The sequence below is a fragment of the Paeniglutamicibacter sp. NPDC091659 genome (assembly GCF_044756805.1).
Lineage (GTDB): Bacteria > Actinomycetota > Actinomycetes > Actinomycetales > Micrococcaceae > Paeniglutamicibacter.
On record NZ_JBIVTO010000002.1, the window covers coordinates 341,786 to 397,857 of the forward strand.

The following is a 56,072-nucleotide window of genomic DNA, read 5'->3' on the forward strand; positions in this document are numbered from 1 at the left end:
CCAGGCCAGTACGTGAACATCGAGGTCCCGGGCTCCAACGGCCAGACCCGTTCCTACTCCTTCAGCTCCGGCCCGGAAGTCTCAACCCTCTCCTTCCTGATCCGCATCACCGATGGCGGACTGATGTCCACCTACATGCGCGACGTTGCGCAGGTCGGCGACCGGATCACCTTCACCGGCCCGATGGGCAGCTTCTTCCTGCGCGAACCCAAGCGCCAGGCACTGTTGCTGGCCGGCGGCACCGGCCTGGCCCCGCTGCTCGCCATCCTGGAAAAGCTCGCCGGCATGCAAAACCCGCACCCCGTCCACCTCATCTACGGCGTCAACGCCGACACCGACCTGGTCGAGATAGATGTCCTGGAAGACTACAAGTCGCGCATCGACGGCTTCACCTTCGACTACTGCGTGGGTGACCCGAACAGCACCGCGGAAAAGAAGGGCTACGTCACCAACCACTTCGAGCCGCACCACCTGGCCGAGGGCGACGTGGACATCTACCTCTGCGGCCCGCCTCCCATGGTCGAGGGCGTCCGGCGCTTCCTGGAGGGCGAGGGCGTCAAGCCGCAGAACTTCTACTTCGAGAAGTTTGCCCTGGCGGTCACCCCCGATGCGGCCGAGGCACCCGCCGCCGCAGCCGAGGCCACGGTTCAGGAAACCGGGGATCCCGGAGCCTTGCCCGCATACGAGATCGGCGAGGAGCACGCTACCTTTCAGGCGCAGTTCGACGCGCGCATGGCCTTGGAACTGGCCATCGTGGAACTGACCATGGGCAAATTGACCCCCGAGCAGCTGACCGAGTTCAAGGTCCTGGCCGAACTGGCCGGCAAGACCCTGGACGGCGAGAAGTTCGTCAGCTCCGAGGATTTCACCGTCACCAACGAGGCCTTTCACGAATTCCTGTTCAACTGCGTTGGCAACGAACACTTGCTGCAGGCCTATACACGGCTGGAGGTCCCCGCGACCATGGCCAAGGTGCTGCGCAAGGAGCATTGGATCGACGGGGCCGTCGACGCCGACCACTTGGCAATCGTCGCCGCCTTTGAGCAACAGGACCCGGACGCGGCCCGCAAGGCCATCATCGCCCACAACGAGCACGCCAAGGCCACCATGGCCGCTGCGTCGCGCACCCCGGTCAAGTGAACGCCGGCAACGGAGCGGTCAACGAGACCGCCACGGCAGGATTGCCCGATTCCTTCCACCCAGGCCGTTTCGCCTCCAAGGTCGTGCTCATCACCGGTGCCGCCCAGGGCATCGGCTGGGCCGTGGCCAGGCGCATCGCTGCCGAGGGCGGGGACCTGGTCTTGGTTGACCGTTCCCCGTTGGTCCACGACGTCGCAGAGGGCCTGCGCGCCCACGACGTCCACGCCCTGAGCGTGACCGCCGATTTGGAGGCCTTCGAGGGCGCGATGTCGGCGGTGACCGCGGCGGTGGCCGAATACGGCCGCATCGACGTACTCATCAACAACGTCGGCGGGACCATCTGGGCCAAGCCGTTCGAGCATTACTCCCCCGAGGAAATCCAGAAGGAAATCCAGCGCTCGCTCTTCCCGACCCTGTGGATGTGCCGCGCGGCGTTCCCCGAAATGATCAAGGGCGGCAAGGGAACCATCGTCAATGTTTCCTCGGTGGCCACCCGCGGGCTCAACCGCGTCCCGTACGCAGGAGCCAAGGGCGGCGTCAAGGCCATCACCTCGGCCCTCGCCATGGAAGGCGCCCCCCACGGTATCCGAGTGGTGGCCACCGCGCCCGGCGGCACCGAGGCACCCGAACGTCTCGTCAAGCGGGGCCCGGCCCCCGACAGCGAGCAGGAAAAGACCTGGTACCGGCAAATCGTGGAGCAGACCATCGATTCATCCCTGATGAAACGCTACGGAACGCTTGACGAACAGGCAGGTCCCATTGCGTTCCTGGCCTCCGATGAGGCTTCCTACATCACCGGCAGCACGTTGCCGGTGGCCGGCGGGGACCTCGGCTAGAAAAAAATCCCGCCTATCGCCCGGGGCCGCGGACCTGCTGCAGCCCCGGGCGATAGGCGCCTGGCTGTTCCAGGGCCCGCCGCCCGAGATTCCCTCGGGTCACGGCTTCCACCCCACGGCCATTCGCCGCGGCAATTATCCGTGCCCTGAACACCCGCACATCGACGTGCGCCCGGGGCCCATAAGCATATGGAGCAAATCGTGAAATCACCGGAAGCAAGCGCCACCGCAAAGCAACAAAGCACCGTCCGCTGGGTGGTGGCCATCGCTGCCATCGCCCTGATCTTCGATGGATACGACCTGGTCGTCTACGGAACCATTGTTTCGACCCTCTTGGGCGACCCCACGCAGCTCGGCGAAATCGGCCCGGCCACCGCTGGCATGTTGGGCAGCTGGGCCCTGTTCGGCGTCATGGTCGGCGCCTTGGTCACCGGCGCGGTCGGGGACTACCTCGGGCGCCGTAAGATCATGATCACCGGCATCGTCTGGTTCTCAATTGGCATGGGCCTGACCTCCCTGGCGAACTCCGTCATGGTCTTCGGCACGCTGCGTTTCGCCACCGGGCTCGGCGTCGGTGCACTGGTGGCAACCGCCGGCGCGGTCGTGGCCGAGTTCGCCCCCAAGGGCAAGCGCAACTACTACAACGCAGTCGTCTATTCCGGTGTCCCGGTGGGCGGCGTCCTGGCATCGCTGCTGGCCATCGTCCTGATGGACCATGTCGGCTGGCGCGGGCTGTTCCTCATCGGTGCCACGCCCCTACTCTTCCTGCTGCCCATGGCACTTTCGAAGCTGCCCGAGTCCCCCGAATGGCTGATGGCCCGCGGCCGCACCGAGGAAGCCCTGCACGCCTCGATCCGCACCGGCATCCCGATCTCCGCACCGGCACCCGCCCAGGGCGCCCACGTGCTTGCTCCCATTCCCGCGGACACCAAGATCGGTTTCCTTGCACTGGCCTCCAGGAAGTACGCGCTTCCCACCCTGTTGCTGGGTCTCATGAGCTTTGCCGGCCTGCTGCTGACCTACGGGCTGAACACCTGGCTGCCACAAATCATGTCCCAGTTCGGCTATGGCAAGTCCTATTCGCTTTCCTTCCTGCTGGTGCTCAATGCCGGCGCCGTTTTCGGCGGGTTGATCGCTTCCGTGGGTGCCGATCGGATCGGGGCCAAGCGCGTGGTTTCCACGACGTTCTTCCTCGCCGCGGTGGCCATGTTGATGCTGACGCTGCAGCTTCCCTTCACGATCCTGCTCGCACTGGTTGCGGTTGCAGGCGTGGGAACCATCGGCACGCAGGTGCTGATTTACGGGTTCGTTTCCAACTACTACAACAGTTCCGCCCGCGGCGCCGGGGTTGCCTGGTGTGCCGGATTCGGCCGGCTGGGCGGCATTTTCGGTCCCCTGATCGGCGGGCTTCTGATGGCGGCGGGCGTCGAGAACGAAATCGCGTTCTACGTCTTCTCCGCGGTTGCTATCGTTGGTGCATTGGTGACCGCCTGTGTTCCATTGCGCAACTCAGAAACCAACACCCCGACACGGTCCGCGGCACAGGTCGAGATCGCGAAATAGCACTCATCGGCCGGATGGGCTTTCGGCCATCCGGGGGCTGCGTGGACAACGATGTCCACGCAGCCCCGTCTGCATACATTGAAAGGTTGGTAGACGCGGATCCATGGATCAACAACGGTCATTGGGAATCCTGACTCGATTGCTGCAAGCTGCCGAGGGATGCACTGCCCAGCTGGTAATCGTGCGCGGCCCGGCAGGGTGCGGCAAGAGCACCGTGGTCCGGCGCTTCATGGAAAACAACAAGCATCTTGCCTCCTGGACCTCCGGCGGGGCCCGATGGGAACGGGACGTGGCAGGGTCGGCCCTGCAGGAAATCGTGGATTCTTCCAACACCGTGAACGCCCTGCCGTTGCCCGAACGCCTGCTCGCCTTCCTCAAGACCGTCGGCAAGCGAACCGGCATCGTCCTGGTGGAAAACCTTCAGTGGGCGGACGCCGAGTCCCTCGCCGCCCTGCTGTTCGCCTGGCGACGGCTGCGCAACGAACGCGTGCTTGTGATTCTCACCCTCCGCCAGGAGGAAGCCGTGTTCCTTCCCTCCGGTGCCAGCGAACTCATCGAGGCACCGGGTAGCACCACGATTGAGCTGGATCCGCCGAGCGCGGCAGCGCTGAAGGAAATATCCGCGGCCAGGCTCGGCATCGAGCTTTCGACGGCCGCGGCCGACCAACTGGCCGCCTACACCGCCGGAAACATCCACACAGCACTGGATCTCATCAGGGAAAATCCCGACGAAACCTGGAGCAGTCTCAACCACCGTTTCCCGGTGCCACGCGCGGCATCGGCCGAAGCGACCGCGCGGCTGGAACGCCTCTCGAAGGCGGCCAGGTCCCTCATCGAGGCAGCATCCGTACTGGAACACGGTGCCCGCCTGGATGAGGTCGTTCGTCTGGCCGGGATTGTGGACCCGCTGCAACTCGTGGAGGAGTGTGTGGCCTCCGGACTGGTGGCCGTGGCCGGAAACGGCGGAAACCTCACCTTGGTATTCCCGGGACCCATCGCGCAGATGGCCGTTTACCACCTGATCCCACTCTCGCAACGCCTGGCATTGCATGGGGCTGCCGCGACCCAGAGCGATTGCGAAGGAACCGCCCTTGCCCACCGGGCCGATGCCACGTTGCTCTCGGACCCGGCGCTGTCGCACCAGCTGGAGCTCTATGCAGCCAAGCAGGCGAAAAAGGGCGCGTGGGCCTCGGCCGCCGTTGCCTTGCACCGGGCGGCCGGCCTTGCAACCGACAGGGCCCAACGAGACCCGCTCTTCCTGCGCGCCGTGGACGCCACCGTGGCCGCCGGCGAGTTGCCCAGCGCACTTGCATGTTCCGACGAGCTGGCCAGCCTCGCCGCCAGCCCGGCACGCGACCTGCTCTCCGGCTACATCGCGATCCTTCAGGGCCTGGCAAACACCGCCGACCGGTGGCTGGCCAGCGCGTGGAAAGGTGCCGCACATTCGGGGCTGACCGAAGTCATGGCCACGGTTGCCCAACGACGTGTCCTTGACGCACTCTGTAGGGTGGACGGCCCGGGCTTGGTGGCCTGGGCGGAAAAAACCCTGGAGCTGGCAAATCCGGAAAGCACGCTGGCAGTGGAGGCGTCGGTCATCCAAGGGCTGGGCTTGGGCTTGGTCGGGCGAACCCGGGATGGCGAGGAGATGTTGACTGCACTGCTGTCCACATTGCCTTCCGGGGCGCAGCGCCAGCGCGCCGAGATGGCGTTGGGGTGGTTGCATGTTGCCGGGGACCAGGTTGAACTGGCCCGCCACGAACTGGCCAGCGCCAGCTCAACCGATTACAGCGAAGGATCCCACCGCATTGCCCTGTGGGCGAGGGCTTGGCTGGCCCGGGCCGAGTTCGCCTCCGGGGATTGGGATCAGTCGCTGGAGACGGTCCGCGCTGCCGTGGCCCTGCAGGAGCGATCCGGCATCGAACTGGTGCGTCCGTTGCTGCACCACACAGCGGTGCTCATCCACGCCATGCGAGGGGAGCAAGAAGAGGTCGAGGCCCATCTGGCCAAGGCCTGGGCACGCACGGGAAGCTACGAGGTGATGCAGGTGCCGTACCGCATGGCGCGGGCATCCGCCGCCCGCGCCCGGTCCGACTACGACGAGGTCATTCTGGCCCTTGAACCACTGTTGTCGTTTGAGCGTTCAGGCGGGATCGACGAACCGGGGTTCTGGCCCTGGCAGGACACCTACCTCGATGCCTTGGTGCGCAAGGACCGCGTGGACGAGGCGGCAAGGCTTCTGGAGCCGTTCGAGGCACTTGCCCGCAAACGCAATCATCGATCGTACACGGCGCGCGCCTTGGTGGTGCGCGGACAGATCCTCAGTGCGCGCGGCGACATCGATGGATCGAGGGTTGCCTTCGACGAAGCACTTGCCAAGTTGCAGGGAATCACCCTGCCGGTGTTGCGCGCCCAGGTCGAGTACGCCTACGGCCAGTCCCTGCGTCGGGCCGGCAAACGCGGGGACGCCGTCGGACCGCTGACCCGGGCACTGGCCGGTTTCACCCAGTTGGGTGCCACGATCTACATCGAGCGCTGCAACCGGGAACTGCAGGCCACCGGCATCAGCGTGCCGCGACGCGACAGCTCCGACTGGTCATCGCTGACCTCCCAGGAAAAGGCGGTGGCGTCGCTGGTCTGCGCGGGGGCAAGCAACAAGAAGGCCGCCGAGGAACTATTCATTGGGGCCAAGACCGTCCAGTACCACCTGACCAGGATCTACGCGAAGCTCGGGGTGACCTCGCGCACCGAGCTTGCCGCCCGCTACCGGAACGCCGACGACTGAGCACTGGCGGGCCGATTTCCCGGGCGATGTCATGGATCCATGGAATCCGCAGGTCGGACGATGGGTCTCGCCACTGGCATCGAGGTCGCGCGTTTCGTCCACGGCGACCCGGATTCCCAACCATTGCTGTTGCTGCATGCGTAGGGACAAACCAGGGCAAGCTTTGACCACCTGTTGCCCCGGCTTCAGGGTTAATGTTCTTGACCTGCGCGGGCAGGCCGACGTTCTCCGGCCAAGCAGGCGGTCCGAGTGAACCCCGAAGCGAAGATCTATTGGGGAATCGCTGTTGTGTGCTTCCCCTGCTGCACGAGGTTTCCACATCGTTCCTCGAGGACTGGGTGCGCGACGGTGCGGCTAGGCCCGCGAACGCGTTGAATTTGATTCTTCGTGGTTTGGGCTCCGCGGAACCACCGACCGCGTCCAGGATCGTTGATGCACCCACGTTGATCCCGTGGTGCCAGGGACTGTGCCCGGTCGTTCGGCATTGCCGGGCACTTCGGGTTGGCTCACCCGCGCGCCCAGAAGGTTGGAGGAACCCGGGACCAACACGCCGGAAGGCCCAAGACGGCGACTCTGCTGTCTGGGACCTTCCGGCCGTGCCCTTTTGTTCCCTATGTGGTCGACGGTCTCAGGCAGCAATCAACTCTGGTACGTGGCCAGAAACCTGCATCTCAGGCTGGGAGCTTCCCGGGTCCTCTTCGGGTATCCATCCGGTCCAAGCCCAGTGGTTCAGCTTCTGGACGGTGTCCTTGGCGGGACGCAGGATGGTTGCGGACCCGTGTTCTCCTGCGGTCCTTCGCCGTGTTGAGACAAACATGATGTACTCCTTCGGGGCCATGCAATGCATGGAATTATCGGGCGATCCGCACTGGAGGATGCGGACGATCAGTGGTGTTGCGGGTCCAAAGGCTGGAAAAACTTGGCGCCAGCGAACCAACTTTCATGCTGGCCGGCCTCGAGTCGTTCACCGAGTCGGTGGAATGTCCCCTCGTGGAAGACCAGCGGGTCCGAATCGCCCATCGTCAGCGCCCGGACTTCCCCGACCACAATGATGTGGTCACCGCCGTCGTAGTTGTTCCACGCCCGGCATTCCAGCGTGGCTGCATTGCCCCGCAGCACCGGGACATTTCCGGCGAGAATCCACTCTGGTTCGCTGGCCATCGGTTGGCCGGCGAAGTGCCCGGCAACCTCCAGCTGGTCGACCGAGAGGATGTTGATGGCAAAGGACGACCCGTCCAGGTGCTTGGCGGCCCTCGAGCTGCGCGTCAAGGTGATTTGGGCCAACGGCGGATCCACCGATACTGCGGCGAACGCCGTCACCATGGCGCCGTAGGCGTTGCCATCCGTTCCCTGGGTGGTGACGATGGTGACGCCGGTGGTGAATTTGCCAAAGACGTTCCGCAATTCTTTGGCCTCCAACGACTTCAGCACAGTTTCCTGGGGCATGGCGGGGTTCTCTTTCATGTGGAAGTTCCGGGATGCGGAGACGGAGCTGGTATTGTCTTGGCACCCTCCGGCGGCACCGGGCACGACTTCACGGAAGGTGCGGCGGTACGACAACGGCGGGGCCCCGGAGGTGATTCCGGGAGCCCCGCCGCGACGAGGTGGGCAATGACCTACTTGGCTTCGGGATCAAGCACGAAGTCGTAGGTGGTCTGGACGCCCTTGCCCTCGGTGACCGGCTGGATTTCGAGCAGCAGTTCCGGCTTCACCGCAGTCGCGATGTCGTCGTCGTTGTGTACGTCGCCCGGGAAGTACAGCTGCGCGGTCAGCAGCTCGTGGCCCGGGGCGGACACCTTCAAGTGCAGGTGTGCCGGGCGCCAGGCGTGCCATCCGGCGGCCTTGATCATCTGTCCGCAAGCTCCGTCGGTCGGGATCTGGTACGGGGCCGGCTGTATGGTCTGGATCTGGAAGTTGCCCTTTTCATCGGCAATGAACGAGCCGCGCAAGTTCCATTCCGGAATGCCCGGGGCGAACTGCGAATAGAAGCCGGCCTCGTCGGCGTGCCACAGCTCGATCTTGGCATTCGACAGCGGCGAACCGTCTGTGCTGCGGACCTGGCCTTGGAAGAGGAGCGGGGTACCCATCTCGTCCTCGCGCATCTGGATGGTGGCCGGGGAGTTCTGCTCCGGCGAATCCGGAATGTAGTAGGGGCCTTCGATGGAGCCCTTGTTGCCCTCGCGGTGGTCGGTGGCGACCTCCTCAACAGAGTGCTCGAGCCAGACATCAAGGAACAATGGCCATTCGCCGTCCTCGCCGACCTTGATCAGCCATGCCTTCAGTGCGTTGAACTCGTCATAGGTTACGCGTTCTTCGAGCACGATGTCGTTGGCGGCCTTGATCAGTTTGCCTGCCAGCAAGTTGACACGCTCGACGTCGGCCGCGATGGATGCGGTCTTGCCGGAGGCGCGGAAACGGTCGGTGGCGGCGTTGCCCGATGCTGCTGCGCTGGCTGCGGTCTCGGTGGTCATGAGTGCTCCTTCTGGCTCCTGCTGGAGGGGTGTTGTTGCACCGGACTTGAATCACGCGCTTCGGTGATTACTGTCACAGTGGCTTTCTATCCATTCAATGTATGTCGGTTATTGAGAAGAGAGAAATACTTCTTTAGGCACCATTGAGAGCTTCTGCATATCAGTTGGATCCGGTGGGTGCAGCACCCCGAGAGACGGTCCGCCCTGGCGTCCTTGCCCGGCCGATAGGCAAGGACGCCCTCGGCTGGAACAAACGTCACCCGACAGGGGTCGCCCATTGAACCGCCGACCCGCTTCGTGGTGCACATGCGACAGGTCCCTCGCCGAACCGGTTAGCGGATCGAGTTCGGGTGCTTTGCCAGAGGCGTGACCTTGATGCTCATGTACGGGTACATCGGAAAACCGCTGAGTATCTGGTGCAGTTCGTCATTGGATTCGACGTCGAACAGCGAGTGATTCGCATACTCGCCGACGATGCGCCAGATGCCGACCATCTTGCCACTGCGCTGCAACTGACCCGAGTACTCCTTTTCCCGGACCTGGAAATCAGCGATCTGCTGCTCGGTCAGATGGGCCGGGAAACTTACGTCCATGCGGGCAAGGAATATCATGTCTTCTCCTGGATTGGGCGTGCTGGGTGAGTACTAGTTCTGGCGGTACCGGGCGAGTTTTTCTTCGTCGATACCCGCCCCTACTCCCGGTACGTTGCGCACCGAAATTCTGCCGTCGTTGATGCGGATGGGCTCGGCGAGCAGGTCATCGGACATGTCAAGGAAGTTGGACAGCTCCCCGGCTCGACGGGTGGTGGCCTCATGGGCGGCACCGAAGGCCACCGTAGCCAGTGAACCGACCTGGGTGTCGATCTGGTTGCCCATGGTGACATCCACGCCCAGCCCGGTGCAAAGCCCCAGGATCTGCCCGGCCTCGGTGAACCCGCTGCGAGCCGTCTTGAGGCAAATCGCATTGGCGCCGCCGGAGAGCAGTTCGCGGGAGACGTCCCCGGCGGTGGGCACCGATTCGTCGCCCACGATGGGGATCGGGGACTTTTCCACGAGCCGGCGGCGGCTCATGGCTTCCTTCGCGTCGCAAGGTTCTTCCAGGGCCGTCAACCCCAGACCCTCGGTGCGGCGCAGGACCTCGAGCGCCTCGTTGGCGGTCCAGCCGCGGTTGGCATCCAAATAGAGTTCCACATCGTCGCCAAGCCCGGCGCGCAGCACATGACAAGCCTCGATGTCCAGTGCCAGAGGGCGGCGCCCCACCTTCAACTTGAAGGTGGTGATCCCGTATTCCTCGCCAAAGCGCAGTGCTTCGTCGAGCAGTTCTTGTGCCGGGCGGAAGCCGAGCATGTGCGAGACGCGCATCGAATCCGTGTAGCCGCCCAGCAACTTGTGCACCGGGGTGCCAAGCGCCTTGCCCAGCAAGTCCCACAGCGCGATGTCAACGGCACCCTTGGCCACTTGGTTGTTGATGGTCCGGTTCATCACCTCGTGTACCTTGCCGCGATCCAGCGGGTCGAGCCCGATCAGCTGCGGGCTGAAGACCTTCTCGATGATGGTGATGATCGAATCCTGCGTTTCTCCATAGGTGTAGGGGCGCGGCGGAGCGTCAGCCTCCCCGACCAGTCCCTCGTCCGAGTGGATACGCACCAACACGTGCTCGGCATCGGTGACCTCCCCGCTGGCGAACTTAAGCGGATGGGCATAGGGAATCGAATAGGGGATCGCTTCGATGCGTTGGATCTTCACGCCTGGTTTCCTTCCGTGGGGGCTGGAGCCTCAAAGAGGTCCAAGAACTTATTCAGCAAGGCTGTTTCGTTGCCGGTCTTCCATGCCACCGCAAGGTCGACCGACGGCGCATTGCGCAGCTGGCGGAAGACGATACCCTGCAGGGCGAACATGCGCCGGGCGGTGGGGACCAGAGCCACGCCCATCCCCGCGGCGACGAAAGAAAGCAGGGTCGAAGTTTCCCGGGTTTCCTGGACGATTTGCGGGCTGAAGCCGGCATTGCGGCAGGCCTCGATGGAGATTGCATTGACCGCAGATGTCAGCGGGTAAGCGATGAAGGGCTCCTCGGCCAGCTCCGAGAGGTCCAGCAAGCCGCGCGAGGCCAACTCGTGGTCCTCGGGCAACGCCACGACCAACTCGTCCTTCTCCAGGAATTTCAGGCTCAATTGGTTTGAACGGATCGGCGGGCGCAGCACTGCGACATCCACACGCTGTTCCTCGAGTGCGATTTCCATTTCGGGGGTGAGCATCTCCCCCTGCACGCTCAGGCGCAGGCCCGGCATGTGTACCCGGGCGGCCTGCACGATCGTTGGCATCAATCGGTAGGTCGCGGTTCCGGAAACCCCGACCCGCAGGACGCCACTGGCGCCTTGGCCCACGAGCTTGACGTCCTGTTCGAGTTTCTCGATCTCAGCCAGCAGCAGTCGTGCCCGACCCAGTAGCAATTCGCCGGCCGCGGTGAGCTCGACCTTGCGGGTGGTGCGCACCAGTAGTCGTGTGTCAAGTTCCTCTTCGAGTGCCTTGATTTGTTGGGAGAGCGGCGGCTGGGCCATATGGAGGCGCTGCGCCGCGCGACCGAAGTGCTTTTCCTCGGCCACCGCAACAAAGTAACGCATCTGACGCGCGTCCACTTGACCCACCCTCCGTATAGCGGGCACGGATGCACCCACTGCAAGATTAGGACGCAGCGATTACTTATGGGAAATACGTATTTAGGCTTGATTCAGACCTAATCGGTATCAGTGTCCGGCGCGATGACGCCTCGGTGCCGGTATCCGGTGCCCCGAGGCAAAGTTGAGTACTGAAGCGTGCGTTGGCCAAAGGCCCCCAATAGGACTGGCCAGGATCAATTCAAACATTGGCGGATGGTTCCCGGGGCGTTTCTTCATACTCTGATGTTCGCGGCGCGGGCGGGGTATGACGAATTTTCAAGCGCGGGAAAACATGCTTAAAAAGCAACGGGACCCTCCCGAAGGAAGATCCCGTGTGCAGGCGTGAAGGCGAAGAATTACTTCTTTGCGCCGAAGCCCTTGAAGCGAGCGTTGAAGCGCTCGACACGGCCGGCCGAGTCCATGATGCGCTGCTTGCCCGTGTAGAACGGGTGCGAAGCTGCGGAGATTTCGACGTCGATGACCGGGTAGGTGTTGCCGTCTTCCCACTCGATGGTCTTGTTGCTCTTGGCCGTCGAACGGGTCAAGAACTTCTCGCCCGAGGCGAGGTCGTTGAACACCATGGTGTTGTACTGCGGGTGAATATCAGCCTTCATGCTAAAAACCTTTGTTCGCGTCACTGGATTTTGCCAGCGACCAAAATTTGCGTCAAACCGGCCTGTGAGGTCACGAAGCCGACGTTCCAGTATAGCGGAGCGCACAAGCAATTATCCACCCGATCACATCCGCTGGAAAAACACCGGTGGCCACGGATTCTTCGCGCCCTGATGCGGCTCTATTTGCGTTCCCCGCCGCATGCCCATCGTGGAGCCATGGCAGCCATGGGTATGCTGGCTGCATCCACAGGAGTTGGCCGAATGCCGCGCAACATGGCGGCACCACCGAGAGGGTTTCTGCCTGTCATGACCGCAAACGCGCACGAATCCGAGGCAACGATCCCGCGTCGCGGGTACGCCCCCGATTTCCTTGGCACCCCGATCGGACTTCCGGCCTTGGACCCCGCCATCCAGGGGGACGCGGTCCGGTGGGAAGGATCCGAAGCCATCCCCTACACCCACTTCTCGCTGGCGCTGAGCACGTCGCGGCGGTTTGCCCGCTGGGTCGCCTGGAACATCGACGGGGCCGGCATCAAGATGCTCAGCCGGAGCAACCTCGACTTCACGAAGGATCCTCGGTTGCCGGCCGATGCCCAGGCCGGCAACGAGCTCTACGCCGGCAACCGGCTGGACCGTGGCCACATCGCCCGCCGCGCCGATCTGCTCTGGGGAGAAGATGCGGAGGCGCTCCAGGCGAACAGGGACTCGTTCTACTACAGCAACATCACCCCGCAGATGGACGACTTCAACCAGAGCAGCCAGCAGGGCATCTGGGGCCGACTGGAGAACGCCCTCTATGAGGACGTCGAGGTTGAGAAGCTGCGGGTCAGCGTTTTTGGCGGGCCGGTCTTCCGCGACGACGACCGCATCTACCGAGGCATTGCCTTGCCGTCGGAGTACTGGAAACTGCTGGTCTATCGGGAAAACGGGGTGTTGAAGGCCAGGACGTTCTTGTTGACACAGGACCTGAATCAACTCAGGGCGGTTCTGGCGCTGGATGAGTTCAGGGTCTACGAGATCACCCTGGCAGAGCTCGAGGACCGCACGCGGCTCCGCTTCCCCGAGGTCCTGCACGATGCCGACCCGCTGCCGGCCCTGGCAATCCCCGACTCCAGGGAAAGGAAACCCTTGGCCGGCACCGCCGACATCCACTGGTGACGCCCGTTTGGGCGCCAACGGCTAACGGGCGCGCAGCTCCCAGAAAGCGACGGCCGACGCTGCCGCGACGTTCAGCGAGTCCACGCCCGGACGCATCGGAATCATCACCGTGCGGTCGGCCATTTCCAGCGCCGGGGCACTCACCCCGGCACCCTCGGTGCCGAGGATCAGCGCGAGTTTCTCGCTGTGCATTTCGGCGACCTCGTCGATGCCCTGCGAATGCGCGGTGAGCTCCATGGCCGCAATGTCGAAGCCCGCGGCGCGCAGGGCCGCGACGTCGTCAGGCCAGGATTCCAGGCGCACCCAGGGGACCTGGAACACGGCTCCCATGCTCACCCGGATGGAGCGGCGGTAGAGCGGATCTGCACAGCGCGGGGTGATCAGCACCGCGTCGATGCCCAGCGCCGCGGCGGAGCGGAAGATCGCGCCGAGGTTGGTGTGGTCGACGATGTCCTCGAGGATCGCCACGCGCTTGGCGCTCGGCAGCACGTCGTCGAGGGTCAGCGGCTCGGGCCTGTTCATGGCGGCCAGTGCGCCTCGGTGCAGGTGGAACCCGGTGATGGACTCGAGCACCGCGTCCTCGCCGGCGAAGATCGGCACCCCCGGGTGTTCGGCGAACACGTCGCTGAGCGATTCCAGCCACTTGTTCGCCATGAAGAACGAGCGAGGCTTGTGCCCGGCCGCCAGCGCACGGCGCAGCACCTTGGAGCTTTCGGCGATGTAGCGCCCGTGTTCCGGGTCGGTGCGTTGGCGCAGGGCCGCGTCGGACAGCGCCACGTAGTCGGACACGCGCGGATCGGTCGCGTCATCCACGATGACAAGCCTGTCCCCCAGCTGCGCGCGCAGGGCGGAGATGTCGGCGGGAGGTTGCTGGCTCATTTACGCTCCGGAGAAAAGTTTGGCGACCATGTTGGCCAGCGCCATCAGGCCGAGGAGGACGATCACGGCCCGCAACCAGCCCGGGGACATCCGGCGCCCTACCTTGGCGCCGATGAATCCGCCGATCAGCGAGCCGACGGCGATGAGTATGACCACCGGCCAGTGGATGCGTTCCGGCGCGAAGATCAGGTAGGAGACCGCGGCGACCATGTTGACCACCAGGGTCAGGATGACCTTGATCGCGTTGGACTGCTGAAGCGAGGCGTGCAGGAAGACCCCCAACACGGCCATCAGCAAGATTCCCTGCGCCGCAGTGAAGTAGCCGCCGTAAATGCCGATCAGGAACACCAGCACGTAGAGCAGCGGCGCGATTTTCGCGCGATCGGCCTCGTCCGGGTTCACCCCGACGGAAGCCGCCTGCCGCTTCTTGGCCCAGGCCGAAAGCCGCGGCTGGAAGATGACAAGCAGCAACGCCACCACGATCAGCACCGGGGCGACGTAGCCGAAGACCGACTCGGGCAGGTGCAGCAGCAGGTACGCGCCGATCAAGCCGCCGGCCAGCGAGACAGGCATGAGCTTGAGCAGCGTGCCGCCCACGCTGGCGGCCTCGCGCCGGTAGCCCCAGGCCCCGGAGAAGCCGCCGGCCACCAGGCCCATGGCATTGGATACCACCGCGTTCACCGGGGCGAACCCGAGGGCCACCAGCACCGGGAAGGTGACCAGGGTGCCGGAGCCGACGATGGTGTTGATGGTGCCGGCCCACAGGCCGGCGAAGAAGATGACTGCCTCGCGCCAGAACTCCATCGCGGCCCCCGTGCCCTAGTGCTTGGCGACGGCGCTGTAGCGGCCGTTTTCGGCGCGCAGGCTCAGCGGCAGGGCGAAAGTCTCGGAGAGGTTTTCCTCGGTGAGGGTCTCGGCGATCGGGCCGGCGGCAACGAGCTTCCCGTCGCGCAGCAGCATCGCGTGGGTGAATCCCGGGGGGACCTCCTCGAGGTGGTGGGTGACCAGCACCATGGCGGGGGCTTCCTCGTCGTTGGCAAGTTCGCTCAGGCGGGCCACCAGGTCCTCGCGGCCTGCAAGATCCAGGCCGGCCCCGGGCTCGTCGAGCAGCAGCAGTTCCGGGTCGGTCATCAGCGCGCGGGCGATTTGCACGCGCTTGCGTTCGCCCTCGGAAAGGGTGACAAACGGGCGGTTGATCATCGTGGACATGCCCCAGTCGTGCAACAACCGGAACGCGCGACGCTCGTCAAGCTTTTCGTAGGCCTCGCGCCAGCGTCCGGTCATGCCGTAGGACGCGGTCAGCACCACGTTGAGCACGGTTTCGTGCTCCGGGATGTGGTTGGCGAGGGCCGCCGAGGACAGGCCGATGCGCGGGCGCAACTCAAAGACGTCGACCGCTCCGAGCACCTCGCCCAGCACGCCGGCAACACCGCGCGTGGGGTGCATGCGAGCACCGGCGATCTGCAGCAGCGTGGTTTTTCCGGCTCCGTTGGGTCCGAGTACGACCCACCGCTCACCCTCTTTAACCTGCCAGTTGATGTCCGTCAGTAAGTCTTTGCGTCCGCGTACAACGGAGACGTCGGCCAGGCCCAGCACTTCATTCATGGGTAAAACACTAGGCCAGCGAACCGGTTTTGACCCAACCGACGCACAGTTCTACACGCGCTGCAACATTTGAGGCACCGTTTTGGGCAGAATGCGCCGTCGCGGGAGAATGGGGAACATGCATCCCACAGCCTTCATTGTGTTCCATTCCGCTGCCCCGCACCCCGTTGAGCCGGCCAGGCTCCGCTCCACCCTGGCCGCCGCGGGCCACCGGGTGATCAGCGAGGAAGCGTTCGAAGGCCCCGGCCGCAGCGGCGCCCGCTGGGAGGTCACCGGCAGCGTGCGGCAGTTGCGCGCCCTGACCAGCCCGCTCGATGGCAACAACGCCCGCTCCGAGGACCCCGCAGTGCGCGCCCTGAGCATTTCCGTCGTGCCGTCCGAACTGGTCCGCGCCCCGAAGATGCTGCTGGTCATGGACGTGGACTCCACGCTGATCAAGCAGGAAGTCATCGAGCTGCTCGCGGCGCACGCTGGCCGCGAGGCCGAGGTCGCCGCGGTGACGGAGGCCGCCATGCGCGGCGAACTCGATTTCGCCCAGTCCCTGCACGCCCGGGTGAAGACTCTGGCCGGGCTGGACGTCGCGGTCATCGAGCAGGTGCGTTCGATGATCGAACTCAGCGACGGCGCCCGCGAACTCATCGCCACGTTCAAGGCGACCGGCCACCACGTTGCCGTGGTTTCCGGCGGCTTCGCCCAGATCCTGGACCCGCTGGCCGCCGAGCTCGGCCTGGACTTCGCGTGCGCCAACGACCTTGGCATCGAGGACGGCAAACTGACCGGCACCGTCAACGGACGGGTGGTCGACCGCGCCTACAAGGAGACCATGTTGCGCACCTGGGCCGGACAGCTCGGCATCGACATCGGGCACACCATTGCCGCTGGCGACGGCGCCAACGACCTGGACATGGTCGGCGCCGCGGGGCTCGGCGTGGCGTTCAACGCAAAGCCTGCGCTGCGCGACGCCGCGGACGCCCGGATCGATCTCCCCCGCCTTGATGTCATTGTGAATCTGGTGGGAATCGCATAACGATTTGCCCCGAACGCCGGATATTTACTCCGGCGATTGGAGTACACCGGTAGGATTTATTCGGCGGTTGACCACTTTGTTGTGCGTCCGCGCCCTGACATGCGGCACCAGGCCGTGCCATCGATGGAAGAGAAACAGACGTCTTGCTCAGTGAAGATATGGACAATGTGAAGCGCGCTCGCCAACCGAAGTCCCGACGCGTTTGGTACATTGCCGGGGCCTCCGTCCTGCTGGCTTGTGGGCTGTACGGCGGCGCCGCGGCGTATGCCGGAGCGAAGATTCCCGCCAACACCTCCGTCCATGGCGTCAACGTCGGTTCGCTGTCGCCGGAGGACGCGCGCCAGCTCCTCGAGACCAAGCTGAAGCCGATGGAGACCGAGCCCGTCACGCTGGCCGTCGGCAAGAAGACCGAAACCCTCAAGCCTTCCAAGGCGGGCCTGGGCATCGACGTGGATGCCACGCTCGCCGGCCTGACCGGGTTCAACCTGAACCCGGCCACGATCGTCGAACGCCTCACCGGCTCCCAGTCGGTGGAGCCCGTTTCAACCATCGACGAGGCCAAGCTCCGCGACGCACTCGCGAAACTCGCACCGAAGTTCGCCACCAAGACGGCCGAGGGCAAGCTCGACTTCGACGGCGCCAAGCCCGACCTGACCAAGCCGGTGACCGGCATCGAGGTCGACCTCGATGCCGCCGTCAAGACCGTGGGTGCCGGATGGTTCGCCCCCGAGAATCCCGTGGAACTGCCCGTCACCAAGCAGGAACCGAAGGTCTCGACGAAGGCCTTCGAAAAACTGCTCGAAGACACGGTCGAGCCGCTGGTCGCCGGTCCGGTCAAGCTGACCGACGGCACCTCGACGGCACGCCTCTCCCCCGCCCAGCTGGCTGCCGCCGCGTCCTTCAAGAACGAGGGCGACAAGGTCACCATGTCCTTGGACACCGACAAACTCATCGAGGCTGCGGCCGAGGGCTCGGACGGCTTCAAGTCCACGGCCAAGGACGCGCAGATCGTGCTGTCCGGAGGCGCCCCGAAGGTGATCCCCTCGCAGACCGGCAAGTCGATCGACCCCGACGGCCTCGCGGACAAGGTCCTTGCCTCAACCAAGGACCCGGAGCGCACCGCCAAGGTGTCGCTCACCACCGTGGAGCCCGAGCTGACCACCGCCAAGGCCAAGGCCCTGGGCGTGAAGCAGGAGATCGTCCACTTCTCCACTCCGTACCCGGCAGCGGACACCGTTCGCACCAAGAACCTGCTGGCGGGTTCGCGCCGGCTCAACGGCGTCATCGTGAAGCCGGGCGAGATCTTCTCCCTGGAGAAGGCGCTGGGCCCGATCACCGCCGCCAACGGGTACTACGGTTCCGGCGTCGTGGTCAACGGATTCGCCACCGAGGCCGTCGGCGGAGGCCTGTCGCAGATCTCGACCCAGATGTACAACGCCGGCTTCCTGGCCGGCTACGACGACATCACCCACAAGCCGCACAGCCGCTGGTTCGACCGATACCCGGCCGGCCGCGAGGCCACCCTCTGGGAAGGCCAGGTGGACATGCAGTGGAAGAACAACACCCCCTACGCCGTCCTGGTCGAGGCCTGGGTCGGCGGCGGCCGCGTCCACACGCGTTTGTGGAGCACCCCGTACTGGACCGTCACGTCCAGCTCCTCGGCGAAGTACAACTTCACCAACCCGGGCACCGAGCGCAACTCGGCTTCCAACTGCAAGCCGGAAAACGGCGGCAAGAAGGGCTTCTCCATCAACGTGACGCGCTCGCGCACGTCCGCGGAGAAGACGCTGCCGGCCGAGACCAAGTCGTGGACCTACTCGCCGTGGAACAAGGTCGTCTGCGAGAAGTAGCAGCAACAAAACGCACCAGAACCGGTTCGACGAAGCGTCCCGGCCCTCCCCCTCCAGGGCGGGCCGGGACGTTTTGTGGTTAACCGGGCCGACCGGATCCGAACACGACGGACCACTGCCGTCATCCGATTCCCGCCGGGAGGCGCCCTCGATATAGGGTTTTTTCGTGATCGGGAAGAATGCAAGGCAGTGGGGCACGGCAGCCAAGGCGTTCTTCTACATCCCCCCGGCCGGCGGCGAGCACCGCGGCGCGTTGCGGATGTTCGTCGGCCTGGCCATTCCTTCCCTGGTCCTGCTGGCCACCGGGCACCACAACCTGGTCATGTATGCGGTGTTCGGCTGCTTCACCGGCATGTACGGACGCGGCGAACCGCACCAGTTGAGGTTGTTCCACCAGGTTTCCGCCGCGGCGTTCCTGTGCGCCTGCGTGGTTGCGGGGATCCTGACCTCTGCCTCGAACGTGGGCGCCTGGGGTTTCGTCGCCTTGGAGACGATGGTTGCGGGCGTCGGCTCGGTGGTCACCGACCGGCTGCGCCTGCGCCCCGTGGGGCCGTTCTTCGGCATCTTCGCCTTCGGGGCCTGCGCCGCCACGCCGCTGGCCACGACCCCCTGGGTGCCGGCACTCGTGGCGGTCGCCTCTGCCGCCTGCGCGATCGCCGTCGGGTTTGCCGGCTGGTTTCGGGTCCGCACGTGGCACCCCGGCAAACGCCGTACGCCCGTGCCGCACCTGATGCCGCCGCTGCCAGGGCACTTGGCCACCGGGGCGATGTACGTGGTTGCCGTCGGGTTGGCCGGCTCACTGGCCACGGCGATGGGCTGGGGGCACCCGTACTGGGCCATGGCGTCCGCCGCAATCCCGCTGTCCGCGGCCGGCCTCTCCGCGGGAATGGCACGCGGGTTCCACCGCGTCATCGGGACCTACGCGGGCCTGGTGGTTGCCGCCCTGGCCCTCGGCGCATTCCCCCACCCCGTTTTCCTGGTTCTGCTGGTCATCGCGTTCCAGTTCCCGACAGAGTTGTACATCATGCGCCACTACGGGCTCTCACTGGTGTTCTTCACGCCGCTCATTCTGGCCATGGGCTACCTGGCGAACCCGGGGTCGCTCCGCGGGCTGGTACTGGACCGCGCCGCCGAGACCACCATCGGCGCCGCCATCGGCATGCTGGTGCTCTTCGCATTCATGCATCGGCCCGGCTCCGCGGCAGCCGCGGAAGCCCAACCCGCCTGAAGACCGAAGACCCGCGATCGCCTGTGGCGCATCCACCGATGTCGTGCGGCCCTGATAGCTTGAATGGGCGATGACCTCCATGAACCATGTACTCAAGCCTGCCTCACGGCGCCGATCCGACCATAGATCGCGCCCGGCCGTTGGCCTGGCATCAACGGTGTGCGCACTTGCGGTGCTGCCGGCCATAGCCACCTTGGTGATGGTCATAGGGGCCGTGTCATCCATGTTCACTGCGTCACATGGACAGTGGCGCCATGCCCTGCCGCTCCTGGTCTTCCCCGTCGTCTATGCAGCAGCTGCGCTGATGTTCCACAGGATGCTGCGGAGCACGACTGTCCGCAAGACGTGGCTGTGGTCAACGCTGTTCATCGTCGTTGTCGGCGCCGCATCGACACCTGCGGTGTGGGTTGCCGCCGAGGCCGTTGCCGAGGAATGGTGCGAATCACAACCCGGCGGCCGTGGCTACACGTCGAACGCAACCATCGCTGAAATCCCCCGAGCCTGCCGCTAGCCGCCTTGATTCCTGCGCCGTGCAGGCCGAAGCGTTAAAAGCGTGTGGGTCCCCGCTTCCAACCAAGGAAGCGGGGACCCACACGACTTGGCGGGAAGGCTACTTCTTCAGGAAGTCGCCTGCGCCACCGACGTATTCGGTGTGTCCGGTTGAAACATCGGCGGTGGCCATCGCGGCCACCTCGGCGCCGAATTCCTCAACGGAGTACAGCTTGCCTGCGGCGGCACGGCGGGCCTCGATGGCGCCAGGCTCCGCACGGTCCAACAGGGTTGCCGTGATGGTTCCCTCGATCATGTCGCCGGATACCACCACGAAGGTGATGCCCTTGGCCTCGAGCGCAGGGATGAACTCGCGCAATGCCAGCTCGCCGGCACGCTTGGAGCGGGCCACCGGCTCGTAGGCGTCCATGGTTTCAACCTGGTCGATGAAGTGTGCCTGGTGGCTGGTCACGAAGACCACGCGGGAACCCGGTGCCATCTTCTCGGTGGCCGCCTGCAACATGGCGACCTGGGCGTCGCGGTTCAGGCGCAGGGCGTAGTCCTCGCCGAGGCCTGATTCCATGCCGCCGGATGCATTGAGCACCAGCACGTCAATCGAACCGAAGTTCTCGAGGGCAGCGTCAACCAAGGCTGCCGGGCCCTCGGGAGTGGTGAGGTCGGCACCAACCGCAACGGCGCGGCCGCCTGCCTCGGTGATGGCGGCAACAATCTTGTTGGCGCGCGGGGCCTTCTGGCGGTAGTTGATGACAACGCCGGCACCCTGGGCCGCAAGGATCTTGGCGACTTCTGCGCCAATGCCGCGTGAGGAACCCGTGACGATGGCGCCCTTGGCTGAAAGATCGGTCAATTCTGCTCCTAAAAGTGGTGAAGCGGGTTTCCTGCGCTTGGCGCCTACGGAACCACCTGGTCACCGAAAGTTTGGGTAATTCTTACAAAGGTATGTTCTGCTGGTTCAATCCTGCCAGCAGACGCACGGCGGAAGGCTTGTAGGAAACCTCCAAAAATGCCGTTGTGCGAACTCCTGGCACTTAGGCGAGTGCTGCCTTCACCATGTCGCTAACGGCCTTGCCGTCAAAACGGCCGGCGACCTCGGCGCTGACAAGCTTCATGACCGATCCCATCGAGCGCATCGACAGCTCCACGCCGTCGGCACTCAAGGAAGCGATGGCCGAATCGATGATGCCCTGCACAGCCGCTGCATCCAACGGTGCCGGCAAGTACGCCTCGATGATCTCTGCCTCTGCGTTCTCCGACGCGGCGCGGTCCAAGGCCCCTGCCTCGGTGTAAGTCTGAGCGGTTTCGCGGCGGCGGGCGGCTTCCTTCTGAAGCAATGCGGTAACGGCGGCGTCGTCGAGCTCCACCGGGGTCTTGCCGCCCTTTTCGCGCGTATTAATTTCACCAAGCAGGTTCCGCACAGTCATCAACTCAACACGGTTTCCAGCCTTCAGGTGGTTCTTCATGTCTTCGCGCAGGCGGGTTTTCAGGTTTTCCATGGCGTGGTCTTCTTTCGCTGCTCATCCGACAAGTACGCTGTGCGGCCGCACCCGTTCCATGCCGGTATCAGTTCCAGTTTATTGCCTCCGCCGCGCTTCCGGTGCACCCCGCAGGCCCCGTAGTGGCGCCTCACATGGGCTCGCGGAAATGAGAAGCCTCGGGTTGCGATATGCGTCCGGCTCCCCCGGCAGGCCCGTGTGTCGTTGATTGTTTTGGCGGCGAGTCGGGCGCCTGACCGGTGTGGTTTTTGTCGGACTAAGTAAAAAATTTATCTAGGTATAATACCTGATCATGGATATGCACACCCAGACATTCGTGATGTGACGGTGCTCAAAATCGCGTTGGGCAGGCGCAGTTTTCGCTCGAAGCGACGATAGTTCGGGCAACTTTGACGCCCCGGGCAAACGAGACTTCACCGAGGGGCACGGGCTACATCGTCGCGGCAGCTGGGCAGGAAGATATGCCCTCCCCTACTGGCCAGCGGGAAACGCTGACCGGCAGACCCTTGCTCGCAATCGCGGTCCGCTTGGGCGTCCGGAAGCGTCCCTCGCATCGAAGAACAAGCGGCATGGGCCCCGCACTACCAGGGAAAGCACGCCAAATACACGGAACTAAACGGCGAAGGAAGCGCGGCAACAACAGGGGGTTTTGCGGCGGGGTGGAACACGGCCGAAAACGAGCGTGACGATGTCACGACACCCGGCTGGGTCCGGGTAGATCAGCAGCCCGTTCAAGGACGCGACAGGATTGGAGGAAATCCCTTCAAGCAGTCCCCCGGACGGGGCGAGCTCGGGAACCGTGCGTAGTCACGGAATCGGCTGCGAGTGGCAGCTCCCGACAGCCGTTAGAGCGCCCTCGGCGGCTTGGTCCTATCGGCAGGCAACCGCGGGAGACCTGGAAATCAATGCATGAATGTCGGGGCTTCCGCAACTGCGGAGACCCCGACATTCAGCGATGGGGAAAAGCCTTAGTGGCCCATGCCCAATCCGCCGTCGACCGGAATCACGGCGCCGGAGATGTAGGCGGCCTCGTCGCTGGCAACCCAGCGGACGACGTTTGCAACTTCCTCGGACTCCGCAAAGCGGTTCGCCGGGATCGATGCCAGGTAGCCCTTCTGGGTTGCTTCGGGCAGCTCGGCGGTCATGTCCGTGTTGATGAAACCCGGGGCCACGACATTGGCCGTGATGCCACGGGAACCTAGCTCACGGGTCAGCGAGCGGGCGATGCCCACCAGGCCGGCCTTGGACGCCGCATAGTTGACCTGACCCGGCGAACCGTAGAGGCCCACCACCGAGGAGATCAGCACGATGCGGCCCTTGCGCATCTTGATCATGCCCTTGGAGGCACGCTTGATCACGCGGAAGGCGCCGGTGAGGTTGGTGTCGATGACGGAGGTGAAGTCGTCCTCGGTCATGCGCATCAGCAGGGTGTCGCGGGTGACGCCGGCGTTGGCAATCAGTACCTCGACCGGGCCGTGGGCAGCCTCGACCTCGGTGAAGGCTGCATCGATGGAGGCCGCGTCGGTGACGTCGGCCTTCACGCCCAGCAGTCCCTCCGGGACCTCGCCGCTGCGGTAGGTGATGGCGACCTTGTCGCCGTTGGCCTCGAACGCGCGGGCGATGGCCAGGCCGATGCCGCGGTTGCCGCCGGTGACCAGGACGCTGCGGGCGGGAGCGGATGGGATTTCGGACATGGATCCTCCAAAAGACGTAATCAGGGGCTAGTGGTTTCTACTGCTTCAATCCTAGCGCGCGGCGGTTCGGGGTTGGGTCCGAAGAAGTCCCGATCGCATCCCGGGCCCCGACCGATCTTGGCCGGGGATTCCCGCCGAGGGAGTTCCCGATTCGTACCCCGAGACTTGTCGGTGAGACAATGACAAGGACGGATCGACGGATCGACGGAAGAACTATGAGCGAGCCACATCCCACTCACCATCATCACGAGCACGGGCCCCAGGTGCATCGAATCACCGAGGCACGTGAATCCCACACCGTGGAGCAGAATTCACGCGTGCTCAAATACACCATCTCCATGTCGGTGCGCATGGCCTGCTTCCTTGCGGCCTTTTTCACCCATGGATGGATCCAGTGGGTGTGCTTCGCCGGGGCGATCGTCCTGCCCTACGTGGCGGTGGTGATCGCCAACGGCGGCGCCGACCTGACCAAACGCGAACCGCCCGCGGAATTTTTTGCCGGTGATGAACCCCGTTCGATCACGGCTTCGCCCGACCCCGGTTCGGCCGCGCCCGACGAGGCCGGCACCGGCCGGTGGACAGCTGAAACCGAACCGGACCACTATCCCCAAGACGCCCCCGACACGATCGATGGATCGTTTGTCGACGAGCCGGGTGCCGGCGGGACAGCAACCGGCACGGCAGACCCCGCACAGGACGGCCCTGATTCCGCGGGCCCCGAAGATCCGAACACCAAGGACGGCAAGTGAACCTGCTCGATAGCCTCTCCGGCTCCGGATCCACCCCGGAACCCGCGGGGCCAGCCAAGTGCTCCCGCAAGGGATGCCGCCATGACGCGAGCATCCAGTTGCTGTGGAACAACCCGAAAATCCACACCCCGGAACGCCGCAAGATTTGGTTGGCCTGCGCGGAGCACGCCGACTGGCTGGAAAACTACCTTTCCGAACGCCTGCTGTTCAAGCAGCGACTGCCGCTTGCCACCCAAACAGGCCAGTCATCGGCCGGCGACGCCATTTCCAAGGAGAACTAACTAGCGTGTATCGATTCCTGGCCAGCACCCGCTGGATCGGCTGGCTCCTGCTGGTCTGCCTTTTCGCCATAGCCTTCGCCTTCCTGGGCAACTGGCAGATGGATAGGCGCGAACAAGCACTGACCGAGATTTCCCACGTGCAGCGCAACTTCGACGCGGCACCCATCCCGTTCGCACAGGCCAAGCCGCTCTTTGAGCAGCTTCCCGCCGACGCCAAGTGGACGCCGGTCACCCTGGAGGGCAGCTACCTCGCCGAGGACCAGACAATCGTGCGCAACAGGATCTCAGGCTCCCGGCCCGGCTACGAGGTGCTGGTGCCGTTCCGAACCACCGACGACACCACCGTCATCGTCAACCGCGGATTCCTGCCGATCGGCAACGAGAATGCCGGGCAGCCGGACAGCATCCCCGCTCCCCCGGACGGTACCGTGAAGGTCCAGGTGCGGCTGAAGGCCAGCGAGCCGAAGCTGGACCGCGGCGCGCCCGAGGGGCAGCTGGCGTCGATCGACCTTCCGGCCTTCGCCGCCAAGCTCGACTACCCGATCGCCACCGGCAGCTACGGCCTGATGTTCCTCGAGGACCCGGCCCCGGCCACCGCGCCCACCCAGCTTCAACGCCCCGAGGAGGACGAGGGGCCGCACCTGTCCTACTCCTTCCAGTGGTTCGCCTTCGGCGTGCTGGTCTTCATCGGCTTCGGCTATGCCGCCAAGCAGCAGGCCCGCATCAACCGAGAGGACCGCGAAGAGGCCGCCGAGGCCGCGCTGCGCGGCGAGGAACCGGTCCTGCACCAGGCCCACCGGATGCGCAAGCGTCCCAAGAAGCTCGTGCGCCGCGACGGAACCCCCACCGACGAGGCCGAAGAGGACGCGTACCTCGACGAGCTCGAGCGCCGGGCGGCGCAGCACGAGCCCTCCGGGCGCCCCGACGCCGGCTGATCCGGCAGGCAGTCGATTCAACGCCGTCACGACGACGAAGCGGCCCTGTTCATCCTGAAGGCAATTCAGGATGAACAGGGCCGCTTTTCGCTTGCCGCCCTGGGCACCCGGTTGGCTGGCGCCTGGTGGGCGGCGCTTGTCGGTCGGCCAAGGTCCGGTCCGGAAGCGCCCCCGGAAATCTTGTTTGGGCGCCGAACGGCCCGTAGCGTGAAGAACAGTGGGCCCGCGGACCGCCGGCCCCCGTAGAGAGGACACGCCATGCCAACCGTGATCGCCCGCCACGATGTCAAGGACATGGAGCATTGGCTTGCCTCTCGGAAGCGCGCAGAGCTCTTCGGTCCGCTGGGCATCACCCATGTCCGCACCTTCGTGGACCCGTTGAACCCGACGCAGGTCGCGGTGGAGATGGATGTTCCAGATATGGACACCCTCCTGATCGCAATGCAATCCAAGGCCTTTGAGGATGCGATGGCCCACGACGGGGTGCTGCGCGAGACGTTGGTGCTCCTCGTCGAGGTGTAGCTTCCATCATCGGCACTCCGGCTGCATGCCGGGTAGTTGAACGCCTGGAGGTTAAACGTATGAGGGGCTGCACCAAGTTGGTGCAGCCCCTCACGCGTGGATCCAGTCCCTAGGCCAGCGTGACCAGCTCGAGGTAGGAATCGTTCCAGAGGTCCTCGTCGCCGTCCGGCAGCAGCACCACGCGGTCCGGGTTCAACGCGGCGACAGCGCCCTCATCGTGTGACACCATGACCACGGCGCCGGAGAAGTTGGACAGGGCGGAAAGGATCTCGGCGCGCGAGGCCGGGTCCAGGTTGTTGGTGGGCTCATCGAGCAGCAGCACGTTGGCGCTGGACGCCACGATGGTCGCCAGGGCCAGACGGGTCTTCTCGCCGCCGGAGAGCACGCCGGCCGGCTTGTCGACGTCGTCGCCGGAGAACATGAACGAACCGAGGATGCCGCGCACCTCCTTGTCGCCCATGTGGCTCGGGGCCGCCGAGCGCATGTTCTCGAGCACCGAACGGTCGACGTCCAGGGTGTCGTGCTCCTGGGCGAAGTAGCCGATCTTCAGGCCGTGGCCCGGGACCAGGTCGCCGGTGTCCGGGGTGGACACGCCCGCGAGCATGCGCAGCAGGGTGGTCTTGCCGGCACCGTTCAGGCCCAGGATGACGACCTTGGAGCCCCGGTCGATCGCCAGCGACACGTCGGTGAAGATCTCCAGGGAGCCGTAGGACTTGGACAGGCCCTCGGCCATCAGCGGGGTCTTGCCGCAGGGGGCAGGATCCGGGAAGCGCAGGTTCGCGACGCGGTCGGCGACGCGGACGTCGTCCAGGCCGCCCATCAGGCGGTCCACGCGCTTGAGCATCGACTGTGCGGCGGAGGCGCCCGAGGCGCGGGCCTTCATCTTGTTGGCCTGGGCCAGCAGGGTGGTTGCCTTCTTCTCGGTGTTGGCGCGCTCGCGCTTGCGGGCACGCTCGTCGGTCTCGCGCTGGGCCAGGTAGCGCTTCCAGCCGAGGTTGTAGACATCCATGGTGGCGCGGTTGGCGTCCAGGTGGATGACCTTGTTGACGGTGGCCTCGAGCAGCGAGGTGTCGTGCGAGATGACCAGCAGCCCGCCCTGGTGGTTGGCGAGGAAGCCGCGCAGCCAGGTGATCGAGTCGGCGTCGAGGTGGTTGGTGGGCTCATCGAGCAGCAGCGTCTCGGCGTCCGCGTACAGGATGCGGGCCAGCTCGACGCGGCGGCGCTGTCCACCGGAAAGCGTGGAGAGCGGCTGGTTGAGCAGGCGCTCGGGCAGCGACAGGTTGTTGGAGATCGCCGCGGCCTCGGACTCGGCCGCGTAGCCGCCGCCGGCGATGAACTCGGCCTCGATGCGGTCGTACTGGCGCATGGCCTTGGCGGCCACCGCCGCGTCCTCGGACGCCATGTCGTCCTGGCACTTCTTGAGCTTGCCGACGATGATGTCCAGGCCGCGGGCCGAAAGGATGCGGTCGCGGGCCAGCTGCTCCATGTTCGGGGTGCGCGGGTCCTGCGGCAGGTAACCGAGGGTTCCGGAGGTGGTGACGGAGCCACCGGCTGGCAGCGATTCGCCGGCCAACACGCGGGTCATGGTGGTCTTGCCTGCACCATTTCGCCCGACGAGGCCGATCTTATCGCCCTTGTCGATGCGGAACGAGACGCCCTCCATGAGAAGGCGTGCGCCGGCGCGCAGCTCCAAATCGGCAACGGAAATCACGGTGACCCTTTCGGTGGAGTTTTAGGAGCCCTGACGGGCAACCTATCCAGTCTACCGGGGTCGGGGCGCGGTTGTGGCTCCGATGCGGCGAAGCTCACGCCGGCGGATTTCGCTATCCCTTGCGCGGCGCGTCCGCGGGTTCCGCGGCGGGGGCGGTTTTGGGAGCCGACTTGGGTGCACGCTTGTGCCGGTAGGCGTCCATCTGGGCCAGCCGGCGGCGCAGCGAGTCGGCCCGGTGGGCGTCTCCCCCGCTGGTCGCCTCGATGTGCTGGGCGCCGAAATGCCAGAGCAGCACATCGTCCAGCAACCGGTCCGGGCCCGGGGAGTATCGGTGGTCGAGGGCCGCGCGGACCGAGGTGATCACGCCGGGCTGCAGCAGCTCGGCGAACTGCCGGGTGCTGGTCAGCCCGTGGGCCGCGACGAGCTCGGCCGCCCAGCCCCAGTCGTCGTCCGATTTCCTGTCCACGTGGGGCAGCAGCGTGCGCCAGATCAGCTGGATGCGCGGGGCGGACAGCGGCACGGCCCCCTCGCCCTCGGCGTCCCAGAAACCCGTCACGGTCTCGAAGCGTTCGTGGAGTTCGGAGAACTGGTCCTCGGCGGCCTCCAGCATGGCCGCAGTCGCGGTGAACTGCCTGTCGATGTGCGGGCTCCAGGCGCGCGGCTCGGCGTTCTTGAAGCGGATGTCGTGCTCGATCTCGCTCCACGCGTGGGACAGGATGGTGCGGATCTGCACCTCAAAGACGAAGTTGCCGGTGATCTTGATGTCCCCGCCGAGCACCGCCTGGAAGTCGCGCACGACCTCCTCGCCGCGGGTCTTGAGGATCAGGTGGCGGCTGGAGTAGCCGTAGGTGCCCGATTCGACCGATCCGATGTCCTTCTCGCGGTCCGACCGGCAATCAAAGTCCGAGCGCCGGCGCTTGATCAGGTTCGCGGCGTCGCGGATTTCGTAGGGCAGCTTCACGATCACGCGCACCCCGACCAGGTCGTGGATCTCGCGCAGCGGGTTGGGGAACTCCAGCGTGGGGGCGCCGCCCTCCTCCTCGGCGGCGAGCATGCGCGAGGCCTTGTCCCGGAAGGAGTCGACGGCCTTGACCCGGCTGACCACGAAGAGCGGCGAGGTTTCGGTCTCCTCGAAGAGCGAGGAGATGCGGGATCGCATGGCCTCGGCGACATGTTCGAGCATAGGGCGGGCCGTGGCATAGCGTTCGACGCTGGCCGCGACCTCTGCGCGCAATGAATCATCGAGGGTTTCCCAGGGGGTGCCCACACGTGCCTCCTACATACAACTGCTCTTCGGGAATCTGTTCCCCACCCTATCAACTGCCGATTTGCCGCGGCGCGTTTCGCCGCACGGCACAATCCTGGCAATCCGCGGGGAATCCCCCGCAAAACAGAAACCCCGCCGCGTCCGGGAGGTGTTCTCCGGATGCGGCGGGGCATCGGCGGCGTGCTTCAGGGCGCGGCGGGGGTGCCGCCGCGGCCCGGCGAGCCGGTGTTGGTTGGCGGTGTCAGTTCTTGCTGTCGATCGACTGGGCGACCTCGTCGTACAACGGGGATGCACCGTTCTTGGCCGGGGTCAGGACCTGGACCTTGCCGTTCTTTGCGCCCTGGTTGGCGTTGTCGGCCTTGGCGCCGTTGGCGTTTGGCGCGGCCGCCGGTGCGGACGGCCGGGTGGCGGCCTTGGAGCCCTCGAGCTTGCCCTCGACGCGGGCACGGGCCACGTCGTCGGCGGCCTTCTGGCGGGCGGCCTCCAGGCGTTCGGCCTCCGCCGCCTGGGCGTCGGCCATCGCGGCCTGGAATCCGTCGTCATACGCCAACCCGTACTTCTCCGACTCGACGGCTTCCTCGTCGTGCTCGGCGATGGCACGCATCTCGGCGGCCTCGGCCTTCTTCTGGTACATGTGCACCGTCAGGTGGGTGATGGCCAGCAGGACCACCGGCGGCATGGCCGCGACGAGCGCGGAGACCACGGGCGGGATGTCCGAGTGCTGGGCGCTGACGGTGAGGATCGCGTGGACCGAGTTCGCCGCGGTGGAGACGATCGCGCCGAAGAAGAGCAGCGACCACGGGTAGATCATGGCGCGGCGGCTGTGGCCGTTCAGCGCGACGATCGCCACGGTGGAGGCGACGATCATGCCGTCGACGATGATCGGCCAGATCCATGCGAGGTTCGCGTTGATGCCCGAACGCTGTGCCAGGTCGGTCAGCGCCGCGAAGGACAGCACGAATGCGCCCACCGCGATCAGGACCGTTGCCGCGACCGCTGTGCGCAGGACCGCCTTGTGCGGTTCGTTCGGGATCTTCTCAATCATCGTGTTGGTGCCTCAATCTTCGTCGGTTTTTCGCGGTGTAGCTGTGGTCTGGACCTTCGTGCAAGTGACACGCCCCCATGGCAAACCAGCCTCAATCCTACGTGGACTGCACGCCCACAGGGCAAAACGTGCGGTGTCCCGCCCGTGCTCCGGCCGCGATCACGCGGCCCCTTGGCGGTTCCGGCCGGCACCCTGGCCGGCGGTCGGTCCGCGACCCGGTTCCGCGCGGCGGTCGGCAAAATGCAGGCCGGTGATGCGTGCGGAGAAGCCGCGGCCGGAGGCATCGAAGAGGATTGCCAGCAGGCAGGCGGCGCCCAGCAGGAAGGCGGCCGCGCGCAGCCCGAGCCCCGGCCCGGTGTCCCCGGCCAGTTCCGCGGCACCCAGCAGCAGCGTGAACCCGCCGCCGCCGAGCAGCGTGCGCAGCGCTTGGCTGCCGATCCGCGCGGGGTAGCCGGACGCGTCCGCGGCGAAGATCCAGGTGCAGCGCTGGCCCAGCGAGGCGCGCCCGGGCGCCAGCGCCGGAAGGACGATGACCAGCAGCGGGGGCAGCAGGGCCGCCGCGACGTCGAGCGCGTTGGTGTCCAGCGGGTCCCCTGCCAGCTTGTTCACCAGTGCGCCGCCGGTGCCGAGGATGAACGCGAACACCGCCACCAGCGCCAGGTCGAAGACCATGCCCAGCATGCGGCGGGCGCGGGTCACCGGCCGCGGCCGGTGGTATTCCCGGGCCGCCGCCCGCTCGTTCGGGCCCGAGATCCAGGCGAATACCGGCAGGTAGGCCAGCAGCGCGCCGATCGCCGCGCCGGCGGTGTTGGCGATGACGTCGTCGATGTCGGTCACCCGGTACGCGCAGTCGTAGATCCCGAAGACGCCGGTGTATTGGGTGGTCTCGATCAGCACCGAGGCCAGCCAGCCCAGCAGCACCGCGCCGATGAAGCCGACGCGCGCCCAGCGCACGGCCAGCACGCCCAGCGGCAGGAAGAGCACCACGTTCAGCGCGACCTGGAGCAGCAGCGCGTCGTGCAGGATCGCGCCGGGCGAATCCAGCAGCGCGTCCTTGAGCTGCGGGAGGAAGGCCAGCGGCGACTTCTGCACCCCGCCCATGCCCCGGACGTCACAAAACTCCCCGCGCGTGGCCGGCAACGGAAGCATCGTGTAGCTCAGCAGGCCGAACAGGTAGAGGATCACCGTCACGCTGGCCAGGGTCCGGCGCCAGGACAGGCGGCCGTGCCGGTGGTACTGCATGGCTAGGAGAAACACCCCGGCGGCAGCCGTGAAGAGCGTGGCAAAAAGGATGGCGATCCAGCCGGGCCAAAGCATCGTGTTCATCGGACAAAACTACCGAACATGGGCGCGCGGCGGACATTTTGTGCGAATCATCACCACGCATTGCCCGACGCCCTGTGTGCCAAATTCGGGCCGCAGCGGCTATTGTTGAAGGTGGACCTTCCTCCCGTTCTTCCCGTGGCATTCCAGCCACCGGATCACACAGGTCCCACCCCCACCACTTAAGTAGCATCGGCGTGTTCGCGACGCGCGGGACCCTCTTCCCGCGCGCCCAAACCTCCCCATGCCGCCTCGTTCGACCCCAGCAGGAGAAGCGCACCTCAATGACAGCAATTGCCCCGGACCACGTCGAGAACTCCCTCATGGAACGCCGCTACGAAGAGCAAATCGAGCCAGTCAACCGCCTTCTGGACGAGACTCGCTTGCTGCGACCCGCCACTTCGGTTTCCTACGTGGACCCGGTGCACAACATCGAGGAAGCACGCATCATTTCGCTGTACTCCAACATCGGCGTCGCCAACGAGAACGGCTTCATCGATGCCGGCTCCCAGGAGGCAGCCACCCGCATGCTGGGCATGCAGTGGCAGCTGGGCCTGCGCCCCGAGTACATCCTGCCGTGGAACGTTTCCCCGTGGCACGTCCCGGGCGAGCCGAACGGCAAGTTCCAGCCGCCGGAGATCACCTCGGGCCTGAAGCCCCTGCTGCGCCTGCTCAAGGTCGTGCCGCGCGCCTCGGTATTGATCGCCCACGGCACCGAGGCACACCGCCTCTCCGAGCAGCTGCTCAAGACCCAGAACCCGCTGCTGTGGCGCCGCGGATTCAAGACCTACAAGGTCAAGTCGCTGGACGGCCGCGCATTCGCCGGCTCCCCGGAGCGCCAGCAGGCACACCTGGAAGAGATCTACGCGGCCTACGCCGACGCCATGGCGCGCACCGGCCTGTCCGCCGCCAAGTAGCAGCACCTTACGTGGCCCGCCGCACCATGAATGCGGCAAACCACGCCTGACGACTGGATAAACTCGAGGCTATGCCTACCAAGACCCCCGCGAAAATGACCCGCCCGCAGAAACTCCATCTCGGGCTGGCCATGGTCCTCGCGGGGGTCTTGTACGTCGCCCACGCGTTCCTGAAGTTCAAGAACTACGAGTCCCGCGGCTACGACCTCGGGATCTTCGACCAGGCCGTGCGCCAGTACGCGTTGTTCAAGGCGCCGATCGTCCCGATCAAGGGCGTCGACTTCAACCTGCTGGGCGACCACTTCCATCCGATCCTGGCCCTGCTGGCCCCGCTCTACTGGATCTGGGACGACCCGCGCATGCTCGGCATCGCCCTGGCGGGCCTGCTGGTTTCCACCGCGATCCCCGTCTACCTGTTCACCCGCCCGCGCTTCGGGCACCTCGGCGCCGTGCTAACCGCCGCGGCCCTGCTGCTGTGGTGGCCGTTCCAGTCGATCGTCAACTGGGAATTCCACGAGGTCGCGTTCGGCGTGCCGATCATGGCGTGGATCATCTGGGCGTTCGACCGCGGCCGCTATTGGCTGGTCGTCGGGCTGGCCAGCTCGCTGCTGCTGGTCCGCGAGGACATGGGCATCACCATGGTCGCCGTCGGCATCGTCCTGCTCTTCCACAGGCAGTGGGTCAAGGCCGGGCTGACCATGGCCATCGGTCTGGCCGGCTACCTGGTGGTCACCAGCTACCTGATCCCGCTCTTCTCCCCCGCCGGCACCTTCAGCTACTGGCAGTACACGGCCCTGGGCGCCAGCGCCGGAGCCGCGATCGTCTTCCTGATCACGCATCCGCTGCAGTCGATCGGCATCCTCTTCAACCACCAGCTCAAGCTGCTGCTCTGGCTGCTGAGCTTCGTGCCGCTGGCGCTGCTGCCGCTGGCCTCCCCGTACATTATCCTCGGCGCCCCGCTGCTGCTGAGCCGGCTGTTCAACGACCGCCTGAACACCTGGGCACCGGTCTACCAGTACGACGCGATCATGGCGCCGATCCTGATCCTCTCCGCCGTGCACGTGCTGGGCAAGCTGATCGACCGCTACGGCTGGGTGAAGATCAAGGTCATCGCCCCGGCCTGGCTGCTGGCCTTTGCGCTGGTCGGCACGCTCTTCTTCCACTCGATCTTCCCGCTGGGCCGCACGCTCAGCGGCGCCAACTGGGGCACCAGCGGACTGGTCGCCGCCAAGGAACGCGCGGTGGACATGATCCCCGACGGCGTCTGCGTTGAGTCGGCCGACACCCTGGTCCCGCACCTGACCGACCGCACCTACGTGGGCATGATGGGCGACATCGGCACCGACCTGTCCAGCTGGATGATCATCGACTTCAACGAACAGGAGCTCGGCGGCTGGGACCCGTTGCTGCCGCCGCAGGCCCTGCGCCGCGCGCACGCCCTGGGCTTCGAGCAGGTCGCCCCGATCGACCACGGCATCATGGTGCTGCACCGCGACATCCCGGTCAACCCCGTCTGCTCCGACTACCTCAAGCGCTAGGTCCGAGGGCCGCCATCTCAATTCGGTGTAGCCCCGCGTTCATGCCGGGGCGTCCGTGGCTCCGGCCGGACGACCCGCGCTGCAAGGCCAACGCCTTGTTTCAAGCCACCCGGTAACATTGCTCGAATGGCTTCTTGGCACCGGGAACATCTCACCGAAACGCAGTCCGCACTCCTCGATGCCTGGTTGCCCGGCGCCCGGTTGCGTGCCGACCTGGGCTGGGACACGGCACTGACAACCGTGTTGGACGTGTCCACGGACACCGGACGCTTCATCGTCAAGGCCGGGCACGGCGACAACCACCATGTTTCCCGCGAGATCGCAGCCCACGGCACGGCCACCCGGGTACTGGCCGACACCGGACACGCCTCGCGAATGGTCCACGGCGACAACGAGGCAAACATCCTGGTCGCCACCTACCTTCCCGAGCGCTTGGTCCACGGCACGTCTGCGGAAGCCGATCCCGACACATACCGGCAGGCGGGCCGCCGGCTGGGAACGTTCCATCGCCAGCACGTGCGGATCGATGACGCCGTCGAGGCCCGGGCGACACGCAAGGCACTGGCGTGGCTGGACGGCGGGCACCGGATCGACCACGACACCACCTCCCTGCTGCGGGAAATGCTCCACACCCATCGACCGGTACCGGTGCCGGTGGTGCCGACCCACGGGGATTGGCAGCCCCGCAACCGGCTCCTCGACGCAGCCGACCCGAACGGTCCCGGGACCGTGCGCATCATCGACTTCGGACGGTTGGAGCACCGCCCCGCCATGAGCGACTTCTGCCGGCTCTCCGCCCAGCAGTGGAAGGACAACCCGGAATTGGAGGCCGCATTCTTCGAGGGATACGGCCCCGATCCCCGGGACCGGGAACTGTGGCGGATCTTTCGAGTCCGCGAGGCAATCGGAACCGCAGCGTGGGCCTGCAAGGTCGGCGACGCGGCGTTTGAGCGGCAGGGCCACCGCATGATCGCAGCCGCACTGGCTCTTCCCTAGCCGTTCCCGATCCGCACGGCACGTCACGTCACGTGATCCTCGGGTGCCGCCATCCCGGCCACGACAGTATGCTCTAACCAGTTGGAAGCAGCGAAACGGGGCAACTCATGGCCGGAAGGGCGAGGCGGACCATCACCGACGGCGCCCTGGACCATGTCTTCTTCGTCCTGGGCGGCACCGCCACGGTCTGGCTTGCCTTCCTGTTGGTCGGCGAAAGTTTCCACCTGGGCTGGGGCCGGCTCTGGTTCCCCCTGGTCTTCTGGGCCTTCGTCGCCTACCTGCTGCTGCCGCGCCTGCACCGGATCCTGACGGCGATCTACGTCCCGGGCTACTTCATCGGCCGGGCCCGGACCAGCGACGGCCTGCTGGGCGACCCCGTGAACCTCGCCCTGCTGGGCACCGAGGCCCAGGTCCACGCGGCCATGCGCGCCGCCGGCTGGACCCTGGCCGACGTCCTGACGTTCTCCAGCAGCCGGCGCATCGCGAAGTCGACGCTTCTGCGTCGAAGCTACCCGCAGGCACCCGTGAGTCCCCTGTATCTCTTTGGCCGCCAGCAGGACTTCGCCTACCAGCAGGAGGTCGACAACAGCCCCGGCAAGCGGCACCATGTCCGCTTTTGGCGCTGCCCCGAGGGCTGGATGCTGCCCGGCGGCCGCGCGGTCGACTGGCTTGCCGCCGGGACCTACGACCGCAGCGTGGGCTTCTCGCTCTTCACCCTGCAAATCACGCACAAGATCGAGCAGAACACCGACGTCGAGCGGGACCACATCGTCCACAGCGTGTCCGCGGCCGAGCCCCTGGCATCGGTCGGCGTGATCAAGGACTTCTCCACGGGGTACCACGCGCGCAACGGCGGCGGGGACAGCATTACCACCGACGGCGACCTGCCGATCATCGATGTCCGGCGGATCCCGGCAGATTCGGGCCTTCCGGGCCCGTCGCCGCACGCCGGCACCGGGATTTCCGCTCCCACGGTGGTTGGCGGCCTGCTGGTCGTGGCCAGGGCTGCTGTCGCGTTGTTCCTGGCGGCGAACCTGATGACAGCCACCGGGGAGTTCGGCAGGGTGACGATCGATGGATCCCCGGCGAGCCCGGATGCCACCAGGACGGCCTTGGCCGTCATCGCCGCCGTGGCCCTGGCGTTCGGCGTGGGCGAGCTGCTGCTCGCGTGGGGCATCCTTGCCGGCCGGAACTGGGCACGGGTTGCGGCCATGTGGCTGAGCACGGTGTCCATCCTCATCCAGGCGATCGACGTCGGTGCCGGCATCTCGCGGATCACCCTCGAGACTGGCCTTGCCGGGCTGGCCTGCGACGTGCTGATCCTCCTGGCCCTCTCCAGCGGCCGCGCCAGGACCTACGCCCGCGCTTCCTAGACGTTCTTGCCACGCCGCTTCATGAGACCTCGCACGATCTTGCCGCCCACAACCCATGCCAGCAGCGCCAGCAGTGCATATCCACCGCTGACCACCAGGCCCATGGCCATCCCGCCGCTCGACGACTCATCGTCTTCATAGCCGACGACGTGCGCAATCCCGAAGCCCATCACGGCCGCAGGATAGAAGATGCCCACGCCGATCAACCCGTGGGCCGCCAGCACCGAGGTCGGCGCGCCCAGGATCGACCCCCGAACCACAAAGAGCACGCCCGCGCCCCACGCTGCGTAGATGACAAGTGCCAGCGCGTTGCCGACGTTGGATCCGCCCGGGAAGGCCGCATAGGACTGCCACAGGTCCAGCCCGGCGCCCAGGGGTGCAACCAGGTACACCGAAACGAACCCGGCCAGCCACGTGGCGGCACCGACACCCAGCGCGACGGTGTGCGTCCGGGAACGCACGGGCAGGACGGCACTCAGATCTTTCATGGGTCCCATCCTGCCAGTTCAGCAGGCACTTTCCGGCCACGCGGATGGAACACCGGCGTGGCCGCTCGGATGGGCCGCTCCGAATGCCCGATGCCATGCTCCCTCGAGGTTCCGCCTCCGGGCGGGCGGCTCGCCAGGCCGTCCGGACCGCCGGGTCCCCTTGTGGCGGCCCCATTCGTTGACACCGGTCACCGGGCAGGCGGAAACTTGGGGGAACTGAGCTGCCCTGCGGCGCCTCGCCGCGGCGTGCCACTCGGCGGGACAGGGGGTCTGGGATGTCGTCGCGCCATGCGGATACGGCGCCGGATGCGGTCCGCGAAGTGGTCGTTGTCCAGCGACCTCCCTCGTGGAGGGGAACCCCGTTCAGCCTCTCCTATGTCCACCTCGACCGCGAGGTTTCCGGGGCGGAACTCCTGGGCATCTACCGCTGGGCAACGGGACAGCAGCTGGAAAACCCGCGGGTGATCTCGCCCTTCACCATGGAATGGTCCTCGGTGTTCCATCCGCGCTTTTACCGGGCCGCCGCGGGCACCGGCGCAACAACGGTTCGCTCCCTGGAACCGGTGGAGGCCAATGGCACCGATTCAGCCCTCCAGCGGTTGTGGTTCGAGTCGGTGGTCTTCCTCGCATCCGTGACGCTCTCCGCTGCCATCGTCCAATCCCGTTTCAGCAGCGGCACGTTGGCCAGCAAGTACGACCGGCTCTGGCAGGCCGGAAAGTTCGCCTCGACGGGCCTTGTTCCGGGCTTGCAGGGTCAGGCATTGATGGACGACGTGTCGTCCATGGCCAGCGACTCCGGCGTTTCCGACCTGGAACGCCTGCTGGCCATCCGCCGCCGCTTCGAAGAGGTCATTGCCTGTCTCCGAGGTCCGGAGTCCGTGACCGAAGTCAGTCTCGTCCGGCGTGAAATCCCCGCGGAACTTGGCCCCCGATTCGGTTTCCTCGAGGAACTGCGGCATCGGCTCGGGGCCCGGCTCGAGTGCGTCATCGTCTACGGATCCAGCGTGAACAGCGAGCACTTTGCCGACTACGACCTGGTGCTGGTGGCCAAAGACCCGGAGGCCGTTCTGCGGAAGCTCTATGCGACGTCGCCGCGTTTCAGCGGCAAGGAACTCAACGTCGGCGTCTATTCGTCCGACGAACTCTGGCGCATGCAGTGCCTGTCGGGAGACAACCTGGCCGACTACGGGCTGTGCATCTACGGGGAAACCCGAGTTCCGGCCAAGTCCGCCACCGACCTGCTCATGCGCAACCTGAGCTTCGGCATCGTGAGGCAGCGGCAGCAATTGGGCATGGTCGGGGCCGCCTTGGCGGACCATCCGCTGCCGGGCGACGACCGCCGCAACCTCTATGGGTATTTCACCAAGATCCCGGCCAACATCGCCAAGGGGACCTTCGGGGCCATGAACCAACGCCTCACCAAGGAAGAGGTCCATGACTGGATCGAGTCCATCTGCGGATTCCGGACCACCCACATGCAACAGCTGGCCTCCGACGGTGACCCCGGACGCGCCCTGGCCGAATCCGCGGTCGCGACGGGCGCCGTGCTGCGTGCCCTCAACGAACGATTCACGGTGGTTCGCCCGCACGGGGCAACCGAACAAGGAGTCCAACCAGGAGGTTCAACATGACCACACCAGCGCTTCGGGCCGGTGCCGCCGCCAGCCTGATTCTCGACCAGTGCCTCGACCTGGAACTCGAGGTGCAGCTGGTTTCCTCCACCCCCAGGCACGTCATCCTGAAGGGTCCGGGCGGGGAAGAGATCGAGGTGGACCTCGACCACCACCGGCACTCCTTCACCGAACAGGTCCTGCGCCAGGTCAAGTTCGAATTCAAGAAGCTGCCTCTGCTGGTCTTGGGCGACAGCAAGGAGATCCGCCTGTTGACCCCGAAGATCGCCCTGGCCAGGCTGCTTCCCACCCTGTATTCCTTCACCTACAACAGGTACGGGGAGGTGAAGGGGACGGAGGACATCCGGGCCCGGTTCTCGGCGGAAATCTTCCGCAAGATGGCGATGTCACCGGGTCCGTACCGGCTCTCGTCGGCCTTCCTGGGTCTCGTGGAGTCCCCTGAAGGGCCGCTGCTGGCCGAACGCCGCATCGAGGTGTGCAACCTGGAGACCCGGGTCAAGCGCTACCACATCGGCTCCCCCATCCACCGCTACCTCTTCACCGAGGAACACCCCACGGTGGCCGGACCGGCGCTGCAGCGCTGGGACATGTTTGCGGAACCCATCGTTTGTTTCGATTGGCGGCATCCGCTTACCGACCGCGAGGGAAACCGGTTGGCCGACGAACCCCTGCCCGACGACTACGCCGCGCTGTGGATCGGCGACGTGCAGCGGGCCAAGTTCCTGGCGCGCGAAACCTTCGGCTGGCTGGAGGAGTTCTTCACGTCCGGAGGCCTCAGGCTGATCGACATCTGCTTCTTCATCGACCAAAGCGGCGGCACCATCTACGGGGAAATCAGCCCGGACTGCATGCGCGTGCGGACCCATGCCTCCGACGACGCGGAGGCGCTCGACAAGGACCAGTGGCGCAGCGGCGGCGGACCGGAGCAGGTCCTCGAACGCTACTCCCGGCTGTATTCGACGCTGTTTGATCCGTACCCGTCCAAACCATTTCAAACCCCAGAGGAGATCGCACCATGAGCACGCTGACCGTGAAGAACACCCGTTCCAAGGTATCCCCCGGCGGTGTCATCACCCTGCCGGTTTCCGCGCGCAAGGCCCTCGGCATGAAGCCCAAGACCGGGGCGCGCGTCACGGTGGCCGTCAAGGGAAACATCGTGCTGCTCGCGCCCGCGGCCGCCGATGGCGGATTCCGCGTCTCGCCCAAGGGGCAGATGGAAGTGCGCGGAGACGCCCTGCGGGTGCTCGAAGGGGGCAAGGAGAGGCACTTCTACTTCGAACTGGACGACGAGCGGCAGACCGTCGCCCTGCATCCGTGGGAATGAACCCGGGGTCGGTGCCGCCGGGGTCCTCCGTGCCGGCCGTCGTCGGCATCGACGGCCACGACGGCACCGGCAAGACGACGATCGCCAAGAACGTGGCGGCCCGGCTTGGTTTTTCCTACCGGCGGCCCTTCGGCGGCGAGACGGGACTGGCACTGTCCCGGGCCGCCGCGTCGGGTGACACGGATGCGGTACTCGGGATCGGCGCCGCCGCCCTGGCCCGTGCCATGGACCTCGCCGGGGAGATGCGGCCCGTACTGTTGGACAGATCCTGGATGACCGTCGCATCGCTGATGGACGACGACGAATTCCGCGAACGCTGGACCCTGTGGATCCCCACCGTCCTGTGTTGGGCGGACCTTCCCACCACGCTCGCACGCCTGGCGCTGCGCGATGAACCCGGGGAATCGCTTGCCCTTCACCGCCACTACATCGATCGCTACCTGGCCATCGCGCGGCGCGCGGGATGTACGATCGTGGACACGTCCAACCGAACCGAGGATGATTCGACGGCCGAGGTGGAACTGATCGTGCTCGAATTACTCGGCGACGCCGACCACTGACAGGCCTGGGCACGGGCTGAGAATCGCAGAGATGGCGGGTAGCGATCAGGCGGCGATGCGGCGGAGGACAGGGTCCGCGACGAAGCGAGACGGTGCGCAGAGGGTCTGTCCGAGCTGGCGGAAGGTGTCGTCTCGGTTCGCGAAGTATCCGTAGTCGGCTCGCACGAACTGTGAAAGGCCGTACGCGTTGTGGTTTACCCGGTCATCCCAATTGACGGCGCAACGCCCGGCGGCCTCGAACAACGTTTCCGGGCCGCGGTTCGTGAACGATCCGCCTCCGCGGCACCCGATCGCGCCGAATAGCTCCGAAGCAGGCCGCCACCCTTCGACGCCGAATTCCGGCCAGGCGAGCAAGATCCGGTCCGGCAGTGCACGGCCGACGTGCGGGAAGCGCGGGTACCAGAAGGAGCGATCGATGAGTAGCGCGCGCACTCGCGTGGCAACCCCGATGGCTCGCGCGACGCTTTCGAGAATTGCGAGGCGCTGGCTGCACGAGCCGAACCCGCGCGCAAGGGTGCGGGAGGCCGGAGTGTTCTCTTCCAGCGCATATACGGCGCGCACCTCGTCGCGGATGATCAAGTGGGCCGCCTCGAGCACGGCCACCGGCTCCGTGGACTGCGCAACGTCTCGCGCGCGGGCAACCAGTCGTGCGATCCCCGGCGATTCATGGTCGAGAATCGGTGTCGCGGCAACGGAGCCCGGCTGTTCCGGGCCCCCTCCGACCCTGGCCGGGTCGCGCCTGTACCAGGGGGTGAGGAGCACGGTGATGGCCATCAGGCTTGCGCTTCCGCCGCCCGTCCGGCGCTCCGCTTCCGGACCTCGCGTAGCACGATCTGCTCGGGGCAGACGCTCGAGAGGAAGTCTCCGACCGAAAGGGCAAGCCGTTCGCCCACCAGCGAGTACAGGATGCGGTTGGCGTCGCGTCGTTCGGTGACCAGACCCGCCTGGCGCAGCACGCTCAGGTGGCGGGAGATGGTCGGCCCGGTGGCGTTGAATCGCGCGGCGATCTCACCGGCGGCGAGTTCGCCGTCCTTGAGATCCTGCAAGATCTGCCGCCTTGTCGGGTGCGCGAGTGCGGTGAAGATGTCCGAGGCCGTGTCTGTCATGTTTGCAATATAGCACAATTGCTATATACAGTTTAGCTTCATTGCTAATAAGCGAAGGAGCAACACGATGCGAGTGGCCATCACAGGCGGTACCGGGTTCGTCGGGCGTCACCTCGCCGCGCGGCTGGACGGCGCGGACACAGTCGTCGTCTCTCGCCGGACGGGCGTGCCGATCGACGACGTGGAAGCGTTGACAGCGGCGTTCGCCGGCTGCGACGTCGTCGCCCATTGCGCGGGGATCAACCGCGAGATCGGCGACCAGACCTTCGCGCAGGTGCACGTCGACGGCACCCGTGCCGTCATCGAGGCCGCCCGCCGGGCCGGCGTGCGGCGGATCGTCATGCTGAGCTTCCTTCGCGCCCGGCCCGACTGCGGCTCGGCCTACCACGAGACGAAGTGGGCCGCGGAGCAGCTCGTACGGCAGTCCGGGATCGACCACGTGATCCTCAAGGCGGGGATGATTTACGGCCCGGGCGACCATTTGGTGGACCATGCGACCCGCGCCGTGCGCACCTGGCCGGTTTTCGCGACCGTCGGATACCGCGACCGGACGGTCAGGCCCCTGCCTGTCGAGGAAGCCGTCGATGTGCTGCTCGCGGCCCTCGAGGGGCGCGTTCCCCACCCGACCGTCGCCGTCGTGGGAGCCGAGGAACTTGGGTTCGGCACGGCGATTCGCCGAATCGCCCGCGTCGCCGGACGGCGGCCCGCCGTCGTGCGTGTCCCGGTCTGGGCCATCCGCGCACTCGCGCAGCTGGCGGAGTGGACAATGGTCGTGCCCCTCATAGCGAAGGCACAAGCACGGATGCTCGCCGAAGGCGTCAGCGAGCCCGAACCTTTCGCACCCGAGCTCCCCGGCGGAATCCGCCCGGTCCTCCCGTTTGACGACGAGCGCATCCGGGCCGCGCTGCCCGACGGCGGTTTTGGTCCCAGCGACCTCCGAATCACGCAATGGTGGGCACTGCGGCGTAGCAGAACGAACCGCTAGCCGGCCGCGGTCCCGGCCGGGCATGAAAAAGCGGCTCCCGGAATGCCTCCGGAAGCCGCCAATTCCATGTTTATCTACGACCCCTGTGCGGGTCGGCCCTCAAGGGTGCGTTGCCGGGATCAGGCTTGGCTTCCGGACTTGCGCCCGAGCACGAACTTGTCCTCGAGGCCCTCCAGCGGCCCGGCCAGCGGGTCGTCGGTGCCGTCGGCACGCACCACGTCGGACTCCGGGTTCCTGATGTCACCGATGATCTTGACGCAGATGTAGGTGAGCATGGCCATGTGCGCGACGATGCCGATCCCGTAGAGGATCTCGATCGCCCAGCTGTCGCCGAAGTACTTCAGCCCGGAGACCCACTTGGCGCTCCAGAGCCAGACGAACACCCAGTGGAACACCTCGATCGCCTGCCAGACGATGAATTCGCGCCACTTGGGCCGCGCCAGCACGTAGAGCGGGATCAGCCACATGACGAACTGCGGGGAGTAGACCTTGCCCAGCAGCAGGAACGCGGCGACGATCAGGAACGCCAGCTGCGCCATGCGCGGGCGGCGCGTGGCGGTGAGGCCAAGGTACGCGATGCCCAGGCAGGCGAGCCCGAAGAGCCCGTTGGACAGGTAGGACATGGTCGATCCGTCCATCCCGGTCCACACGAACGCCAGCCACATGGAGGAGTTTCCGGCCGGTCGGTCGCCGGAGAAGGTGTAGAAGCGGCTCCACTCGTCGAACGCGGTGAGCATGAACGGCACGTTGACCACCAGCCAGGCCGCGGCGCCGGAAGCCAGCGAGACCCAGAAGTGGCGCATGCGACCGGTGCGCAGGCACAGCACCAGGATCGCCCCGAAGAGGAAGAACGGGTACAGCTTCGCCGCGGCGCCCAGGCCCAGCAGCACGCCCGCGAGCACGATGTGCTTGCGGGAGAACGCGAGCAGCCCGAGCATCGCGAGCATCACCGCCAGCAGGTCCCAGTTCAGCTGGCTGGTCAGGATGATGCCCGGGGCCAACGCCACCATAATGGCGTCGCGGCTGCGGTGCCGGGCGGCGTAGGCGACTGCCACGACCACCACGGCCCAGCAGGCGAAGGAAATCAGCGAGTTCAGGTCGAAGTAGGCGAGCTGGCGCTCGGGCGAGAATCCGATCCCGGGGATCGCCATGGCGGTGATCCCGGCCATGATCGCCAGCAGCACCGGGTACTCGAGCGCCTGCTCGGCCGGCAGCCCGGTGTAGTACGGGAAGAGCTTGTCGGCCATGCCGCGGGTGCCGAAGAGCTGGGTGAAGTCCGAATAGCACATGTGCAGGTGCTGTTCGGCGTCGGGCCAGCCGTTGACCCGGCACCACTGCTTGGTCAGCACGGCGATGGCGGCGCCGAGCGCGGTGAGCAGCAGCAGCCCGATGATCACCGGACGGGTGGCCTCCCGGGCGTTGAACAGGTTCTTGACCGGTTGCATCACGATCCGGTTGCCTCGTTTCTTCTGGGTTTTGGTCGTTTTGACTTAAGCAGTGCGGAAATCTTGGGGAGCACGGGCGGCGCGCCGCGCGGCCGGCGCGGATCCGCGCCGAACATGCCGGCGGTCTTCGGGTCGATGAAGACCAGGTAGACCATGTAGGCGAGCCCGACGATGGCGGCGAGGATGCGGACCCACATCAGCGAGATCCACTGCGCCACCGACAGCTGGTCGACCACGCCCGCCAGCACCAGGAACAGGCACAGCACGTACAGCGCGCGTTCCCAGGCCACCGGGTAGCGGCGGCCGAGCGCGAAGAACGGGATCAGCCAGAGCAGGTACCAGGGCTGGATGATCGGGGCCAGCACCACCGCGGCGCCCAGCGCGTAGCCGGCGTAGAGCACCGGCTCGCCGGCCGGGTTCCTGACGGCGAGGCGGAACACCAGCACCAGCGCGAGCATCATGAAGATCGTGAAGACGACCCCGGCAATCGCCCGCAGGTCCCCGCCGAAAAGCGAGCCGATCCACCCGATGAGCATGCCCAGCAGCCCGACCGGCGCATAGGGGAACGCGGCTCCCCCGGCGTTCGCCATCGCCGCGATCCAGCCGAACCACAGCCCGGAGGCCCAGCCCAGCAGTGCCAGCACGGCCCCGGCCACCGCGCCGGTGAGCGCCCAGGCGCGGATCTTCGCGCGGAGCCCCGCGTCGCGCGGCAGCATCGCCAAGCCCAGGAACGGCAGCACCAGCACCACGATCGGCTTGATCGCCACGGCCAGCGCCGCGACAAGCACCCCGAGCACGTGCTTCTTGCGGAAGACCAGCAGGAAGCCGAGCAGCACCCCGCCGGCCATCAGCCCGTCGTTGTGCACGCCGCCGACCATGTTCAGCAGGAACAGCGGGTTCGCCACGGAAATCCACAGGGCCCAGGCCCCGTCGCCGCCGGTGTGTTCGGCCAGCCGCGGGATCGCATACAGGCACAGGGCGACGCCGGCGACGGCCACCAGGCGCATCATGGCGACGCCGTACTCGGGCACCCCGCCGGAGACGAAGTAGGTGAACCGCGCATACATCAAAAAGAGCGGGCCGTACGGGGACGACGATTCCGCCCAGAGCGAGTCCGCCCCCTGGGCGAACCAACCCGGCAGCTGGGAGACCCAGTCCTCGTACGGGGAGCGGCCCGCGTGCATGAGCCGGCCCTGCCCCAGGTAGGAGTACACGTCCTGCGAGAGGATCGGGAAGGAAAGGAAGAGCGGGGCCGACCAGGTCCAGATGGCCCGGCGCAGCACGCGCACCGGCTGCGCGTCGGCGGCCCGGAGGCGCTGGCGCAGCCGCAGCCAGGCGCGGAAGAGCAGCATGGATCCCAGCGCGAGCAACAGCGTGCAGATGACCACGCCAAGGGTTTCCACGCGCAGCGGCAGCAGGAACCTGGAGCGCGACAGGATCGACTCCTGGGAACTCGGGATCCAGCCCACGCCCCAGGACCCAACCATGACCATCAGCGAGGCAAGCAGGCCCTGCCCGATCGCGACGTTGGGGCTGTTCTCCCCGCCGCCGGTGAGGTGGCGCAGCAAGGGAACCCGGGCGCTGCGTTCGCGCACGGACTCCAGGGCCCGGGTGGTCGCCACAAACCGCCGGGCGGTGCCTTGCGGCGGCGCTTCGGCGGGTTGCGGCCCAACAGATGCCGGCTCAACACGCTGCGGATCGACGGGGCCTACGATCGGGGCACCTCGTGGTCCCCGGCGTTGCCCGCGGCTTTCCCATCGGCGGAGTCGGTTCCCGTGCCGAGGTTTCCGGTGCAGTGGTTTCCGGCGGAGTTGTTTCCGGAGGCGTTCGAGCCCGTGTCGGTCTCCCCCGGGACTCCGGGGTTCGGTTCCCCGACGGGGGCGGCACCCGGTTTCGCCGCGGCCTGCACATTCGGCATGCCCGGCACAACCGGGCCGGTCACCGACGAACCCTGGACGGCCACCGCCCTGCCGGGGTGCCGGCCGCCGAAGCGCACCGGAACCAGCGACCTGAACAGCACGCGCGTGTGCGGGTCGAGGAACCCCAGGTAGAACATCGCGGCCCAGGAGATGCCGGTGGAGAGGTGCTTGACCCACGGGTCGAGGTCCCCCAAGAACTGCCAGACGAAGATCTGGTCGGCGGCGCCGAAGGCGATGAAGAACGCGGTGGTGAAGTAGACCCAGAGCATCTGCCAGTCGTCGCGGATGCCGGTGACGGCGAAGAACGGCAGCAGCCACAGGATGTACCAGGGCTGGATGATCGGCGAGAGGATCACCAGCGCGGAGAAGGCCAGGGCCATGCGCTGGATCAGGTGCGTCGACTTGCCCTTGAAGATCAGCAGGAACACCAGCCCCACGGAGGCCAGCCTGCCGATGAGCTTGAGCACCGGCAGGATCCAGTCGACGGGCAGGCCGATCGTGGACAGCGCCCCGGACAGCAGCGCGTTCAGCGCCCCCAGCGGGGCGAACATCACGGCGCCGGTGCCGGTGCCCAGCATGACCGAAAGCCAGCCAAAGCCGTAGCCGTTGGCCCAGCCGATCAGCGCCATGATGCCCAGCACCAGGCCCGCTGTGTAGAACCAGTAGCGGACGATCCGGGCCCAGCTGGCGCCCGGCCCCGCCCAGAGCAGCCCGATGAACGGCAGCAGCACCAGCGTGATCGGCTTGATGCCGATGGAACCGGCCACCAGCACCACGCCCAGCACGCCGCGGCGCGTTGCCGCATAGTAGGTGCCGGCCAGCGCCAGGCCCACCATGAACGAGTCGTTGTGTGCGCTTGCCACGAAGCTGATCAGGAACAGCGGGTTCGCCACCGAGATCCAGGCGGCCTTGGCCCCGGAGACCTTGTGCAGGGCGGCGAGCTTCGGCACGTAGACGAGGCACAGGACCACCCCGGCGAACGCCACCAGCCTGAAGAGGAACACCGACAGGTCCGGGCTCGTGCCCACCAGGCGGTTCACCCAGTACTCGACGTTCAGGTAGAGCGGGCCGTACGGGGTCTCGGACTCGGCCCAGGTGATGTCGGTGCCCAGCTGGAACCAGTTGTTCAGCGTGGAAATGCCGTCCGTGTACGGGTCCTGCCCGGCGGCCACCAGGCGGCCCTGGCCGATGTACGCAAAGACGTCGCGGCTGAAGATCGGCAGCGCAAAGAGCATCGGGACGCTCCAGGCCCAGACGGCCTTGCGCACCGTGGCCAGCGAACCCTCCGGCCACCCGGCCAGCTGCTGCCCCATGCGCAGCCAGGCGCGGAACAGCACCCAGCAGCCCAGCGTCATCACCACGGCGCTGGCGATCACGCCGGATTCCTCGGTGCGGATGGCGATCAGGAACGGGTTGCGGTTCATCGGGGAGGCGCTTGCCAGCCAGCCCACGCCCAGGGACCCGAGCATGATCATGAAAGAGCCGACCACGCCCTGGATCAGCGGGGAAAGGTGGATGCCGCGCCAGGTTCCCGTGGGCAGGCTGCCTGCGGACCCGGCCGCGGATCCCGCCGCGGCCCCCTGCTTGCCCGTGGGTTGCGCGGGAAGGCCGCCGTCGGAATCCGCGGGGTGTTTCGACTCCATCTGGCCCCTCTCCTTAACATCCGCCTGGTGCGCCCTGTACTCGCCGGCGCAACCGGCGCCGGGGCGCGCAAGATCGCACAATCCTGCGAAAAATCAAGTCCGATCCTAGCACCGCAACCCCCCGAAACCCCGGATGCGGCCGGCGGTTGCGCCGCACCTCACATGCGCTTCACCTGCACCTAGCGTGGCTGGCGGGCTTACGTCGGCCACGGCGCATAGGCTTGGATCCGACCGATCCGGCGCGCCCACGCATGGACAACGCATCCGCACGCAGGGCCCGGGCTTCGGTCGCTCCCGGCGGGCAGGCGCCGCCGGCAACTTCAGTCACCAAACAGACAGCAGAAACGGGGATTCCCTCCATGGGCCGACGAGCCAAGGCTCCAGCTTCACCATCCACGCGCAACCACGGCATGCTGGGGTGGGGCGCATTCCTGGCGGTGCTGCTCGGTTTCTCCGCCCCCGCACTGGGAATGGCCGCCAACGCGGCGATCGCGCTGGCGGGCACCTGCCTGGCGGTGTTCTTCCTGATCTGGTTCCTGGGCACATCGAGGTCCACCCGCTCCTGATACACGGGGCGCTATACACGGGGCGCTGCAGCCGCACATAGGACATTTCATCGCCACGCAGGATGGGGCGGCCTCCGGAACCCTCCATCTTTCCCGGGAGCCGACCTTTTCATGTCCCGGCGTCGATGCCGGGCCTGTCCAGGCACCTCATGATCGACGACGAACACGGACCGATGGACATGCGTCGGGTGCCGCACAACCAAGAACCGCGCAACCAAGAAAAAGTAGGCAGGCGTCGACGATCCCGGGGATTGGGCTCCGGCCACGGGTCCAACTCGAGAATTGGCCGCACGTGCTTCCTGGGCATGCTGCCGCGTCCGGGAGCGCGGTCCGGTTGCCCGGGCCGGGGCACCCCTCGGGCGCCAACCGTTCGCCACGGACCGACGCCAGCAGGGACTACGCCGGGGACCGGCACCATCCGGCCAGTGCACGGCCAACAACCTTCCTCGCCGCCGCAGGCGCCATGGACCTCCGCCCCGATCCGCAACCGGGGAATGCGGCACCCATCGGGTAAATTGGGCCTGTGCCTATTTCAGCTGAAAAAATTGTATGGATCGACTGCGAGATGACGGGCCTGAGCCTGGAACACGACGCCCTGATCGAAGTTGCGGTCCTGGTAACCGATGCGGAACTGAACGTCCTCGGCGACGGTGTCAGCGTGGTGATCAAGCCGTCCGTCGCGGCCATGGACCAGATGGACGATTTCGTGCGCAACATGCACGTGACCAGCGGGCTGATCGACGAGCTGGACGCCGGCCTGTCCATGGAGGAGGCGACGAAGATCGTCATGGACTACATCCGCTCCTACGCCCCCGAAGCCAACAAGGCCCTGCTGGCCGGCAACTCGGTCGGAACCGACAAGACCTTCCTGGTGCGCGACATGCCCGAGGTCATCGACCACCTGCACTACCGCATCCTCGATGTCTCCACCATCAAGGAGCTTGCCCGGCGCTGGTACCCGCGCGCCTTCTTCCAGGCGCCGGCCAAGACGGGCAACCACCGCGCCCTGGGCGACATCAAGGATTCCATCGACGAACTCAAGTACTACCGGGCCGCCGTCATGGTCCCGGCGCCGGGCCCGGACTCGGCCGAGGCAAAGGCCATCGCGGCGCGCATCGTCGCCGAAAAACAGGCTGATTAGGCACTGTGGCGCAGAACACACCAAAAAGGGGGCAATCCGAGTTGGCACTCCACCCCAAAGTGTGTGTAAGATAGTTCTCGTTGCCAAGCGGTTCGGACGAAAGAACGAAGAGCGAGGCAACTAGCCTCACGGCGAACTTGGTGGGTATAGCTCAGTTGGCAGAGCGTCTGGTTGTGGTCCAGAAGGTCGCGGGTTCAATCCCCGTTACTCACCCCAATGAAGCCGCTCCGGATTTATCCGGAGCGGCTTTTCCCATACCCGGGCGGTGCACGAATCGGGCCGCGCATGCGGGCGGGACCAACGGACAATTGAATGTGGACGGGAATCCGACCCCCGGCCCACGGCAGAGAGGGTAGTCACAGATGAAACGCACACTCTTCGAAGAAGACCACGAGCACTTCCGCGAACTTGCCACCGAGTTCAACGTCCGTGAGCTCTCCCCGCACTACGCGAAGTGGGACGCCGAACACCAGATGCCGCGCAGCATGTGGACCGCAGCCGGCGAGGCCGGCCTGCTGGGCCTGGCCATCCCCGAGGAATTCGGCGGCATGGGAATCGACGACTACCGCTTCCGCACCGTGATGGACGAGGAATTCGTCGCCGCCGGCCACCTCGGCGTCGCACTGGCCTTCCACCTGCACGACGATCTGGTGCTCCCCTACCTGCTGAACTACGGCTCTGACGAGCTGAAGGCCAAGTGGCTGCCCGGCATGGCCGACGGATCGATCGTCACCTCCTGCGCCCTGACCGAACCCGGCTGCGGATCCGACCTGCGCGGCGTGCGCACCAAGGCCGTGCGCGACGGCGACGACTGGCTGGTCACCGGCCAAAAGACCTTCATTGGCAACGGCGTCACCGGCGACGCCTCGGTGGTGCTGGCCCGCACCGACGGCGGCACCGGCCGCGGCAACGCCGACTCCTACTCGCTGTTCATGGTGGGCAAGACCGAGGGCTACGTCCCGGGCAACCAGCTGGACAAGATGGGCGTGCGGGCCTCGGACACCGCAGAGCTCTTCTTCGACGAGGTGCGGGTGCCGGGCGCCGACCTGATCGGCGAGCTCGGGGCGGGCCTGCGCTACGTGAAGGAACAGCTGCCCCAGGCGCGCCTGGCCATCGCCGTCGCCGCCTCCGCCGTGGCCCGCGCCTCCTACAACCAGGCCCTGCAGTACGCCACGGACCGCCACGCGTTCGGCGACAACCTGCTGCAGTTCCAGAACACCCGCTTTGTCCTGGCCGACCTGCTGACCGAGGTCGAGGTCACCGAGGGCTACGTCGACCGCGCGGTCCTCGCGTTCAACGACGGGGAACTCGATGAGATCGAGGCCGCGCAGGTAAAATTGTGGGCGTCCGAGCGGGCGAAGTCGATCAGCGACCGCGCCCTGCAGATCCACGGCGGCTACGGCTACATCCTCGAGTACCCGATCGCCCAGTCGTTCCTCGCCGCCCGCCTGCTGACGATCTTCGGCGGCACCAGCGAGATCATGCGCGAGAGCATCGGCCGTTCGCTGGGAGCCGGGTCCTAGCCTGCTCCCGCAGCACGGGGGACCGCGAACCAACACCTTCGGCCGCACCACCCGCCGGCCGGCACATCATCACAAGGAGCAAGTCTTGAGCATCCGTCCAGTCACCATCTACGGCGAACCCGTGCTGCACACCCGTGCCCAGGAAGTCACGGAGTTCAACGACGAGCTGCGCACGCTGATCGCCGACATGTACGAGACCATGGACGCCGCGAACGCCGTGGGCCTTGCCGCCCCGCAGGTGGGCGTCGGCCTGCGCGTCTTCACCTACGAGTACGAGCACGAGGACGACGCGCCGACCCGCGGCGTGGTCGTCAACCCGCGGCTGACGCTCTCCAAGGTTTCCCAGGCCACCCCGGACCCGGACGACGACATCGAGGGCTGCCTGTCGGCCCCGGCGCTGAACTTCCCGCTCAAGCGCGCCGAGTTCGCCCGCGTCGAGGGCTTCGACGGCGACGGGAACCCCGTTTCCTTCGACGCCACCGGCTGGTTCGCGCGCATCATGCAGCACGAGTACGACCACCTGGACGGGTACCTGTACGTCGACAAGCTCAACGACAAGTGGGCCAAGCGGTGGAAGAAGGCCAAGAAGTCCCTCGAATGGGGCGTCCCCGGGCTGACCTGGCTGCCGGGCACCGACGAGGACCCGTTCGGCCACTGACCGCCACCGCCCGCCGGTCTCGGCCCGAAATCGGCACTGGACCGGCAAAGACCCATCCGCGCACGTGAAAAGAAGCAGGAACCCGATCCGATGACCGTCACCCACGGCCCAGAAGTCACGGCCGCAATTCTCGACCTGTGCGCGATCCCGGCCGTCGACCGGCGGGCCTGCACCCTGATGCTCGACACCCCGGCCGACCCCGGAACGCAGCGTGCCCTGGAAACCCTCGACGCCCGCTGGGGCGATGCCGAGGCACCCGTGCTCAAGCAGCTCGACGGGGTGACCGAGGAGCAGTGGATCGAGGCCATCCTGCGCTTCGCCCCCGTGGCGGCCGAACGGCTGGAACGCTCCGGCGTCTCCCCCTCGGTGATCGAGGCGACGTTCGCCGACATCGGCAAGCAGATGGAGCTGCACCGGCGAACCCACGGCGGCTTCGGAATGGACGCCTGGTCGTGGGTTTTGCTGCACCTTTCCGGAATGCTCTTCCGGCTGGGGCGCCTGCAGTACCACCTGCACCGCGAGACGCCGAAGGGTCCCTGGACCGTCGGCGTCCACATTCCCGAGGACGGGCCGCTGGATCCGGCCTCGGTGGACGAATCCCTGGCGCTGGCGACGGAGTTCTTTGCGCGCCGGTTCCCCGCTGCCCGGATCGACCACGCCAACTGCGACTCCTGGTTGCTGGACCCGTACCTTGCGGCGGGCCTGCCGGCATCGAACATGGCAAGGTTCGCCGCGCGGTTCTCCAACGTGGAGCTGCGGGACCAGCCCTATGACGCGCTGTACTTCACGTTCCGCGTTCCCAAGGGCACGGACCCCGCGACGCTGCCGCGCGATTCCTCGCTGCAGCGCCTGGTGCTCGAGCGCATCGACGCCGGCGGCACCTGGCAGATCGGCAAGGGTCTTTGCGCGTGGCCGGAGTCCCGGGCCTGATTCCCGGGCCGGCGGCCTGGGGCTTGCCGACCGCCGGGTGCTTGCCCGGCGCTTGCCGGGGTTCCGCCGGGGTACTCGGCGGTTCCCGATCAGGGCCCGAAGGACTGGATGAGGAAGATGTCCGTGTCGCCCTCGCCCAGGCACGGCGCCAGGTCGCGTTTATCGTCCTCGCCCAGCACCGCCAGTCCCCCGCCGAAGGAAACCTGGTCGCCCACCAGGTAGCGACGGCCCTGGATGTCGATCCCGATGCGTCCGCCGTCCAGCAGCACCGCCGTGTGCGGAAATGCCGGGACGGCCGTTCCCTTGTCCGTGGCAATCCCCAGGCAGTTGCCGCGTCCCACGCTCAGCGTCCCGGTCAACAGCGCCTGCATCGATGCGCCGCCGATGGCCGCGTTCGTGCGGATCAGCCGCGGGTCGCTGTCGGATAGCGCCAGCTCCAACGCCGGCTCGCTGCCGTCGCCGGATTGCGTACCGGATTGCGTACCCGGATTCCCGGCGCACGCAACGAGCAGAGGCAGCCCCAGGCACGTCGTGGCCGCCGCCAACGCCAGCAACCTGCGCATCCTGGTCGCGCCGGAAGGTGAGGCAGCGGAAGGCCGGGCGGCGGCGAGTCCGGGCTGTCGTCGGGAATCCATGGATCGACCCTAGCCGCAAAAAGCCGAGGCCGCAGCCCCGGCCGCGCCATCACCACCGCGCCATCACCACCGCGCAGTCGCGGACGCGCATATTCGGCTGATGGACGCCGGGGCCTTAAACGCGGAAGCGGGCCGCACCGATCGATAATCGAAGGGTGCGGCCCGCTCGCTGCGGCGCGGAAACCTAGACGCTGAGGGTCTCGGTTGCCGCGATGGCGGGAACCGCCACCGGGTGGGTGCCGGCCATCGTTTCTATGACGCGGACCACCTGGCAGGAGTAGCCGAATTCGTTGTCGTACCAGACGTAGACGACGGCGTTCTTGCCGGTGGCGATGGTGGCCAGGCCGTCAACGATGCCGGCGCGGCGCGAGCCGACGAAGTCGGTGGAGACAACCTCGGGCGAATCGATGTAGTCGATCTGCTTGTGCAGCTCGGCACCCAGCGAGGCCTGGCGCAGGTAGTTGTTCAGCTCTTCCTTGTCCGTGGCCGTTTCCAGGTTCAGGTTCAGGATCGCCATGGAAACGTCCGGGGTGGGGACGCGGATGGCGTTGCCGGTGAGCTTGCCTTCGAGTTCCGGCAGGGCCTTGGCCACTGCCTTGGCGGCACCGGTCTCGGTGATGACCATGTTCAGCGCCGCCGAACGGCCGCGGCGCTCGCCCTTGTGGAAGTTGTCGATCAGGTTCTGGTCGTTGGTGAACGAGTGGACCGTCTCGACGTGGCCGTGCACGACGCCGAAGCGGTCGTTGAGCGCCTTGAGCACCGGGGTGATGGCGTTGGTGGTGCAGGACGCGGCGGTGATGATCTTGTCGTCCGCGGTGATGTCCGTGTGGTTGATGCCGTGGACGATGTTCTTGAGGTTGCCCTTGCCCGGTGCGGTGAGCAGGACGCGGGCGACGCCCTTGGCCTGCAGGTGCTGGGACAGGCCGGCCTCGTCGCGCCAGCGGCCGGTGTTGTCCACCACGATGGCGTTGTTGATGCCGAATTCGGTGTAGTCGACGGTGGCCGGGTCGTTCGAGTAGATGACCTGGATCAGCGTGCCGTTGGCGAGGATGGTGTTCTTTTCCTCGTCGACGGTGATCGAGCCGTCGAACGGTCCGTGGACCGAGTCGCGGCGCAGCAGCGAGGCGCGCTTGACGATGTCGTCGTCCGAACCCTTGCGCACGACGATGGCGCGCAGGCGCAGGCCGTAGCCGCCGCGTTCGATGAGGATGCGGGCCAGCAGGCGGCCGATGCGGCCGAAGCCGTAGAGCACGACGTCGGTCGGCTCTGCGTCGGTGGCGCCGGCCTGGCCGACCTTTTCGCCGAGTTCCTCGGTGAGGAAGGCAACCAGGTCCGTGGAACCGGATTCGACGAACTTCTTGTTCATGCGGCCCAGGTCGATGGAGACGGCGCCGACGTTCAAGGAGTCGATGGCCTGCAGCAACGGCATCGTCTGCTCGATGGAGAGCTCTTCGCCCTCGATGCGGCGGACCACGCGGTGTGCCTTGAGGATGTTGATGGCCGACTGGTTGATCAGCTTGCGGCCATAGATCGAGGTCACCACGTTGTTGTTGCGGTACAGACGACCGATCAACGGGATCATGGCCTCGGCGAGCTCTTCGCGCCCGCTCCATTCCTGTAGGGCTGCGACAGACTGCTGGGTCACTGAAAATCCTTCCAATTCAGCCGGCTGGTGATCCTCGAGCCGGTTGCTACCGTAAAAGCACCTTTGCAGAAACGGTTGTGTGGGGTATCAGGATCTTTCCCCGTGGGCCGTGGCCCGCTAACCATTCTAGTCGGTGAGCGGCGCGCTGGGCGTAACCTCCCGGTGAGGTCGATCACAGAACGCTCGCGTACGCGGATTCCGGCGATCTTGTGGACACCGCGTGCGGGCACCTGTTGACTTGGTCCGGCCCTATATGCCGATGCAGGAGCGCGATCGTGCGCAGGCAGCTACCGCCGGCCGGGGACCAGCTGGGACTGCGGCATTCCGCTCGTGCGGCCCCAGGGATTCACGCCGTCGCCCAACCAGGCGAGCGTGTCCACCCAGAAGGTGTCGGCAAAGCGGTCGTGGAACAGCGCGAAGTGCCCGAGTTCGGGCTGGTTCAGCTCCTGCGGGGAAATCCTGGCCGTCTGGTGCCGCGCGTTCGGCGTGTAGGCCAGGGTGCGGCGCATGGCACGCGGCGTCGCAAAGGGATCGTCGGTGGCGGCGACAGCAAGGATCGGCGCCCGCAGGTCCTGCTGGTGCCGGCGCATGCTGGCTCCGGCTTTTCCCCGGCGCACCGCGGTGAAATCCCTCCGGCTGCGCGCCCAGTCCAGTGCCACTCCCCGGGGCAGGTCCTCGAGCCAGCCACGTTTCCTGCCGGGAAAATACCCGTGGCGCAGCGCGGCCAGTGGCATGGCGAGGTGCCAGCGGCGCCAGAATCCCGCGCGGTGGCGTTTCGCGTAGTCGCGCCAGTAGGCGTGTTGCGCCCCGACCGTGAGGATCCTTGTAAGGTGCCTGGACTCCCGGGCGAGGCCCACGCCGAAGCCGCCGAAGCTGTGGCCGACAAAATGCAGGGGCAGGCCTGGGCTGTGTGAGCGCGCCGAAGCGATGACTGCATCGATGTCTTTGTAGCCCCATTCGTGCCAGCGGGCACTGAATCCCTTGAGCGATTCTGGCGCGGAGGCGCCGATGCCACGGTAGTCAAAGGTGATGGCGGTGAATCCGTGTTTCGCGAGGAATGCCGCGTAGCGGTGGTAGTAGGTGGACAGCACCCCGGTGGCGCTGGCGATCACGACGACACCCCTTGTCGGTCCATCCGAGGCGGCCGGTTCGAATCGGTGCCCGCGCAGGATGTGCCCGTCGGCGCACGTGATCTCGATTCGTTTCATCGGCCTACCTTTCCGGGCGCCGAATCGGCACCGGCCCCGGGCGGGAGCCGAAGCCTGCGTGTGCGACCCGGGCGGCATGGCGCAATAGGGACGCTGAGGGCAAAAGCGAAGTCCTGGGCATCAGCGCGGGGTCCATGGTTCACCGGGCGGCACGTCGTCGGATCCGTCGTCCGGTTCGGTCGGGTGGCTCGGGTGGAAGCCTGCCAGGGGATCCTTGTCCTGCCCCTGGGCCGACTCGACGATCCGGCGCTTCTGCTCGTCCAGTTCCGTGCGCGCGGCGGCCGACGAGGGGTTGTACAGGGTGTTGAAGACATCGAAGACCCCGGAAGCCCCGTTGCTGCCGGCCTGCTTTTCGGGGAACGTGAACTTCGAGGCGGCCCAGAGCAGCAGCAGGCACACCACCGGGACACCGACGAGCCAGAGCAACCATTCCATGGCCCGAGTCTAGCCCCGCACGGTCGCCGGGGACCGGATTTGCGCTCTGATTTGGGGATTTGAATGG

54 protein-coding genes, 1 tRNA gene and 1 other RNA gene (2 of these 56 running past the window's edge) are annotated in these 56,072 nt (G+C 66.3%); 28 read left to right on the forward strand and 28 right to left on the reverse strand.

Annotated features, from left to right (window positions below; all coding sequences use genetic code 11):
- The 4 genes from benC to ACIQLF_RS06495 form a co-directional block, all read left to right on the forward strand.
- Positions 1-1,140, forward strand: the 3' portion of a protein-coding gene (gene benC / locus ACIQLF_RS06480; protein ID WP_400295823.1) for a benzoate 1,2-dioxygenase electron transfer component BenC. The gene continues 408 nt to the left of window position 1, outside the view; 1,140 of the gene's 1,548 nt are visible here — the last part of the coding sequence; its start codon lies beyond the left edge, outside the window; the stop codon is at positions 1,138-1,140.
- Positions 1,137-1,976: a 1,6-dihydroxycyclohexa-2,4-diene-1-carboxylate dehydrogenase gene (locus tag ACIQLF_RS06485; protein WP_400295824.1), complete on the forward strand. Its 840-nt coding sequence runs from the start codon at positions 1,137-1,139 to the stop codon at positions 1,974-1,976. Before benC ends, ACIQLF_RS06485 begins: the two co-directional genes overlap by 4 nt.
- A 201-nt stretch (positions 1,977-2,177) precedes the next feature.
- Entirely contained in the window at positions 2,178-3,539 is a 1,362-nt protein-coding gene (locus ACIQLF_RS06490; RefSeq protein WP_400295827.1) for an MFS transporter, read from the forward strand.
- 121 nt (positions 3,540-3,660) lie between these two features.
- Entirely contained in the window at positions 3,661-6,321 is a 2,661-nt protein-coding gene (locus ACIQLF_RS06495) for a LuxR C-terminal-related transcriptional regulator (protein ID WP_400295828.1), read from the forward strand.
- A gap of 628 nt (positions 6,322-6,949) precedes the next feature.
- On the opposite strand, the gene ACIQLF_RS06500 is transcribed toward ACIQLF_RS06495, so the two are convergent.
- The 7 genes from ACIQLF_RS06500 to ACIQLF_RS06530 form a co-directional block, all read right to left on the reverse strand.
- Complete coding sequence (locus ACIQLF_RS06500; RefSeq protein WP_400295829.1) at positions 6,950-7,138, reverse strand: hypothetical protein; 189 nt, start codon at positions 7,136-7,138, stop codon at positions 6,950-6,952.
- A gap of 68 nt (positions 7,139-7,206) precedes the next feature.
- The gene (locus ACIQLF_RS06505) at positions 7,207-7,767 is read right to left on the reverse strand and encodes a flavin reductase family protein (RefSeq protein WP_400295830.1); all 561 of its coding nucleotides are present in this window, start codon (positions 7,765-7,767) and stop codon (positions 7,207-7,209) included.
- Between the two features lie 170 nt (positions 7,768-7,937).
- A complete protein-coding gene (gene catA, locus ACIQLF_RS06510; protein WP_400295831.1) occupies positions 7,938-8,792 on the reverse strand; it encodes a catechol 1,2-dioxygenase in 855 nt (284 codons plus the stop codon).
- Positions 8,793-9,124: 332 nt separating this feature from the next.
- A complete protein-coding gene (catC, locus tag ACIQLF_RS06515; protein WP_400295833.1) occupies positions 9,125-9,403 on the reverse strand; it encodes a muconolactone Delta-isomerase in 279 nt (92 codons plus the stop codon).
- Positions 9,404-9,436: 33 nt separating this feature from the next.
- On the reverse strand, positions 9,437-10,537 hold the full coding sequence (locus ACIQLF_RS06520) for a mandelate racemase/muconate lactonizing enzyme family protein (protein WP_400295836.1): 1,101 nt from the start codon (positions 10,535-10,537) through the stop codon (positions 9,437-9,439).
- A complete protein-coding gene (locus ACIQLF_RS06525; RefSeq protein WP_400295838.1) occupies positions 10,534-11,412 on the reverse strand; it encodes a LysR substrate-binding domain-containing protein in 879 nt (292 codons plus the stop codon). Before ACIQLF_RS06525 ends, ACIQLF_RS06520 begins: the two co-directional genes overlap by 4 nt.
- Positions 11,413-11,804: 392 nt before the next feature.
- Complete coding sequence (locus ACIQLF_RS06530; RefSeq protein WP_209996756.1) at positions 11,805-12,062, reverse strand: type B 50S ribosomal protein L31; 258 nt, start codon at positions 12,060-12,062, stop codon at positions 11,805-11,807.
- A 306-nt stretch (positions 12,063-12,368) separates the two neighbouring features.
- Here ACIQLF_RS06530 and ACIQLF_RS06535 point away from each other — a divergent pair, with 306 nt between their 5' ends.
- Entirely contained in the window at positions 12,369-13,220 is an 852-nt protein-coding gene (locus tag ACIQLF_RS06535) for a DNA/RNA non-specific endonuclease (protein WP_400295841.1), read from the forward strand.
- 21 nt (positions 13,221-13,241) lie between these two features.
- Here the strand turns inward: ACIQLF_RS06535 and ACIQLF_RS06540 are convergent, their stop codons facing one another.
- From ACIQLF_RS06540 to ACIQLF_RS06550, 3 genes are read right to left on the reverse strand one after another with little or no spacing between them, the layout of a single operon-like run.
- Positions 13,242-14,099 (reverse strand): TrmH family RNA methyltransferase, encoded by an 858-nt coding sequence (locus ACIQLF_RS06540; RefSeq protein WP_400295843.1) that lies wholly within the window; start codon positions 14,097-14,099, stop codon positions 13,242-13,244.
- Positions 14,100-14,903, reverse strand: a complete 804-nt coding sequence (locus ACIQLF_RS06545; protein ID WP_400295845.1) for a sulfite exporter TauE/SafE family protein — start codon at positions 14,901-14,903, stop codon at positions 14,100-14,102.
- A gap of 15 nt (positions 14,904-14,918) precedes the next feature.
- Positions 14,919-15,704 carry an ABC transporter ATP-binding protein gene (locus tag ACIQLF_RS06550; protein ID WP_400295847.1) on the reverse strand — a complete coding sequence of 262 codons (786 nt, stop codon included), beginning with the start codon at positions 15,702-15,704 and terminating at the stop codon, positions 14,919-14,921.
- A gap of 118 nt (positions 15,705-15,822) precedes the next feature.
- On the opposite strand from ACIQLF_RS06550, the gene serB reads away from it, so the two are divergent.
- The 4 genes from serB to ACIQLF_RS06570 all read left to right on the forward strand — a co-directional run bounded on the left by serB (position 15,823) and on the right by ACIQLF_RS06570 (position 20,320).
- A complete protein-coding gene (gene serB, locus ACIQLF_RS06555) occupies positions 15,823-16,731 on the forward strand; it encodes a phosphoserine phosphatase SerB (RefSeq protein ID WP_400295849.1) in 909 nt (302 codons plus the stop codon).
- Positions 16,732-16,889: 158 nt separating this feature from the next.
- A complete protein-coding gene (locus ACIQLF_RS06560; protein WP_400295852.1) occupies positions 16,890-18,581 on the forward strand; it encodes a VanW family protein in 1,692 nt (563 codons plus the stop codon).
- A 166-nt stretch (positions 18,582-18,747) separates the two neighbouring features.
- On the forward strand, positions 18,748-19,809 hold the full coding sequence (locus ACIQLF_RS06565; RefSeq protein ID WP_400295854.1) for an FUSC family protein: 1,062 nt from the start codon (positions 18,748-18,750) through the stop codon (positions 19,807-19,809).
- Positions 19,810-20,032: 223 nt separating this feature from the next.
- Entirely contained in the window at positions 20,033-20,320 is a 288-nt protein-coding gene (locus tag ACIQLF_RS06570; protein WP_400295857.1) for a hypothetical protein, read from the forward strand.
- Positions 20,321-20,419: 99 nt separating this feature from the next.
- Here ACIQLF_RS06570 and ACIQLF_RS06575 read toward each other — a convergent pair whose 3' ends face one another.
- From ACIQLF_RS06575 to ACIQLF_RS06585, 3 genes are all read right to left on the reverse strand, one after another.
- Positions 20,420-21,166: an SDR family oxidoreductase gene (locus ACIQLF_RS06575; protein ID WP_400295860.1), complete on the reverse strand. Its 747-nt coding sequence runs from the start codon at positions 21,164-21,166 to the stop codon at positions 20,420-20,422.
- A 181-nt stretch (positions 21,167-21,347) separates the two neighbouring features.
- Positions 21,348-21,812, reverse strand: coding sequence for a GatB/YqeY domain-containing protein (locus tag ACIQLF_RS06580; RefSeq protein WP_400295862.1), 465 nt, complete (start codon positions 21,810-21,812; stop codon positions 21,348-21,350).
- Positions 21,813-22,780: 968 nt separating this feature from the next.
- Positions 22,781-23,506: a beta-ketoacyl-ACP reductase gene (locus tag ACIQLF_RS06585; RefSeq protein ID WP_400295864.1), complete on the reverse strand. Its 726-nt coding sequence runs from the start codon at positions 23,504-23,506 to the stop codon at positions 22,781-22,783.
- A 215-nt stretch (positions 23,507-23,721) separates the two neighbouring features.
- On the opposite strand from ACIQLF_RS06585, the gene ACIQLF_RS06590 reads away from it, so the two are divergent.
- From ACIQLF_RS06590 to ACIQLF_RS06605, 4 genes are all read left to right on the forward strand, one after another.
- Positions 23,722-24,255, forward strand: a complete 534-nt coding sequence (locus tag ACIQLF_RS06590) for a DUF3099 domain-containing protein (RefSeq protein WP_400295867.1) — start codon at positions 23,722-23,724, stop codon at positions 24,253-24,255.
- Positions 24,252-24,536, forward strand: a complete 285-nt coding sequence (locus ACIQLF_RS06595) for an acetone carboxylase (RefSeq protein ID WP_400295869.1) — start codon at positions 24,252-24,254, stop codon at positions 24,534-24,536. Before ACIQLF_RS06590 ends, ACIQLF_RS06595 begins: the two co-directional genes overlap by 4 nt.
- A gap of 5 nt (positions 24,537-24,541) precedes the next feature.
- Positions 24,542-25,471, forward strand: coding sequence for an SURF1 family protein (locus tag ACIQLF_RS06600; protein WP_400295871.1), 930 nt, complete (start codon positions 24,542-24,544; stop codon positions 25,469-25,471).
- A gap of 258 nt (positions 25,472-25,729) precedes the next feature.
- Complete coding sequence (locus tag ACIQLF_RS06605) at positions 25,730-25,993, forward strand: hypothetical protein (RefSeq protein WP_400295874.1); 264 nt, start codon at positions 25,730-25,732, stop codon at positions 25,991-25,993.
- A gap of 109 nt (positions 25,994-26,102) precedes the next feature.
- On the opposite strand, the gene ACIQLF_RS06610 is transcribed toward ACIQLF_RS06605, so the two are convergent.
- The 4 genes from ACIQLF_RS06610 to ACIQLF_RS06625 all read right to left on the reverse strand — a co-directional run bounded on the left by ACIQLF_RS06610 (position 26,103) and on the right by ACIQLF_RS06625 (position 31,342).
- Positions 26,103-27,704 carry an ABC-F family ATP-binding cassette domain-containing protein gene (locus tag ACIQLF_RS06610; RefSeq protein WP_400295877.1) on the reverse strand — a complete coding sequence of 534 codons (1,602 nt, stop codon included), beginning with the start codon at positions 27,702-27,704 and terminating at the stop codon, positions 26,103-26,105.
- Positions 27,705-27,816: 112 nt separating this feature from the next.
- Positions 27,817-28,971, reverse strand: a complete 1,155-nt coding sequence (locus ACIQLF_RS06615) for a GTP pyrophosphokinase family protein (protein ID WP_400295879.1) — start codon at positions 28,969-28,971, stop codon at positions 27,817-27,819.
- A 241-nt stretch (positions 28,972-29,212) separates the two neighbouring features.
- Complete coding sequence (locus ACIQLF_RS06620; protein ID WP_400295881.1) at positions 29,213-30,016, reverse strand: DUF2637 domain-containing protein; 804 nt, start codon at positions 30,014-30,016, stop codon at positions 29,213-29,215.
- A gap of 159 nt (positions 30,017-30,175) precedes the next feature.
- Entirely contained in the window at positions 30,176-31,342 is a 1,167-nt protein-coding gene (locus tag ACIQLF_RS06625) for a VanZ family protein (RefSeq protein ID WP_400295883.1), read from the reverse strand.
- 281 nt (positions 31,343-31,623) lie between these two features.
- Between ACIQLF_RS06625 and ACIQLF_RS06630 the strand changes: the two genes are divergently transcribed.
- The 4 genes from ACIQLF_RS06630 to ACIQLF_RS06645 all read left to right on the forward strand — a co-directional run bounded on the left by ACIQLF_RS06630 (position 31,624) and on the right by ACIQLF_RS06645 (position 36,163).
- The gene (locus tag ACIQLF_RS06630) at positions 31,624-32,256 is read left to right on the forward strand and encodes a uracil-DNA glycosylase (RefSeq protein ID WP_400295885.1); all 633 of its coding nucleotides are present in this window, start codon (positions 31,624-31,626) and stop codon (positions 32,254-32,256) included.
- A gap of 71 nt (positions 32,257-32,327) precedes the next feature.
- Entirely contained in the window at positions 32,328-33,794 is a 1,467-nt protein-coding gene (locus ACIQLF_RS06635) for a DUF2079 domain-containing protein (RefSeq protein WP_400295887.1), read from the forward strand.
- 126 nt (positions 33,795-33,920) lie between these two features.
- On the forward strand, positions 33,921-34,790 hold the full coding sequence (locus ACIQLF_RS06640) for a phosphotransferase (RefSeq protein ID WP_400295889.1): 870 nt from the start codon (positions 33,921-33,923) through the stop codon (positions 34,788-34,790).
- 107 nt (positions 34,791-34,897) lie between these two features.
- On the forward strand, positions 34,898-36,163 hold the full coding sequence (locus ACIQLF_RS06645; protein WP_400295891.1) for an LssY C-terminal domain-containing protein: 1,266 nt from the start codon (positions 34,898-34,900) through the stop codon (positions 36,161-36,163).
- On the opposite strand, the gene ACIQLF_RS06650 is transcribed toward ACIQLF_RS06645, so the two are convergent.
- A complete protein-coding gene (locus ACIQLF_RS06650; protein WP_400295893.1) occupies positions 36,160-36,651 on the reverse strand; it encodes a hypothetical protein in 492 nt (163 codons plus the stop codon). The two genes, ACIQLF_RS06645 and ACIQLF_RS06650, sit on opposite strands and share 4 nt — an antisense overlap.
- Before the next feature lie 275 nt (positions 36,652-36,926).
- Here ACIQLF_RS06650 and ACIQLF_RS06655 point away from each other — a divergent pair, with 275 nt between their 5' ends.
- Genes ACIQLF_RS06655 through ACIQLF_RS06670 form a run of 4 tightly spaced genes read left to right on the forward strand, consistent with a single transcriptional unit; the run spans position 36,927 to position 40,166 of the window.
- Positions 36,927-38,282, forward strand: coding sequence for a hypothetical protein (locus tag ACIQLF_RS06655; RefSeq protein ID WP_400295895.1), 1,356 nt, complete (start codon positions 36,927-36,929; stop codon positions 38,280-38,282).
- Positions 38,279-39,301, forward strand: a complete 1,023-nt coding sequence (locus ACIQLF_RS06660) for a phosphoribosylaminoimidazolesuccinocarboxamide synthase (protein WP_400295897.1) — start codon at positions 38,279-38,281, stop codon at positions 39,299-39,301. Before ACIQLF_RS06655 ends, ACIQLF_RS06660 begins: the two co-directional genes overlap by 4 nt.
- Positions 39,298-39,606, forward strand: a complete 309-nt coding sequence (locus ACIQLF_RS06665) for an AbrB/MazE/SpoVT family DNA-binding domain-containing protein (RefSeq protein WP_400295899.1) — start codon at positions 39,298-39,300, stop codon at positions 39,604-39,606. The genes ACIQLF_RS06660 and ACIQLF_RS06665 overlap by 4 nt, the downstream gene beginning before the upstream one ends.
- Positions 39,597-40,166, forward strand: coding sequence for a hypothetical protein (locus tag ACIQLF_RS06670; protein ID WP_400295901.1), 570 nt, complete (start codon positions 39,597-39,599; stop codon positions 40,164-40,166). The genes ACIQLF_RS06665 and ACIQLF_RS06670 overlap by 10 nt, the downstream gene beginning before the upstream one ends.
- Before the next feature lie 45 nt (positions 40,167-40,211).
- Here the strand turns inward: ACIQLF_RS06670 and ACIQLF_RS06675 are convergent, their stop codons facing one another.
- The gene (locus tag ACIQLF_RS06675) at positions 40,212-40,940 is read right to left on the reverse strand and encodes a hypothetical protein (RefSeq protein ID WP_400295904.1); all 729 of its coding nucleotides are present in this window, start codon (positions 40,938-40,940) and stop codon (positions 40,212-40,214) included.
- Entirely contained in the window at positions 40,940-41,272 is a 333-nt protein-coding gene (locus tag ACIQLF_RS06680) for a metalloregulator ArsR/SmtB family transcription factor (RefSeq protein WP_400295905.1), read from the reverse strand. Before ACIQLF_RS06680 ends, ACIQLF_RS06675 begins: the two co-directional genes overlap by 1 nt.
- A 67-nt stretch (positions 41,273-41,339) precedes the next feature.
- On the opposite strand from ACIQLF_RS06680, the gene ACIQLF_RS06685 reads away from it, so the two are divergent.
- On the forward strand, positions 41,340-42,257 hold the full coding sequence (locus ACIQLF_RS06685; protein ID WP_400295907.1) for an NAD-dependent epimerase/dehydratase family protein: 918 nt from the start codon (positions 41,340-41,342) through the stop codon (positions 42,255-42,257).
- A gap of 119 nt (positions 42,258-42,376) precedes the next feature.
- On the opposite strand, the gene ACIQLF_RS06690 is transcribed toward ACIQLF_RS06685, so the two are convergent.
- From ACIQLF_RS06690 to mptB (ACIQLF_RS06700), 3 genes are all read right to left on the reverse strand, one after another.
- The gene (locus ACIQLF_RS06690) at positions 42,377-43,702 is read right to left on the reverse strand and encodes a glycosyltransferase family 87 protein (protein ID WP_400296396.1); all 1,326 of its coding nucleotides are present in this window, start codon (positions 43,700-43,702) and stop codon (positions 42,377-42,379) included.
- The gene (mptB, locus tag ACIQLF_RS06695; protein WP_400295910.1) at positions 43,702-45,324 is read right to left on the reverse strand and encodes a polyprenol phosphomannose-dependent alpha 1,6 mannosyltransferase MptB; all 1,623 of its coding nucleotides are present in this window, start codon (positions 45,322-45,324) and stop codon (positions 43,702-43,704) included. The genes ACIQLF_RS06690 and mptB (ACIQLF_RS06695) overlap by 1 nt, the downstream gene beginning before the upstream one ends.
- An 86-nt stretch (positions 45,325-45,410) precedes the next feature.
- A complete protein-coding gene (gene mptB, locus ACIQLF_RS06700) occupies positions 45,411-47,264 on the reverse strand; it encodes a polyprenol phosphomannose-dependent alpha 1,6 mannosyltransferase MptB (protein WP_400295913.1) in 1,854 nt (617 codons plus the stop codon).
- 359 nt (positions 47,265-47,623) lie between these two features.
- On the opposite strand from mptB (ACIQLF_RS06700), the gene ACIQLF_RS06705 reads away from it, so the two are divergent.
- From ACIQLF_RS06705 to ACIQLF_RS06730, 6 genes are all read left to right on the forward strand, one after another.
- The gene (locus ACIQLF_RS06705; protein WP_400295915.1) at positions 47,624-47,830 is read left to right on the forward strand and encodes a hypothetical protein; all 207 of its coding nucleotides are present in this window, start codon (positions 47,624-47,626) and stop codon (positions 47,828-47,830) included.
- 523 nt (positions 47,831-48,353) lie between these two features.
- Positions 48,354-48,971, forward strand: a complete 618-nt coding sequence (gene orn / locus ACIQLF_RS06710) for an oligoribonuclease (RefSeq protein ID WP_400295917.1) — start codon at positions 48,354-48,356, stop codon at positions 48,969-48,971.
- A 140-nt stretch (positions 48,972-49,111) separates the two neighbouring features.
- Positions 49,112-49,187, forward strand: a tRNA-His gene (locus ACIQLF_RS06715).
- A gap of 146 nt (positions 49,188-49,333) precedes the next feature.
- Entirely contained in the window at positions 49,334-50,494 is a 1,161-nt protein-coding gene (locus ACIQLF_RS06720) for an acyl-CoA dehydrogenase family protein (RefSeq protein WP_400295919.1), read from the forward strand.
- An 85-nt stretch (positions 50,495-50,579) separates the two neighbouring features.
- On the forward strand, positions 50,580-51,152 hold the full coding sequence (def, locus tag ACIQLF_RS06725) for a peptide deformylase (RefSeq protein WP_400295922.1): 573 nt from the start codon (positions 50,580-50,582) through the stop codon (positions 51,150-51,152).
- A 90-nt stretch (positions 51,153-51,242) separates the two neighbouring features.
- Complete coding sequence (locus tag ACIQLF_RS06730) at positions 51,243-52,082, forward strand: acyltransferase domain-containing protein (protein ID WP_400295925.1); 840 nt, start codon at positions 51,243-51,245, stop codon at positions 52,080-52,082.
- An 89-nt stretch (positions 52,083-52,171) separates the two neighbouring features.
- Here ACIQLF_RS06730 and ACIQLF_RS06735 read toward each other — a convergent pair whose 3' ends face one another.
- From ACIQLF_RS06735 to rnpB, 5 genes are all read right to left on the reverse strand, one after another.
- Positions 52,172-52,717: a hypothetical protein gene (locus ACIQLF_RS06735; protein WP_400295928.1), complete on the reverse strand. Its 546-nt coding sequence runs from the start codon at positions 52,715-52,717 to the stop codon at positions 52,172-52,174.
- A 184-nt stretch (positions 52,718-52,901) separates the two neighbouring features.
- Positions 52,902-54,362, reverse strand: coding sequence for a glyceraldehyde-3-phosphate dehydrogenase (locus tag ACIQLF_RS06740; protein ID WP_400295931.1), 1,461 nt, complete (start codon positions 54,360-54,362; stop codon positions 52,902-52,904).
- Positions 54,363-54,649: 287 nt separating this feature from the next.
- Positions 54,650-55,570, reverse strand: a complete 921-nt coding sequence (locus ACIQLF_RS06745; RefSeq protein WP_400295933.1) for an alpha/beta fold hydrolase — start codon at positions 55,568-55,570, stop codon at positions 54,650-54,652.
- Between the two features lie 120 nt (positions 55,571-55,690).
- Complete coding sequence (locus ACIQLF_RS06750; RefSeq protein ID WP_400295936.1) at positions 55,691-56,005, reverse strand: hypothetical protein; 315 nt, start codon at positions 56,003-56,005, stop codon at positions 55,691-55,693.
- Between the two features lie 64 nt (positions 56,006-56,069).
- Positions 56,070-56,072: RNase P RNA component class A (rnpB, locus tag ACIQLF_RS06755), an RNA gene on the reverse strand; it runs 363 nt beyond the window's last position.

Coding starts and splice junctions, on each gene's coding strand:
- ACIQLF_RS06500 (WP_400295829.1), bottom strand. CDS start 7,138: ATGTTTGTCTCAACACGGCGAAGGACCGCAGGAGAACACGGGTCCGCA.
- ACIQLF_RS06505 (WP_400295830.1), bottom strand. CDS start 7,767: ATGCCCCAGGAAACTGTGCTGAAGTCGTTGGAGGCCAAAGAATTGCGG.
- catA (WP_400295831.1), bottom strand. CDS start 8,792: ATGACCACCGAGACCGCAGCCAGCGCAGCAGCATCGGGCAACGCCGCC.
- catC (WP_400295833.1), bottom strand. CDS start 9,403: ATGATATTCCTTGCCCGCATGGACGTAAGTTTCCCGGCCCATCTGACC.
- ACIQLF_RS06525 (WP_400295838.1), bottom strand. CDS start 11,412: ATGCGTTACTTTGTTGCGGTGGCCGAGGAAAAGCACTTCGGTCGCGCG.
- ACIQLF_RS06530 (WP_209996756.1), bottom strand. CDS start 12,062: ATGAAGGCTGATATTCACCCGCAGTACAACACCATGGTGTTCAACGAC.
- ACIQLF_RS06535 (WP_400295841.1), top strand. CDS start 12,369: ATGACCGCAAACGCGCACGAATCCGAGGCAACGATCCCGCGTCGCGGG.
- ACIQLF_RS06540 (WP_400295843.1), bottom strand. CDS start 14,099: ATGAGCCAGCAACCTCCCGCCGACATCTCCGCCCTGCGCGCGCAGCTG.
- ACIQLF_RS06545 (WP_400295845.1), bottom strand. CDS start 14,903: ATGGAGTTCTGGCGCGAGGCAGTCATCTTCTTCGCCGGCCTGTGGGCC.
- ACIQLF_RS06550 (WP_400295847.1), bottom strand. CDS start 15,704: ATGAATGAAGTGCTGGGCCTGGCCGACGTCTCCGTTGTACGCGGACGC.
- serB (WP_400295849.1), top strand. CDS start 15,823: ATGCATCCCACAGCCTTCATTGTGTTCCATTCCGCTGCCCCGCACCCC.
- ACIQLF_RS06560 (WP_400295852.1), top strand. CDS start 16,890: ATGGACAATGTGAAGCGCGCTCGCCAACCGAAGTCCCGACGCGTTTGG.
- ACIQLF_RS06570 (WP_400295857.1), top strand. CDS start 20,033: ATGTTCACTGCGTCACATGGACAGTGGCGCCATGCCCTGCCGCTCCTG.
- ACIQLF_RS06580 (WP_400295862.1), bottom strand. CDS start 21,812: ATGGAAAACCTGAAAACCCGCCTGCGCGAAGACATGAAGAACCACCTG.
- ACIQLF_RS06585 (WP_400295864.1), bottom strand. CDS start 23,506: ATGTCCGAAATCCCATCCGCTCCCGCCCGCAGCGTCCTGGTCACCGGC.
- ACIQLF_RS06590 (WP_400295867.1), top strand. CDS start 23,722: ATGAGCGAGCCACATCCCACTCACCATCATCACGAGCACGGGCCCCAG.
- ACIQLF_RS06605 (WP_400295874.1), top strand. CDS start 25,730: ATGCCAACCGTGATCGCCCGCCACGATGTCAAGGACATGGAGCATTGG.
- ACIQLF_RS06620 (WP_400295881.1), bottom strand. CDS start 30,016: ATGATTGAGAAGATCCCGAACGAACCGCACAAGGCGGTCCTGCGCACA.
- ACIQLF_RS06625 (WP_400295883.1), bottom strand. CDS start 31,342: ATGAACACGATGCTTTGGCCCGGCTGGATCGCCATCCTTTTTGCCACG.
- ACIQLF_RS06630 (WP_400295885.1), top strand. CDS start 31,624: ATGACAGCAATTGCCCCGGACCACGTCGAGAACTCCCTCATGGAACGC.
- ACIQLF_RS06635 (WP_400295887.1), top strand. CDS start 32,328: ATGCCTACCAAGACCCCCGCGAAAATGACCCGCCCGCAGAAACTCCAT.
- ACIQLF_RS06640 (WP_400295889.1), top strand. CDS start 33,921: ATGGCTTCTTGGCACCGGGAACATCTCACCGAAACGCAGTCCGCACTC.
- ACIQLF_RS06645 (WP_400295891.1), top strand. CDS start 34,898: ATGGCCGGAAGGGCGAGGCGGACCATCACCGACGGCGCCCTGGACCAT.
- ACIQLF_RS06650 (WP_400295893.1), bottom strand. CDS start 36,651: ATGAAAGATCTGAGTGCCGTCCTGCCCGTGCGTTCCCGGACGCACACC.
- ACIQLF_RS06655 (WP_400295895.1), top strand. CDS start 36,927: ATGTCGTCGCGCCATGCGGATACGGCGCCGGATGCGGTCCGCGAAGTG.
- ACIQLF_RS06660 (WP_400295897.1), top strand. CDS start 38,279: ATGACCACACCAGCGCTTCGGGCCGGTGCCGCCGCCAGCCTGATTCTC.
- ACIQLF_RS06665 (WP_400295899.1), top strand. CDS start 39,298: ATGAGCACGCTGACCGTGAAGAACACCCGTTCCAAGGTATCCCCCGGC.
- ACIQLF_RS06675 (WP_400295904.1), bottom strand. CDS start 40,940: ATGGCCATCACCGTGCTCCTCACCCCCTGGTACAGGCGCGACCCGGCC.
- ACIQLF_RS06680 (WP_400295905.1), bottom strand. CDS start 41,272: ATGACAGACACGGCCTCGGACATCTTCACCGCACTCGCGCACCCGACA.
- ACIQLF_RS06685 (WP_400295907.1), top strand. CDS start 41,340: ATGCGAGTGGCCATCACAGGCGGTACCGGGTTCGTCGGGCGTCACCTC.
- ACIQLF_RS06690 (WP_400296396.1), bottom strand. CDS start 43,702: ATGCAACCGGTCAAGAACCTGTTCAACGCCCGGGAGGCCACCCGTCCG.
- mptB (WP_400295913.1), bottom strand. CDS start 47,264: ATGGAGTCGAAACACCCCGCGGATTCCGACGGCGGCCTTCCCGCGCAA.
- ACIQLF_RS06705 (WP_400295915.1), top strand. CDS start 47,624: ATGGGCCGACGAGCCAAGGCTCCAGCTTCACCATCCACGCGCAACCAC.
- ACIQLF_RS06720 (WP_400295919.1), top strand. CDS start 49,334: ATGAAACGCACACTCTTCGAAGAAGACCACGAGCACTTCCGCGAACTT.
- ACIQLF_RS06730 (WP_400295925.1), top strand. CDS start 51,243: ATGACCGTCACCCACGGCCCAGAAGTCACGGCCGCAATTCTCGACCTG.
- ACIQLF_RS06735 (WP_400295928.1), bottom strand. CDS start 52,717: ATGGATTCCCGACGACAGCCCGGACTCGCCGCCGCCCGGCCTTCCGCT.
- ACIQLF_RS06745 (WP_400295933.1), bottom strand. CDS start 55,570: ATGAAACGAATCGAGATCACGTGCGCCGACGGGCACATCCTGCGCGGG.
- ACIQLF_RS06750 (WP_400295936.1), bottom strand. CDS start 56,005: ATGGAATGGTTGCTCTGGCTCGTCGGTGTCCCGGTGGTGTGCCTGCTG.